Consider the following 57671-nt stretch of genomic DNA (forward strand, 5'->3'; position numbering starts at 1 on the left):
AAGTCCCAGTTTTGTTTTTCTAGTGTTTTTCGAGCTCCTTCAAAGAAATTGGCGTCTAAGTCTGCTTGACTTTGTAACCAGGCCACCACGGGATGTTGCTTAGCCCAGTCTTTTTTTGCTTTTTGCTCAGCTTGTTCTTTAGCTAGTTTTTCTTGTTCTGTGAGTTGTTTGTCGACAGATTTGATGCCTTTAGCGAAATTGACATCACTGATAAAGCTAAGGTACTGGCTGTCGGTGTATGGTAAATCAGTAGTCTGGCTAACTTGATTAACTTCTGTATCAATGGCAGCAAGCAAGTCAGCAGAAGTAGGTGCAGTTCCACTACTATCAAAACTTGTGACTTTATCAATCGTCGTGCTTAGGAGCTGGCTTGCGGTGTCGCTATCTGCATCGTAGTTACTCTGAGGACCTGATAGTGAGATTAAATCACTAATACTAGCATAGATGCTAGAAATATTCTCCTCTTGCGCTCCATGTTGGTTTTTGAAATTGTTTAGATTATCTTTTAGTTGATTGAGATAATCTTCGTCTAGTACTGCGCTATTTGAAGTTTCTCCGATGCTTGAGTGAAAGCTTGATAGCAGACTTGAAAACTCACTAGCCATGACTTTTGATGTATCTGCTAAACCAACAAGGACAGCAGCATCAACGTTGTTCAGTTGTTGGTAGATAGCTTGTCCGGTCTTTCCTTGGAGAGCTTCAGATGTGATGATTTTGTTGACGCTATTTTTTGCGTCTGTTAATTGTGTCTCTATTCGGCTGGCTTCTTGATTGAGTTTGTTAGCAGCCTTGTGGAGTTCTTCGAGGTCAACGTGAAATCCCATCTAGTCACCTCCCCCAGCTTTTTTGAGGAAAGCATAAGCTTCGTTTTTTGTCATAAATGACGTTGATAAACGTTTTTCTTGAAGCTGTGTTTGTTTTAATTTTTGACTAAATGATTTTTCGTAGTCGTCTTCATAACCACGCGCAACGACCTTTCCAATCATCATGTTTGTGATTGTCATTGGAGTGATTGGTGGGAAGCCGCCAAGCGGCCATAGCTGCGCTTGATAATCAACGACGTAATTTCCGATGCTATCAGCAACAGGTAGTTTGCGACCTGTGATAATCACCTTTGCTCCAGGAGTATGTGAGAACATTTCTCTGAGTTGATCTGGAAAGAGTCGCGTATCAAGTTCGATGACACTTCCTAGTGGCAGAATCTTGCTGTAAACTAAGTCAATCAATCCCATAAAAATGAGGAAGTTTTCCAAAGACAGGGTGATTTTATATTGTTTATCACGTGTGATAATAACATTATCTTCTTTATAATGAAAGTTTATTTCGATAGGGGCACCTAAAAATGCTTGATAGACGTAGCTTTCTTGATTTTGACAAAAAGCTATGTAGCATTCTCTAAGAATATCTAATTGTCCCCCAACGTATGTCCCAAATTGTATTAAGTCATCTGTTACCAAGTCAGAAAGCGCATCGTTTTCTGACAAAAGCTTAGTAAAAATTGTATTCAAATCTTCATTCATCATTTAAACCTAACCGTATTCTTCTTAATTTGATTAGCAGCTTTTTTATCTTCTGCGACAATCTTATCAGCTACTTTGGTCATTTTTTTAGCATTTGCTGCAGAATATGTTTTGAAGTGTTCTAAAGTCGTGTTGAAGTTATTTTCAATATCAACAAAGGTTTTAAAACGTGTTAAGGTTGTCTTACCAATAGAAGAAACCTTAATGTCTTCAATATCTGAAATGCCATTAGCCGCCGTAGAAACGAGGCTTTTCCAATTCTTTTCATCAAGACTAACTTTTACCATAAAGCACCTCAACGAATTAAAGCTAGGCAATCGCTAGCTGATTTATTAAAGGCGCTAATCAGACCGCTGAGAGAATTTTGCGATGCTTGACGTTTTTGAATTTCGTTAGTCAATGTGTCCACATTAGCTTTATGAGTGCTGATGTCTGACGTAATATCAGATACAATCGTTGTTGCATGACCATCAAATGTTGTTCGAATACTTCCCTTGAAGTTGGCATTATCCATATTATCAACAAGGGTTGAGTTGATAGATTTTTTGACTTCTTTGTAAGAAGTGATGGCAGTTTTTAATGAAGATTTTGCGGCTTTTAAACGCTCAATTTCTTCTTGTTTAGCATTATAGGTCGATTGAAGTTCATTGGCTCTTTGCTGAAAAGTAGTAGCGAGAGCACGGTTGACAGCATTATTTTTCTGCCTTTGAACTTCATCGTTAAATGACTTCTCCATAAAATATCTCCTAATTCCCATTTTTACCCTAGATTATACCATATTTTCTTTTTTAATTTTAATTTTTAGATAACTTTTAGTTTAAAAAATAAAAAAAGCGCCCTCAGCAGAGAGCGTTTAGATAGTGTATTATTTCGTACTTTCGCGAAGGGTTAATGTGGTTGCGAGTCGTGTCATGGTTGGGACGGTATGACGTTTGATCAGTTGATGATTTAAGATATCTACGGCTGTGCGTCCCATTTCTTCGGTATAAACAGTGATACTTGATAAAGCAGGAAAGACTTGCTTAGTTAGGGCTGTATCATTAAAAGAAATGAGGCTGACGCGGTCAGGTACGGAAATGTTAGCTTCTTGAAGGGCACGAAGGGCACCAATGGCTAGGGTGTCGTTTGCTACAAAGAAAGCTTGTGGAAGGTCGTCACCTAGTTCGGTGATGGCTTTTTTCATCAAAGCATATCCTGAAGGCGCTGAAAAATCACCGACAAAGACATAGTCAGGGTTATAAAGATTATTTTCGTAAGCGTAGTTTTTAAAAGTACGGAAACGTTGGTCGACAATGAGTTCTTTCTGGTCAGTCGTACGTTCTTCACCAGCAATCATACCGATTTTTGTAAAGCCTTGTTGCATGAAGTAGTCAAGGACTTTAACAACGGCATTATCAAAATCAGTTGTCACACAAGGGTGACCAGCATTTAAGGTGTCGCTATCAACGAAGACAAGATTTTTTGAAAGATTTTCGAGGCGGTTAATTTGTTCACTAGAAAATTTACCAATGGCAATAATACCACTGACATTTTCTGAAATGGTTAAAATGTCGTTATTAAAGTAACGAACCACATCGTAGCCCAATTCTTGGGCGCGTTTTTCAAGACCGATACGAATGCTGTAGTAGTAAAGGTCGTTTAACTCTTCTTGCTCGCTATACCACTGCACGATAGCGATTTTTTGACGTTCTTGGTTGCTGTTTGTGCTGCGTTTGTGTTTTTCATAACCCAACTCTTCAGCAACGGTTAAAATACGGTGTCTTGTTTCTTCACCAACGGAGAGGGTTTTGTCTTTGTTAAGGACTCGTGAGACAGTCGCTGATGAGACATTTGCTAACTTTGCGATATCTTTTAATGTAGCCATAGGTATCCCTTCTTTCTTAGTAGTATTATATCACATTATCAGAAAAAACAAAAATTTTAAGTAAAACTTTAGTAAACATTATTGACTTAGTTTAACTAGGAGGTTAAAATGAAACCGTAATCATAAAAGAAACAAGAAAAAAGGAGACCCTCATGAATACTAAAGAACTTAACCAAGCTTTTACTAATGTTTTTGGAAGCGACGCAGACGCAACTTTCTTCTCACCAGGTCGTATCAACTTAATCGGTGAACACACTGACTACAATGGTGGTCATGTTTTCCCAGCAGCGATTACGCTTGGAACATACGGCGCAGCTCGTAAACGTGATGATAAGCTGCTTCGTTTTTACTCAGCTAACTTTGATGACTTAGGCATTATTGATGTTGATCTTGACAATCTTGTCTACGATAAAAAAGATAGCTGGACAAACTATCCAAAAGGCGTTATCAAATTCTTGAAAGAAGCTGGACACAAGATTGAATCTGGTTTTGAACTTTATGTTAATGGGAATATTCCAAATGGCTCTGGTTTGTCATCATCAGCTTCACTAGAACTTTTGGTAGGGATTGTTGCTGAAGAATTATTCGACCTAAAATTAGACCGTTTGGATTTGGTAAAAATTGGTAAACAAACTGAAAATGAGTTTATTGGGGTAAACTCAGGAATCATGGACCAATTTGCCATCGGTATGGGAGCTGAAAAGCAAGCCATCTACCTTGATACCAATACTCTAGAATATGACCTTGTTCCTTTGGATCTTGGTGACAATGTCATTGTGATTATGAATACCAATAAACGCCGTGAATTAGCCGATTCAAAATACAATGAACGTCGTGCGGAATGTGAAAAAGCTGTAGAAGAACTTAATCAAGTGCTTGATATCAAGACTCTCGGTGAACTTGATTTGCAAACATTTGACGAATATAGTTACCTTATTAAAGATGACAATCGTCTAAAACGTGCTCGCCACGCTGTCTGGGAAAATCAACGTACCCTTCAAGCCAAAGAAGCTTTGACTGCTGGTCAGCTTGAAAAATTTGGTCGCTTGGTTAATGCCTCACACGTTTCACTTGAACATGACTACGAAGTAACTGGTATCGAACTTGATACCCTTGCTCACACAGCTTGGCAACAAGAAGGTGTCCTCGGAGCTCGTATGACAGGAGCGGGATTCGGTGGCTGTGGTATTGCTATTGTCGCTAAAGATAAGGTTGATGATTTTACAAAAGCTGTTGGACAAGTTTATACAGAAACAATTGGTTACGCGCCAGCCTTCTATATCGCTGAAATTGCTGGTGGTTCACGTGTCCTTTCACGAAAATAAAGAATAAAAAGAAGACGATAAAATGATGAAACTTTTAGATACCTTTGTCGCTAAAGTGATTGAAGCTAGCGACTATACTGAAGATGATATGTTTTACTTGCGCAATCGCATCCTTGCCCTTGTGGGCGAGGATGGTGCAGAGCAAGAGACAAATCAAACAGATTTGATTGCTCTCAAAGAAGAACTGGTTAACCTAGCTGTGAAAAATGGTAAGGTTGGTGACTTAATGGCTGAAAGAGATTGTTTGGGTGCTGAATTGATGAACTTCATCACACCTGTCCCAAGTCAGGTGAATCGCAATTTCTGGGATATGTATGCTCAATCTCCTCAACAAGCTGTCGCAGATTTTTACGAACTCAGCAAACGAAATGACTACATTAAAGTAGCCGCAATCGCCAAAAATATTGCTTTTACGGTGCCATCACAGTATGGCGATATTCAAATTACCATTAATTTATCAAAACCTGAAAAAGATCCCAAGGCCATTGCTGCAGCTAAGTTAGCCAAGGCATCTTCTTATCCAAAATGTCAGTTATGTATGGAAAATGAAGGCTATCAAGGTCGCCTTAATCACCCAGCGCGTGCTAATCACCGTATCATTCGCTTAAATCTAGGTGATGAAAAATGGGGTTTCCAATATTCGCCTTATGCTTACTTCAACGAACATTGTATTATTTTAAATACTGAGCATGTTCCGATGGTTATCAGCAAAGATACCTTTGAACAGCTCTTAGATATTGTCGATATTTTCCCAGGTTATTTTGCTGGGTCAAATGCCGACTTGCCAATTGTTGGTGGGTCAATCTTGACACACAACCACTATCAAGGTGGACGTCATGTCTTTCCTATGGAAATAGCAGAACTAGATAATGAGTTTCATTTCAAAGGCTTTTCAGATGTAACAGCTGGTATTGTCAAATGGCCAATGTCAGTCATTCGCCTTCGCAGCAAGAATAAAGAGCGCTTGGTCGAACTAGCTGAAAAAATTCGTTTGGCTTGGCGAGATTATTCTGATGCGAGTGTTGATGTGGTGGCTTATACAGACGATACGCTACACCACACAGTGACTCCGATTGCGCGCAAACGTGATGGGCAATTTGAACTAGATATCGTCCTTCGCGACAATCACACCACTGCTGAATTTCCTGATGGTGTTTATCATCCACATGCTGATGTGCAACATATTAAAAAGGAAAATATTGGATTAATTGAGGTAATGGGCTTAGCTATTTTGCCACCTCGTCTCAAAAATGAACTGCTAGAAGTTGAAAAATATCTTTTGAACCAGTATAATGAAATCGCTGCCTATCATAAGGATTGGGCAGATGAGATTAAAAAACGTTCGGATATTACGGCTGATAACGTACATGATATCGTACAAGAAGAAGTCGGTCACGTTTTTGTTCGCGTTTTAGAAGATGCAGGTGTTTACAAACGTGATGAAAAAGGAAAAAAAGCCTTTATGCGCTTTGTGAACAGTGTGGGGTTAGAATAGGAGAAAAATAAATGTCAATTTTAGTGCTTGGTGGGGCTGGTTACATCGGTTCTCACATGGTTGATCGTTTAATTGAAAAAGGTGAAGAAAAAGTTGTTGTTGTCGATAGTTTGGTAACAGGGCACCGTGCAGCGGTTCATCCTGATGCGACATTCTATCAAGGCGATCTTGCTGACCAAGATTTCATGCGCAAAGTCTTTACAGAAAATCCTGACATTGATGCTGTGATTCACTTTGCTGCTTATTCATTGGTTGCTGAATCAATGGAAAAACCACTTAAATACTTCGATAACAACACTGCTGGTATGATTAAATTGCTTGAAGTGATGAATGAATTTGGTGTTAAATACATTGTCTTCTCATCAACTGCAGCAACTTATGGTATCCCAGATGAACTTCCAATTAAGGAAACAACACCTCAACGTCCAATCAATCCATACGGTGAAAGCAAACTCATGATGGAAACAATCATGAAATGGTCTGACCAAGCTTACGGCATTAAATTTGTTCCACTTCGTTACTTTAACGTGGCTGGTGCTAAACCAGATGGTTCTATCGGTGAAGACCACGGACCAGAAACACACTTGTTGCCAATTATCCTGCAAGTGGCACAAGGTGTTCGTGAAAAAATCATGATTTTTGGTAATGATTACAACACACCAGACGGCACAAATGTGCGTGACTACGTTCACCCATTTGACTTGGCAGATGCTCATTTGCTTGCTGTTAAATATCTTCGCGAAGGTAATCCATCAACAGCCTTTAACCTAGGTTCTTCAACTGGTTTTTCAAACCTTCAAATTCTCGAAGCGGCTCGTAAAGTAACAGGTAAAGAAATTCCTGCTGAACTTGCTGACCGTCGTCCTGGTGACCCAGATACACTTATTGCGTCATCAGACAAAGCACGTGAGATTCTTGGTTGGAAACCTCAATTTGACGATATCGAAAAAATCATTGCATCTGCTTGGGCATGGCATTCAAGTCATCCAAATGGGTACAATGACCGCTAATAAATGATTATAGTCTGAGGCAAGTGCCTCAGGCTTTTTGTGCATCATGATGATGTGCTAGAAAAAAGGAAAAAAGATGATGTCCGTTATTAAGACACCTTGTTTAGATAAAGAGCAAAAATTACAGGCAGAAGCATTAATCAAAGAAGTTCAGATTTTTGATGGGACTCACCGCATCCCGTATTTATCGAATAATCTCAATTTTAATCAGGAGATGCCTTCTTTCTTTTTAGCTTATGAGAAGAATCAACTCGTGGGGTTGTTGACAGTCTATGCAGACGAGCCCGACGAGACAGAGCTTGCTATTATGGTTCACCCTAATTATCGACGCTTAGGGTATGCTAAAGAATTGTTTCATGTTTTCCGTGAAACCATGCAAGAGTATCAGCTGAGTTTTACAGTAATGTCGGAGCGAGCTTTCTTAGCAAAACACCCAGATGTGTTAGCCAATCTTGGCATGACATTAGAAGATGATTTTGAGTATTGGCTCAGTCGACAGCGAAAGGCTTATTTGCTTGAAAAGCGTGACGATTTGTTGGTCACTAAAGCTAGTAGAGAACACCTTGAAGCGATTGCAGACTTTCAAGCAAAAGCTTTTGGCGAACCTTATGAGGTTACACTGCGCTATGCCAAAGAAGCTCTAGTTGATGAGACTGGAAAACTTTATATTGTGATGAAAGATGACAAAGTTGTTGCTTCTTGCACGGTGGATTTTAGCACGACTTACAATTACCTTTATGGTTTAGTGGTTGCCGAAGATTACCGTGGTCAGGGGATTGGAACTTATTTTATGAAAGTGCTTATCAATAGCCTGTTAGCTGAAAATGAGAAGGCCTTTCAAATTGCGGTTGAATCAGATAATTTAGCAGCTAAACGTCTTTATGAAAGTTTAGGTTTTGAAGAACAAACGCAGGTTGTCTACGCTAAGGTGACTGACGCTAGTAAACTTTGGGAGATTTAACGGTCATTTCTTGCGTTGTCAAGGGGAATTTGGTATAGTTGTCATTAAGCTTATATTTATGGAGGATTCTTATGCCAACAGTTATTATGTTGCTCGTTATGGTTGGTTTGATTTGGTTCATGCAACGTTCTCAAAAGAAACAAGCACAAGCCCGTCAAGATCAACTTAAAGCATTGCAAAAAGGTGATGAAATTGTAACAATCGGTGGTCTTTATGGTGTCGTTGATGAAGTTGACGCTGCTAACCAAAAAATGGTTTTGGACATCGATGGTGTTTATCTAACATTTGAACTTGGTGCTTTAAAACGTGTTGTAAACAGAGCTGAACAAGAAGTTGTTGAAGCTGCACCTGTTGAAGAAGCAGTCGAAGAACAAGCAGAATCAACTCAAGATACTGCCGTTGAAAGCGAAGACTAATATATTGAAAGTCGGATGAAAATTCATCTGGCTTTTTTCATGCAAATATTCCCAAAAAGCCACCAATTAAGTAGAGAAAAAATGGCTATTTTATGGTAAAATATTATGATGAGTATGCTTTTAAGGAAATTGTATGTTTAAATTTAATTTTAGAAAAAAGAAAGAGGCTGTAAGCCTTGACAAGATTCCAAATCATATTGGAATTATCATGGATGGAAATGGCCGTTGGGCCAAAAAACGCATGCAGCCACGTGTTATGGGACACAAAGCTGGTATGGATGCTTTGCAGGAAGTGACGATTGCTAGTTCAGAACTTGGTGTAAAAGTTTTGACAGTTTATGCTTTCTCAACAGAAAACTGGTCACGACCCGAGGACGAAGTCAAATTCATTATGAACTTACCCGTTGAGTTCTTCGATAAATATGTCCCTGAATTGGACGCTAATAATGTCAAAGTTCAAGTTATCGGTGAGACAAATCGTTTGCCAAAAGCAACTTTTGATGCGATGAAACGTGCTTGTGAACAAACGAAGCACAATTCTGGTCTTATCTTGAATTTTGCGCTTAACTATGGTGGCCGTTCAGAAATTACAGAAGCGGTTAAAAATATTGCTCAAGAAGTGCTTGAAGCCAAAATTAGTCCAGATGATATTACAGAAGATGTGATTTCAAATCACTTGATGACGAATCACTTGCCGTACTTGTATCGTGATCCGGATTTGATTATTCGAACAAGTGGTGAACTTCGTCTTAGTAATTTTCTACCATGGCAATCAGCATATAGTGAATTTTATTTCACACCTGTTTTATGGCCTGATTTCAAAAAAGACGAGTTGATTAAGGCGATTGCTGAATACAATCAACGTCATCGCCGTTTTGGTGGAATCTAGAAAGGAAATATCATGAAACAACGTGTGATTTGGGGGGCAATTGCCCTATTGATTATGCTGCCGTTTCTATTGCATGGAGGCCTACCATTTCAAGTCTTTGTAGGCTTTTTAGCAATGATTGGTGTGGCAGAAATGTTACGCATGAAACATCTTGAATTTTTCTCAATTGAAGGTGTTTTGTCAATGCTTGGTGCTTTTGTTTTGACAGTGCCTTTGGATAACTACTTTACATCACTACCGATAGATTCTAATTTTGCCGTCTATGGGTTGTTGGTTTTCTTGCTTTTGGCAGGAACAGTTATCAATTGTGATGATTATTCATTCGATGATGTCTCTTATCCGATTGCGGCTAGCCTTTATGTGGGAATTGGTTTCCAAAACTTGGTCAATGCTCGTATGGGTGGCTTAGATAAAGTGCTCTTTGCTTTATTTATCGTATGGGCGACTGATATCGGTGCTTATATGATTGGTCGTCGTTTTGGTCAACGTAAATTGATGCCGAAAGTTTCTCCGAATAAAACTATCGAAGGAAGTCTTGGCGGGATTGCTTGCGCTGTTGTCGTTTCATTTATCTTTATGTTGATTGACAAAGCGGTTTACGCTCCGCACAATCTATTTGCCATGCTCGTTTACGTTATCTTATTTAGTATTTTTGGCCAATTCGGTGATTTGGTTGAAAGTGCGATTAAGCGTCATTTCGGCGTTAAAGATTCTGGAAAACTTATTCCTGGTCACGGTGGTATTTTAGACCGCTTTGATTCAATGATTTTTGTTTTCCCAATTATGCATCTATTTGGTCTTTTCTAATTGACTTGTTTGGCAGCTGCCACAAACTTTTGGAGTTTGCTTACTAGTGAATGGTTATTAGGATAATAATGTTACTGGTATAGAGAGGAGCAAAATGCTCGGAATTATAACGTTTATTATTGTTTTTGGAATCTTAGTTATTGTCCACGAATTTGGTCACTTATACTTTGCCAAAAAATCAGGCATTCTGGTGAGAGAATTTTCTATCGGGATGGGCCCGAAAATCTTCTCTCATTTTGATAAGGAAGGGACAGCTTATACGTTTCGTATTCTTCCTTTAGGTGGTTATGTCCGCATGGCTGGTTGGGGTGATGATACCACTGAAATTAAGACTGGTACGCCAGCTAGCTTGAGTTTGAACAAAGACGGCTTGGTGACACGTATTAATTTGTCACACAAACAGTTGGATAATACGGCTCTTCCTATGAACGTGACTTCTTATGATTTGGAAGATAAATTAGAAATCACTGGATTGGTTCTAGATGAGCAAAAGACATACAAAGTTCATCACGATGCCACAATCGTTGAAGAAGATGGCACAGAAATTCGCATTGCGCCGCTTGATGTGCAGTACCAAAATGCTACTGTCTGGGGACGTTTGATGACAAATTTTGCTGGTCCGATGAATAATTTTATTCTGGGAACGCTAGCTTTTATCTTACTTGTCTTCATGCAAGGTGGAGTCCCGAATCCTTCGACAAATGCTGTGCGAGTGACTGACGGTGGTGCTATGCAAGCTGCAGGAGTCAAAGATGGTGATAAAGTTTTAGCTGTTGGAAAATACAAAGTCTCAAATTGGTCTGACTTGACTGAAGCTGTTGCCAAATCGACAAAGGGCATTTCAAAAGGTGACACCATTCCTGTTACCGTAAAAGATGCTTCTGGAAAAACTAAGACTCTTGATATTAAGCCAGTCAAAAATCAGGGTAGCTATCTTATCGGAGTTTCTTCGGCTTTGAAGACAGGTTTCTGGGACAAGATTACGGGTGGTTTCCAAATGTCTTGGCAAAGTGCCATGTTAATTTTAAATGCTTTGAAAGGCATTGTCTCAAACTTCAGCTTGGATAAACTTGGTGGTCCCGTCGCCATGTACCAAGCCTCTAGCCAAGCTGCCTCTTATGGATTGCCATCAGTGATTAATCTATTAGCTCTCTTGTCAATCAACCTTGGAATTGTTAACCTTATCCCGATTCCAGCTTTGGATGGTGGAAAAATCTTGATAAACCTCATTGAGATTGTTCGTCGTAAACCACTCAAACAAGAAACAGAAACTTATGTCACTCTGGTTGGCGTGGTCATCATGATTATTCTGATGATTGCCGTTACTTGGAATGATATCATGCGAGTTTTCTTCTAACTTACATCAAGACTAATCAATAATTTAGTACATCATATTTTTAAATACACATTTTTTAGAAAGGAATTGATACGGTCTTCTCTAAAAATGCGAATAAGTGAGCTACTTGCCTAAACAACAAGCAGCTTACTTATTTTCGTGATTTGACCGCAATATTTTATTATGAAACAATCACAAATGCTTATCCCAACGCTTCGCGAAATGCCAAGCGACGCTCAAGTTATCAGTCACGCTCTTATGGTTCGTGCTGGTTATGTTCGCCAAGTCTCAGCAGGTATCTACGCTTACCTACCACTTGCTAACCGCACAATTGAAAAATTCAAAAAAATCATGCGTGAAGAGTTTGAAAAAATCGGTGCCGTTGAAATGCTTGCACCAGCACTTTTGAACGCTGACCTTTGGCGTGAATCAGGTCGTTACGAAACTTACGGTGAAGACCTTTATAAACTTAAAAACCGCGATAAATCAGACTTTATCCTTGGTCCAACTCACGAAGAAACATTTACAAGCCTTGTTCGTGATGCGGTTAAATCATACAAACAATTGCCACTTAACCTTTATCAAATCCAATCTAAATACCGTGATGAAAAACGTCCACGTAACGGACTTCTTCGTACACGTGAATTTATCATGAAAGATGGTTACAGTTTCCACGCAGACTACGAAGGTTTGGATGAAACTTACGAAGAATACCGCAAAGCTTATGAAGCAGTCTTCACACGTGCAGGACTTGACTTCAAAGGTATCATCGGTGATGGTGGAGCTATGGGTGGTAAAGACTCTCAAGAGTTTATGGCAATCACTCCAGACCGTACAGACCTTGACCGCTGGGTTGTTCTTGACAAATCAATCGCTTCAATCGATGAAATTCCAGAAGATGTATTAGAAGACATCAAAAAAGAATTGTCATCATGGTTGGTTTCAGGGGAAGATACTGTTGCTTACTCAACAGAATCAAGCTACGCTGCTAACCTTGAAATGGCAAGCAACGAATACAAATCATCAACAAAAGTTGTTGCTCAAGAAGATGTTAAACGTGTGGAAACACCTAACTGTAAATCAATCGATGAAGTGGCTGCTTTCTTGAACGTTGATGAAGAACAAACAATCAAAACACTTCTATTCATCGCTGATAAAGAACCAGTTGTTGCCCTTCTTGTCGGAAACGACCAAGTCAACGATGTTAAATTGAAAAACTACCTTGGTGCTGACTTCCTTGACCCAGCTACTGAAGAAGATGCTGTTAAAGTCTTTGGTGCAAACTTTGGTTCACTTGGCCCAGTTAACCTTCCTGAAAATGTTCGTATCGTTGCTGACCGCAAAGTACAAGACGTTGCAAATGCAGTTGTTGGTGCTAACGAAGATGGTTACCACTTAACTGGTGTTAACCCAGGACGTGACTTCGAAGCAGAATACGTTGATATTCGTGAAGTTAAAGAAGGTGAAATCTCACCAGACGGTAAAGGTGTTCTTAAATTCGCTCGTGGTATCGAAATCGGACACATCTTCAAACTTGGTACTCGCTACTCAGAAAGTATGGGAGCAACAATCCTTGACCAAAACGGTCGTGCTGTGCCAATCATCATGGGATGCTATGGTATCGGTGTTAGCCGTATCTTGTCAGCTGTTATCGAACAACACGCTCGTCTCTTCGTTTCTAAAACACCAAAAGGTGCTTACCGCTTTGCATGGGGTATCAACTTCCCTAAAGAATTGGCACCATTTGACGTTCACGTCATCACTGTTAACGTGAAAGACGAAGAAGCACAAGCTTTGACAGCTAAAGTAGAAGCTGAATTGGTTGAAAAAGGTTACGAAGTCTTGGTTGATGACCGTAACGAACGTGTCGGATCTAAATTCTCAGATAGCGACCTTATCGGACTTCCAATTCGTGTGACAGTTGGTAAAAAAGCTGCTGATGGTATCGTAGAAGTTAAAATTAAAGCAACTGGCGATACAATCGAAGTGAACGCTGAAAACCTTATTGAAACACTTGAAATTTTGACAAAAGAAAACTAATAATAGTAAGGTCGGGCATCTAGCTCCGGCCTTTTTGTTTTGTCTCGAAAAAAGCTCACTTTTATGATAAAATTGAAAGACGATATTGATAGATAAAAGAAGTGAAAAAGTAGCATTTGTCTCTTTTTTACCTAGTATAAAAGATTAGATTTTGGAATTGAGGTAATTGACGTTTTATGTCAGAGTTATTTAAAAAATTGATGGAGCAAATCGATATGCCGCTTGAAATGCGACAATCTTCTGCTTTTTCATCTGCAGATATTCGTGAAGTTAAAGTACACTCAGTATCCCGCCTTTGGGAATTCCATTTTTCATTTGCAGAGATTTTGCCGATTGAGATTTATCGCGAGCTAGCTTATCGTTTGGTTAATACTTTTAAGCAAGCAGATATTACAGCGACTTTTGATATTCAGGCAGAAAAGATTGATTTCTCACAACCGCTTTTGCAAGCTTACTATGAAGAAGCTTTTGAACACGCTCCGTGTGACAGCGCCAGCTTTAAAGCCTCTTTTAGCAAGTTGAAAGTCTCTTATGATGGTGAAAAATTATTGATTGAAGCGCCAGCTTTTGTCAATAATGACCATTTCCGAAAAAATCATTTGCCAAATTTGGCTCGTCAATTTGAGGCTTTTGGTTTCGGAAAAATAATGGTTGATATGGTTTCTGATGAAGCCATGACTCAAGCGCTTCGTGAAGATTTTACAAATAATCGTGAAGCCATGGTGGAAAAAGCGGTGCAAGAAAACCGTGAAGCCGTTAAGTCTCTAGAAGCGTCAATGCCACCAGCTGAAGAAGCTCCAAAACCAAAATTTGATTTCAAAGAACGCGCTAAACAACGCCGTGCAGGTTTTGAAAATGCTGAAATCACACCGATGGTTGAAATCACAACAGAAGAAAACCGTATTGTTTTTGAAGGAATGGTTTTTGATGTTGAAAAGAAAACCACTCGTACAGGTCGTCATATCATCAATTTCAAGATGACAGACTATACATCAAGCTTTGCCATGCAAAAATGGGCTAAAGATGATGAAGAATTGAAAAAATATGACATGATTGCCAAGGGTTCATGGCTTCGTGTTCGCGGAAATATTGAGAACAATAATTTCACGCATGCCCTTACCATGAATGTGCAAGATGTCAAAGAAATTGTTCACCATGACCGCAAGGATTTGATGCCAGAAGACCAAAAACGTGTTGAGTTCCATGCGCACACGAACATGTCAACCATGGATGCTTTGCCAACAGTTGAGGAGTTGATTGATACAGCTGCTAAATGGGGTCACAAGGCTGTTGCTATCACTGACCATGGAAATGTTCAAAGTTTCCCTCACGGCTATCACAGAGCTCGTAAGGATGGTATTAAGGCTATTTTCGGATTGGAAGCTAATATCGTTGAAGATAAGGTGCCGATTGCTTACAATCCTGTTGACTTAGAGTTAAATGAAGCGACTTACGTCGTATTTGATGTGGAAACAACAGGACTTTCTGCGGTGCACAATGATTTGATTCAGATTGCCGCTTCAAAAATGTACAAAGGTAACATTGTTGAGCAGTTTGATGAATTCATCAACCCAGGTCACCATTTGTCAGCCTTTACGACAGAATTGACTGGTATCACGGATAATCATGTCCGTAATGCCAAACCAATCGAACAAGTGCTTCAAATGTTCCAAGATTTCTGTAAAGACACAGTGCTTGTTGCCCACAATGCAACCTTTGACGTTGGCTTTATGAATGCTAACTACAAACGTCATGGTATGCCAACCATCACGCAGCCAGTTATTGATACGCTTGAATTGGCACGAAACCTTTACCCAGAATACAAACGTCATGGTTTGGGACCGTTGACCAAACGTTTCCAAGTGTCTCTTGAACACCACCATATGGCCAACTACGATGCCGAAGCAACTGGTCGCCTGCTCTTTATTTTCTTGAAAGAAGCGCGTGAAAATCATGGCCTTACCAACATGATGGACTTGAATACCAAGTTGGTGGCTGAAGATTCTTATAAAAAAGCTCGTGTAAAACACGCGACGATTTATGTTCAAAACCAAACTGGATTGAAAAACATCTTCAAACTTGTCAGTCTTTCAAACGTTAAATATTTTGAAGGGGTGGCGCGTATTCCAAGAACAGTTCTTGATGCGCACCGTGAAGGACTTTTGTTAGGAACAGCCTGCTCAGAAGGTGAAGTTTTTGATGCAGTTTTGACATCAGGTGTGGACAAAGCTGTTGAAGTGGCTAAATACTATGATTTCATCGAAGTCATGCCACCAGCTATTTATGCACCGCTATTGGCACAAGGAACAATTAAAGATGAAGAAGGTATTCGTCAAGTCATTCGAGATTTGATTGAGGTTGGACGTCGTTTGAATAAGCCTGTACTTGCGACTGGTAATGTTCACTACATTGAACCTGAAGATGAGATTTACCGTGAAATCATTGTCCGTAGTTTGGGACAAGGGGCACCGATTAACCGTCCGATTGGTCGTGGTGAAGATGCTCAACCAGCTCCACTACCAAAAGCACATTTCCGCACAACCAATGAAATGTTAGACGAGTTTTCTTTCCTTGGCGAAGATTTAGCTTATGAAATCGTCGTTAAGAACACGAGTGATTTTGCTGAACGCTTTGAAGAAATCGAAGTGGTTAAGAAAGATTTGTACACGCCTTTCCTTGAAAAATCAGAAGAACGTGTCGCAGAGATGACTTACCAAAAAGCTTTTGAAATCTATGGAAATCCACTACCAGATATTGTTGACCGACGTATTGAAAAAGAATTGACTTCGATTTTGGGTAACGGATTTGCCGTGATTTACCTCGCCTCTCAGATGCTGGTTATTCGTTCTAATAAACGTGGTTACTTGGTTGGTTCGCGTGGATCTGTTGGATCAAGTTTCGTGGCAACCATGATTGGGATTACCGAAGTTAACCCAATGCCACCACACTATGTCTGCCCAAATTGTCAGCATTCAGAATTTATCACCGATGGTTCTGTTGGTTCAGGTTATGACCTTCCTGACAAGGATTGTCCAAAATGTGGCACACGTTATAAGAAAGATGGGCACGATATTCCGTTTGAAACCTTCCTTGGATTTGATGGGGATAAGGTTCCCGATATCGATTTGAACTTCTCTGGTGATGACCAACCGTCAGCTCACTTGGATGTTCGTGATATTTTCGGTGAACAATATGCTTTCCGTGCCGGAACGGTAGGTACTGTCGCTGACCGTACGGCTTACGGATTTGTTAAAGGTTACGAACGTGATTATGGTAAGATGTATCCAGAAGCTGAAGTCGAACGTTTGGCACAAGGTGCTGCAGGGGTGAAACGTACAACTGGACAACACCCGGGTGGTATCGTTGTTATTCCAAACTACATGGATGTTTATGACTTTACACCAGTTCAATACCCAGCTGATGATCTTTCAGCTGAATGGCAAACCACTCACTTTAACTTCCACGATATCGATGAAAACGTCTTGAAACTTGATATCCTCGGTCATGATGATCCGACAATGATTCGTAAGTTGCAAGACTTGTCTGGCATTGATCCAAAAGATATTCCTGCGGATGACCCAGACGTTATGGCGCTCTTCTCAGGAACTGAAGTGCTTGGTGTAACTCCTGAACAAATCGGAACACCGACAGGTATGCTTGGTATCCCAGAATTCGGGACAAACTTTGTTCGTGGCATGGTTGAAGAAACACACCCAACGACCTTTGCCGAATTACTTCAGCTATCTGGGCTATCACATGGTACCGATGTTTGGCTTGGAAATGCCCAAGATTTGATTAAAGAAGGTATTGCCACACTGAAAACTGTTATCGGTTGTCGTGACGATATCATGGTTTACCTCATGCACGCGGGACTAGATCCAAAAATGGCCTTTACCATCATGGAGCGTGTGCGTAAGGGACGTTGGTTGAAGATTTCTGATGAAGAACGTAATGGCTATATCCAAGCGATGCGTGACAATAATGTGCCTGATTGGTACATTGAATCTTGTGGTAAAATCAAGTACATGTTCCCGAAAGCCCACGCGGCAGCCTACGTATTGATGGCCCTTCGTGTGGCTTACTTCAAGGTTCACTACCCACTTTATTATTACTGCGCTTACTTCTCAATTCGTGCTAAAGCTTTTGATATCAAGACAATGAGTGCTGGTCTTGATGCCGTTAAAGAACGCATGGCTGAGATTTCAACCAAACGTAAAAATAATGAAGCTTCAAACGTTGAAATTGACCTTTATACAACACTTGAGTTGGTCAATGAAATGCTTGAACGTGGCTTTAAATTTGGTCAACTTGACCTTTACCGCAGTGATGCGACAGAGTTCATCATTGACGGTGATACCCTTATTCCACCATTTGTAGCTATGGATGGTCTGGGAGAAAACGTTGCAAAACAAATCGTTAAAGCGCGTGAAGAAGGTGAATTTCTTTCTAAAATGGAACTTCGCAAACGTGGCGGTGTTTCAGCAACACTGGTTGAAAAAATGGATGAAATGGGAATCCTAGGCAACATGCCAGAAGATAACCAACTCAGTTTGTTTGACGATTTCTTCTAAAATCATTACAATAATAAAAAAAGAGCGAACAGATTATTTTCAGACTGTCTGAGGTAATTTGTTCGTTTTCGTATCAGTTAAAATATCAGGAGGAAAGATGTCAGAGATCACGAATACCGCTGTGAAGGCTATGGTTGTTTTGCGAAAAGCGTATCGAACAATTGATGCCAAGACTTCAGAATCGTTCAAAGAAGATGACTTGACGCAGACCCAATTTGGTGTTTTGGATGTTCTTTATAGCAAAGGTCCTATGAAAATCGGCGAATTAATGGATAGTATTCTAGCGACTTCAGGCAATATGACGGTAGTGATTCGCAATATGGAGAAAAAAGGCTGGGTAGTACGCCACACTTGTCCAAATGATAAACGTGCTTACTTGGTGAGTCTGACAGATGCTGGTCGTCAAGTCATTGAACATGCTTTGCCGCTACACATCGAGAAAATTGAAGAGACTTTTTCAGTGCTCACTGAAGAGGAACAAGAAGAGCTTATCCGACTTCTGAAAAAATTTAAGCCGCGTGAGCATATTAATTTACAAAAGTAACAATAATTCGTACAATGACAATATAGAAAAAGTACTATTTAGTGATAAATAACTTTTAACAGACTAATTAACCTTAAAAGGGAGATATATCATGAAAAAAATTCTATTTGTTGTTGGTTCATTGCGTGAGGGATCTTTTGATCAACAATTTGCACAAAATGCTGAAAAAGCACTTGAAGGGAAAGCAGAAGTGTCATACCTAGACTGGTCACAAGTTCCTGTCTTTTCACAAGATTTGGAAGCTAACACACCAGCTGCTGTTCAAGCTGCGCGTGACGCTGTTTTGGCAGCCGATGCTATCTGGTTCTTCTCACCAGTTTATAACTTTGCGATTCCTGGTTCAGTGAAGAACTTGCTTGACTGGTTGAGCCGTGCGCTTGATCTTTCAGACCCAACAGGTCCATCAGCTCTTAATGAAAAAGTGACAACTGTTTCTATCCTTGCAAATGGTGGACACGAAGCTGTAGCTGATGCTTACCGTGCTTTGTTCCCATTCATCCGTACACAATTTGTTGATGAAATCACAACAACACGTGTGAACGACTCTGCTTGGGCAGATGGCAAATTTATCGCAACTGATGAGGTTCTTGCCAACCTTGACAAACAAGCAAAAGCTCTTCTTGCTGCGCTTGATTAATCTAAGTTTTACCATTTAACAAATCCATAGGTGAGTCAGCTTTTCCTATTTTCAGCTTAGCTCGCCTTTATCACAGTCATATTGGTTTAGCCTTTCAATATCAAAAACTGTGAGATATAAATAGCCTAGGATTTTGACATCCTAGGCTTTTTTAGTCACGAAAAAAGAGAGGAAATCCTCTCTTTATGGTTTATTCGACAATTAGCATACCATCTTTAACAGCAAATGGGTTCTTTTCGTTGATGCGGTCGTAGAACATGATACCATTTGTGTGGTCAATTTCGTGTTGGACAACGATTGAGTTGTAACCTTTAAGCTTGATGCGGTGTTTTTCACCGTTTTTATCAAAGTATTCAACAGTAACACGAGAGTGACGGACAACGTATCCTTCCACAACGCGGTCAACTGACAAGCATCCTTCACCATCAGCAAGCGCAGCGTCTTGAACAGAGTGTGAGACAACTTTTGGATTATACATCACTTCTTGCAAGCTGTAAGCTTCTTTTGGTGGGTTACCATCTTTGTCTTCCATGTTTGGAACAAGAACAGCAATAATACGTTTTGAAACGTTCAATTGTGGTGCTGCCAACCCAACGCCTCCGCGCAAGCCCATTTTTTCAGCTGTTACAGGATCTTGAGAGTTTTTCAAGAACTGCATCATTTTTTCGCCTAAGATGATTTCTTCATCAGATAATGGGAATGTGACATCGTCACAAACTTTACGCAAAGTTGGATGACCTTCGCGAATAATATCGTTCATATTGATTAAATGACTTGGTTTTGCTAATTTTTCAATAACTGACATATTTTCTCCTCAAATTATTCTATATAACACTATAGCATAAAAATGCTTAACGAGAAAGTTATTGGCTTAGTTAGTAATCTTCAAGTCAATGAGTTGTGCCATATCTTTGATATAATAGTTAGGGCGACGTTTTTCAATAATGCCTAAATCGATAAATTCATGAATCACACGAAGTAAATGACGGTAGCTAACGCTGAATGAATCAGCAAGGCTAGTCAATTCTAACTTGAAGACGCCTTTGTCTTCAATCGCCAAGATGTGAGTGGCTAGACGTTCTTTAAGTGTATAATTCAAATTCGTAGAAGCACGGATATTTTGCTCATAAAGTGATTGAGCGAGTCCTCTACTAAGATTTAGAAGCAAATCATTATCAGCTAATAATTCCTCGCGAATCCCAGTTAAAGGGAGTTGGATGACTAATGTATCCTCAAGAGCGACAACTGAAGACACGATTGGCTGATCAGTTAATAATTCAATATCTCCGATAAGCGTTGGTTTTTCTTTGATATCTAAAATATGCTCTTTTCCGTTAAATAAGCGACGAACAATTTTTAATTTTCCTTTTGCAAAATAAGAGAGTGCTGTCAAAGCTTCTCCTTGGTGACAAATGGCATCTCCAGCAACTAACTCGCGGACTTGCAATTTATCAAAATAATGTCTCGGAAAGATTTTTTCAAGCTGATAGTCTTGGATATATTTTTCTAAAGACACACAGACCTCCTTTGTTATGACAAAAGTCATATTTTTATGCGCTAACTTTGATTATACTGGAAATGGAGAAAAAAACAAGTAAGGAGTTTCTATGAAAACATTTTTGGAGAAATTTAGTCTCCTATCTCTATCTTTGATGCTGGTTTCGACGTTATCTCCGTCGACAGCATTACCTCAAATGATTACAACATTTCATCAGCAAGGATACGCTGCTAGTCAGGTGGAATTTCTATTTTCACTATCATCTTTTGCGATTCTTGCCATGTTGTTACTAAATCCAATTATCGAACGTCTAATTTCTGAACGTCTCAGTATCATCTTAGGTCTTCTTTTGATTGCCTTTGGTGGTAGTATGCCAGTCGTTTTTCAGACTTATTCATTAGTTTTTGTATCACGTATTTTGCTTGGTATCGGGATTGGTTTGATCAATTCTCGTGCCATCAGTATTATCAGTGAGACTTATGCTGGACGTGAGCAAGCACAGATGCTCGGTCTTCGTGGTTCTTTTGAAATTATTGGTAATGCCTTATTGACCATGATTGTTGGTTTCATCGTTGTTCTTGGCTGGTCATGGACATTTAGTGTTTACTTATTTGCTTTGCCAATTCTTGCTGTTTACCTTATTTTTGCACCAAAACCTAAGGTTGAAGTAGAAGAAGTCCAACAAGATGAGACTCGTGCTAAATTTAGAAAAGAAGATATCTTGTATATCGTTGGATTATCTTTATTGGCAGGTTTTGTTATTAACATCAATAGTGCGAACAGCCTTCGAATCCCAGTTATTATTGACCAATTGCATCTTGGAAGTCCTCGTCAAGCCAGCTTAATCTTGAGTGGCATGATGCTTATGGGAATTCTTTCAGGAATTTGTTTTGAAGGTTTGCTTGGACGCTTTAGCAAAAACTTGATTACCATTTCAATGATTCCATTTGCTCTTGGACTATTTATGGTAGGTTTTGCTAATAATCTTTGGGTAATGCTAATCGGTGCAATGCTATCAGGCTTCTGGTACAGTATTGTGGTTACCTGCGTCTTTAGTGATGTTTCAACTAACGTTTCACCGCAATTAATCGGAAATGCGACTACGCTTATCTTGATTTTCTGTAATCTTGGTGGGGCAAGCGCAGCTATTGTTTTGAACCTCTTCTCAAAATTTAGCCCACAACCAGGCTTTGCCTTTATCATTTACGCTGTTATCAGCTTGGTTATTTGCCTAGGTTTGATTATTAAAACACGTTTTTCAAAGAAAAATTAATTTGTGTTAAAGTCACGTTAAATTAAGGGAAAACCTTTGACAAAAGCAGAAGTAATCTGCTACAATAAGGACTGTCGTAAGACAAGTAACTTCTTCTTGGTTGTAGGATCCGCCAAAAACCTACCACTCGGATGAAGCAATATAAAGGAGAAAAATTATGGCAATCTCAAAAGAGAAAAAAAATGAAATCATCGCTCAATACGCACGTCACGAAGGTGACACAGGTTCAGTTGAAGTTCAAGTAGCTGTTCTTACTTGGGAAATCAACCACCTTAACGAACACATTAAACAACACAAAAAAGACCACGCTACTTACCGTGGATTGATGAAAAAAATCGGTCACCGTCGTAACTTGTTGGCATACCTTCGCCGCACAGACGTTAACCGTTACCGCGAATTGATCGCATCACTTGGTCTTCGTCGTTAATCTGACGTTCGGTCGAGCAAAAGCTTCTTGGATTTTCCAAGGAGCTTTTTTGTATATTCAGTTGCTTATTTTGAAAAATATTAATCGGCTGTTTTTTAATGAAAATGAGTTTTTACAGAAGATGAAAATGTCAAAAGTGGCAAAAGTATTAGTGTAAAAGGAAAAGATAGGTATATAAATGTATCCCCTTACATTGGCTTTACAATAAAAATGAAAAAGCTTACAAAAAATACTTGACCTTTTTTTGAAAAAGGGTTAATATGGTTGGTGAAGAATATCACAATGATATGATGATTAAAGAATTTAACTTTTGATTTTGTGTAGTTTATGTAGTGAAGAGAACCTCAAGTAATAACGTTGAGTTTTGAAATTCCAGACTATACGGTCTTGTTTTTATTTTAGTATCAATCATTAATATAGTTCTTCTCAAAAAATGAGGCACTTATTTTTAAGGGTACTTATAAGGAGGTTTTCTTAATGGCTAAAGCAACAAATGCAGATGTAAAGAATAACGAGTTGAGCGCAGAAGAATTGGCTCAACAGTACACTGGAGCTCTTGTCGAAAAAGCTCTTGAAGCTGAACGTGTTTATGCAACTTATTCACAAGAACAAGTTGATAACATTGTCGCAGCGATGGCTCTTGCAGGTTCAGAAGCTTCGCTTGAATTAGCAAAAGAAGCTCATGCAGAAACTGGTCGTGGTGTCGTTGAAGATAAAGATATTAAGAACCACTTCGCTACTGAGTACGTTTATGAACGTATTAAAAATGAAAAAACAGTAGGTATCATTGGGGAAGATAAGGTTTCAGGAAGTATCCAAATCGCAGCACCTCTTGGTGTTTTGGCTGGTATTGTTCCAACAACAAACCCAACTTCAACAACAATGTTCAAGATTTTGGTAGCTCTTAAAACACGTAATGCGATTGTCTTTGCCTTCCACCCACAAGCGCAAAACTGTTCAGCACATGCCGCACAAATTCTTTATGATGCCGCAGTGAAAGCTGGTGCTCCAGAAAACATTGTTCAATGGATTGAAACACCATCTCTTGCCAACACATCAGCGCTTATCCAAAATCCGAAGATTGCTTCTATTTTGGCAACTGGTGGACCTGGTATGGTAAATGCCGCTCTTAAATCAGGTAACCCATCAATGGGTGTTGGTGCTGGTAATGGTGCCATCTACGTTGATGCGACAGCACACGTTGACCGCGCTGTTGAAGACTTGTTGTTATCAAAACGTTTTGATAATGGTATGATTTGTGCCACTGAAAACTCTGCAGTTGTTGAAGCACCGATTTATGACGAATGGCTTCAAAAAATGCAAGATAAAGGTGCCTACCTTGTACCTAAGAAGGACTATAAAAAACTCGAAGACTTTGTCTTTAATGACAGACACGGCGTTAACGGTCCAGTTGCTGGTATGCCAGCTCGTTGGATTTGTGAACAAGCCGGTGTGAAATTGCCAGAAGGTAAAGATGTTCTCTTATTTGAACTTGATAAGAAAAATATCGGTGAAAAACTATCTTCTGAAAAACTTTCTCCACTCCTTTCAGTTTACAAAGCTAAAGATCGTGCTGAAGGTGTTGAAATTGTTGAAGCGCTTCTTGACTACCAAGGTGCAGGACACAATGCTGGTATTCAAATTGGTTCTCAAGCAGACCCATTTGTTGCTGAATATGGCGATGCTGTGAAAGCATCACGTGTCTTGGTTAACCAACCAGATTCAGTCGGAGGTATTGGTGATGTCTACACAGACGCACTTAAAGCTAGCTTAACACTTGGAACAGGATCATGGGGGAAAAATTCATTGTCACACAATCTTTCAACTGGCGATCTCTTAAATGTTAAGACAGTTGCCAAACGTCGCAACCGTCCTCAATGGATTCGCCTACCAGAAAAAACTTACTACGAAAAAAATGCCATTTCTTACTTGCAAGATGAATACGAACCAATGCAACGTGCTTTGATTGTTGCTGACCCAGGTATGGTTCAATTTGGTTTTGTTGATACTGTCCTTGCTCAATTGGCATTGCGTGATGAAAAAGTTGCGACATCAATTTACGGTACAATCAAACCAGACCCAACACTTGGTCAAACGATTGAAATTGCCAAACAAATGCGTGATTTCAAACCAGACACAGTTATCGCAGTCGGTGGTGGTTCTGCTCTTGATGCAGCTAAAATTGCACGTTACATCTACGAATACTCACTTGATCAAGAAGCTGATTTCCTTGACAGCTACGAAAATGTCAGCGAACTCTTCTTACGTTTGCAACAAAAATTCATCGATATCCGTAAACGTATCGTGAAATTCAAACACCAAACAGCAACACGTCTCTTCTGTATCCCAACAACATCTGGTACAGGTTCAGAAGTTACACCATACGCTGTTATCACTGATGACCACACTCACGTTAAATATCCTTTGACTGACTATGAATTGACTCCACAAGTTGCTATCGTGGACCCAGAATTTGTTATGACCGTGCCAAAACGTACAGTAGCTCTTTCTGGTCTTGATACTTTGTCACATGCCCTTGAAGCTTATGTTTCAGTTATGGCATCTGATTTGACTCGTCCATGGTCACTTGAAGCTATCAAGTTGGTTATTGAAAACTTGGAAGATTCATATAACTATGATCCTAAACACCCAACACTTCGTGGTGAACAAGCACGTGAAAACATGCACTACGCAGCAACTCTTGCTGGTATGGCCTTCTCAAATGCTTTCTTAGGTATTAACCACTCAATCGCACACAAAACTGGTGGTGAATTTGGTCTTCCTCACGGTTTAGCTATTTCAATTGCGATGCAACACGTTATCCGCTACAACGGTGTAGCTGGAAATGTAAAACGTTCAGTCTTCCCACGCTATGAAGAATACCGTGCACAACGTGATTACGCTGATATTGCTCGTAGTCTTGGTCTTAAAGGTAAAGATGATGCAGCATTGGTAGAAGCACTTTGCGAACGTATTGATGCTTTGATGAAAGCCGTTGATGTTGACCCTCGTCTTTCTGCTAACGGTGTTACAAAAGAAGCCTTTGATGCAGCTGTTGATAAATTGGCATCACTTGCTTACGATGACCAATGTACACCTGCTAACCCACGTCAACCTTACATTGCTGAGTTGAAACAATTATTGATTGACATGTTCTAATACCTCTTCTTAACAATTGTATTAGTTGACATTCTTGAGCCTCCCTTTGGGAGGCTTTTGTGGTAGAATGAAGGTGTTAATAAAACCAGTTAATCAGGGATTTCTGTAAGACCTGTCTAGAAACATTACATTAAAGGAGACTGTTATGATTGGATCATTAATTGTTGGGGCTTTGATTGGGATAATCGCAGGAGCTATCACTAAAAAAGGTGAGTCAATGGGCTGCATTTATAATATTTTTGCAGGTCTAGTGGGCTCATTTGTTGGTCAAAGCTTGTTTGGTTATTGGGGACCTAGTCTTGCTGGTATGGCAATTTTGCCATCTGTTCTTGGCGCTATTATTGTCATTGCAGTGGTGGATTTATTTTTTGGATAATCCATTGCTAAATAGCTATAAAGAGAAGCAGTTACTGTTTAGTAGCTGCTTTTTAATGATTCTTAAAAAACTGTGCTGCAAGCTCTGCTATTTCCTATAAAATGTGATAAAATAATGGAGATACGTGGTTTTATGCAAAGACGAGTTTATAAGTCTTTTACAGACTGGTTTTTGTAGAAAACAGACGTATCAAAATAAAATGTTAGAGGAATAAAAATGTCAAAACAAACTTTTGAAACGACTTTTGCAGGTCGTCCACTTGTTGTTGAAATTGGTCAAGTTGCTAAACAAGCTAACGGTGCTGCAGTGATTCGTTACGGTGAATCAACTGTTCTTAGTGCAGCTGTCATGTCTAAAAAAATGTCAACTGGTGACTTCTTCCCACTTCAAGTAAACTACGAAGAAAAAATGTATGCTGCTGGGAAATTCCCTGGTGGTTTCAACAAACGTGAAGGTCGTCCAACAACTGATGCGACATTGACAGCGCGTTTGATTGACCGTCCAATTCGTCCAATGTTTGCTGAAGGTTTCCGTAACGAAGTTCAAGTGATTAACACTGTTCTTTCTTATGATGAAGATGCTAGCGCACCAATGGCAGCCATGTTTGGTAGCTCACTTGCTTTGTCTATTTCAGACATTCCATTTAACGGACCTATCGCTGGTGTTCAAGTGGCTTACATCGATGGTGAATTTATCATCAATCCATCAGCTGAACAAAAAGAAGCATCACTTCTTGAATTGACTGTTGCTGGTACAAAAGAAGCTATCAACATGGTTGAATCTGGTGCTAAAGAATTGTCAGAAGACATCATGCTTGAAGCTCTTCTTAAAGGACATAAAGCTGTTCAAGAATTGATTGCCTTCCAAGAAGAAATCGTGGCAGCTGTTGGTAAAGAAAAAGCAGAAGTTGAATTGCTTCAAGTTGACCCAGAATTGCAAGCTGAAATCATTGCAGCCTACAATGCGGACCTTCAAAAAGCTGTTCAAGTCGAAGAGAAAAAAGCGCGTGAAGCAGCAACTGAAGCTGTCAAAGAAGAAGTAACTGCTGTTTACGAAGAACGCTACGCAGATGATGAAAACTATGAAACAATCATGCGTGACGTGGCTGAAATTCTTGAACAAATGGAACATGCCGAAGTTCGTCGCTTGATTACAGAAGATAAAATCCGTCCTGATGGTCGTCGTGTTGACGAAATCCGTCCATTGGATGCTGAGATTGATTACCTTCCAAAAGTTCACGGTTCAGGTCTCTTCACACGTGGACAAACTCAAGCCTTGTCAGTTTTGACACTTGCTCCAATGGGTGAAACTCAAATCGTTGATGGACTTGGTGCTGAGTACAAGAAACGTTTCTTGCACCACTACAATTTCCCACAATTCTCTGTTGGTGAAACTGGACGTTACGGTGCACCAGGTCGTCGTGAAATTGGTCACGGTGCTCTCGGTGAACGTGCTCTTGCGCAAGTTCTTCCAAGCCTTGAAGAATTCCCATATGCTATCCGTCTTGTAGCTGAAGTTTTGGAATCAAATGGTTCATCTTCACAAGCCTCAATCTGTGCAGGTACCCTTGCTCTTATGGCTGGTGGTGTGCCAATCAAAGCACCAGTTGCTGGTATTGCCATGGGATTGATTTCAGACGGTAGCAACTACACAATCTTGACAGATATCCAAGGTCTTGAAGACCACTTTGGTGATATGGACTTTAAAGTTGCAGGTACTCGTGAAGGTATTACAGCCCTTCAAATGGATATCAAGATTGAAGGTATCACACCACAAATCTTGAAAGAAGCACTTGCTCAAGCTAAGAAAGCTCGTTTTGAAATTCTTGATTTGATTGAAGCAACTATCCCAGCACCTCGTACTCACTTGGCACCAACAGCACCAAAAATTGATACAATCAAGATTGATGTTGATAAAATCAAAGTGGTTATCGGTAAAGGTGGTGAAACCATCGATAAAATTATCGAAGAAACTGGTGTTAAAATTGACATTGACGATGAAGGAAATGTTTCAATTTACTCATCAGACCAAGCAGCTATCGACCGTGCCAAAGAAATTATTGCTGGTTTAGTTCGTGAAGCTAAAGTTGGTGAAGTTTACCACGCTAAAGTTGTTCGTATTGAAAAATTCGGTGCTTTTGTTAATCTCTTTGATAAGACAGATGCCCTTGTTCACATTTCAGAAATTGCATGGACACGTACTGCTAACGTTTCTGATGTGCTTGAAGTTGGTGATGAAGTTGATGTTAAAGTTATCAAGGTTGATGATAAAGGACGTGTTGATGCGTCAATGAAAGCTCTTCTTCCACGTCCACCAAGAGCTGAAAAACATGAAAAAGAACACAAAGGTCACTCACCATTTGGCGGACACTTGCGTGATCACAAAGAAAAACACGATAAAATCGACTAATCACTTTTTGGCTTGCTCATCTTTTATAAATGTGGAGTTTAACGATGACAAATTTAAATGAACTTGATATTCGTTTGCGCGCGTTTGTTAACGCACCAGACAACTTTTTAGACAGCATTGCACTTGTCAATGCCTTGCACAACGTCCCAGTTTTGGCTAGTGATCAACCTTATGCTCTTGATATTGAAGGGCAAAAGGTGACTCCTGTCTTTTCTGATAAGGAAGATTTGGAAACTTTCAAATCTGAACAGGCTAGTGCCAATGATCAAAATTGGGTTGAACGTCCAACTTTGGATGTTTTAAAAGAAGTCATTGAAAAAGGATTAACTGGAATCGTCTTTAACCTTAAGAAAACAGGCGATTTTGGCAATTCAACTATTTTTAAAAGTAGTGAATTAATCCAATTTTTGAATGCTTACACAACTATTTTGAATAAACTTATGGGTGAAGAAAACCTTGCGGCTGATACTTTGGACAAATATTACCTTGTCCCAGCCTTTGTTCACCCACGTGACGATAAAAGCTTTGACCGTATGTTCCCAACAATGTCTACACCAGAAGGTAAAAGCTATGTCCCAGCCTTTTCAAATCTTCAAAGTTTTGCTAAATGGTATAATCACAAAGATTTTGGAACACCATTTCGCAATGCTCAAGGAAGTATCTTGACATGGCGTTTGGCTGATATTTATCAACCTGGACACGGTGAAAACGACATTGACGAAACGGTCGGAGTTGCCATTAATCCCTTTGATGACCAACAGATTCTTGTTGATTGGTCTGAAATCGACGAAGACGAATAAAAGAAAGGAGAAGATATGGGTTGGTGGAAAGAAACCATTGATATTGTAAAGAAAAACGATCCAGCGGCTCGTAGCTCTCTGGAGATTATACTAACTTATCCTGGTGTCAAAGCATTGGCTGCGCATCGTATCTCACATTTCTTGTGGAAACACGGCTTGAAATTATTAGCGCGCATGCATAGCCAATTCTGGCGCTTTTGGACACAAATTGAAATTCACCCAGGAGCTGAAATTGCTGAGGGTGTCTTTATCGACCATGGTTCTGGTCTTGTTATTGGTGAAACAGCAATTGTAGAAAAAGGAGTTATGCTTTATCATGGTGTGACTCTTGGTGGAACGGGTAAGGATGTCGGGAAACGTCACCCAACCGTTCGCGAAGGAGCACTTGTTTCAGCGCACGCACAGGTTATTGGACCAATTGAAATTGGTAAAAATTCTAAAGTCGGTGCAGCAGCTGTTGTTGTATCGGATGTTCCAGCAGATGTAACAGTAGTCGGAGTACCAGCGAAAGTTGTTCGTGTTCATGGTAAAAAAGATGAAAATGCCATTCATGACCTTGAAGAACACCGTGAGTACTATACTTCAAAACTTGAAGCAGCTTGCTACGAAAGTTTACATTCATCAAAACTTTAATAAAAACTAAGATGAGATTGGAGGAAGGAACATGACAATTAAAATTTACGATACAATGACCAGAAGTCTTCGTGACTTTGTCCCAATTACTGAAAATACAGTCAATATGTATGTTTGTGGACCAACAGTTTACAACTATATTCATATTGGGAATGCTCGAAGTGTCGTTGCTTTTGACACCATTCGCCGTTATTTTGAATACCGTGGCTACAAAGTAAATTATATTTCTAACTTTACTGACGTCGATGATAAAATCATCAAAGGTGCGGCAGCGGCTGGCATGGACACAAAGGCGTTTTCTGATAAATTCATTGCAGCCTTCATGGAAGATGTCAAAGAACTTGGTGTTGAACCAGCAACAAAAAATCCACGTGTCATTGATTACATGGATGAAATCATTGCTTTTGTCAAAGACCTAGTGGACAAAGGTTTTGCTTATGAAGCAAATGGCGATGTGTATTTCCGTGTGGCTAAAAGCAAAAACTATGCTAAATTAGCAAATAAAACCTTGGAAGACCTTGAAGTTGGTGCCAGCGGTCGTGTTGATGGCGAAGGCGACATCAAAGAAAATCCACTTGATTTTGCCCTTTGGAAAGCTGCTAAACCAGGTGAAGTTTCATGGAAAAGCCCTTGGGGACAAGGACGTCCTGGTTGGCATATTGAATGTTCTGTAATGGCGACAAGTATTTTAGGTGATACTATTGATATTCACGGTGGTGGAGCTGACTTAGAATTCCCACACCACACTAATGAAATTGCTCAATCAGAAGCCAAAACTGGGAAAACATTTGCTAATTACTGGATGCACAATGGTTTTGTCAATGTCGACAATGAAAAAATGTCAAAATCTCTTGGCAACTTTGTGACAGTCCACGACATGTTGAAAACTGTTGATGGTCAAGTACTTCGTTTCTTCCTTGCGACTCAACAATATCGCAAACCTGTCAACTTTACCGAAAAAGCAGTTCACGATGCATCTGTTAACCTTAAGTATTTGAAAAATACCTTTACGTTGCCACTTGGCGAAGCTGTTGATGCAGCTGAACTTGCAAAATTCAAAGCCGATTTTGAAGCAGCGATGGATGATGATTTCAACACAGCAAATGGTATTACAGTTGTCTTTGATATGGCGAAATGGATTAATTCAGGAAACTACGACCAAGTAACCAAAGATACTTTTGCTAAAATGCTTGCTGTATTTGGTATTGTCTTTGAAGAAGAAGTGCTTGATGCGGATATCGAAGCATTGATTGAAAAACGCCAAGCAGCTCGTGCGAATCGCGATTTTGCGACGGCAGATGCAATTCGTGATCAACTAGCAGCTCAAGGTATCAAATTGCTTGATACTAAAGATGGTGTGAGGTGGACACGTGACTAAGGTAGATGTCAATCTTATTAATGGTATTGCTCTTGCTTTTGAAGGAGATGCCATTTATTCGACTTATATTCGTAAACACTTGATTTTTCAAGGTATGACAAAACCTAATCAATTGCACCGCAAAGCAACGATGTATGTTTCAGCCAAAGCTCAAGCGATGCTGATCAATATGATGCTAGAAGCGCAGCTATTGACTGAAAAGGAAGAAGAAATCTATAAACGCGGTCGCAATACAAATAGTCATACCAAAGCCAAAAATGCTGACGTTGTGACTTACCGTATGTCGACAGGTTTTGAAGCTGTTATGGGCTATCTTCACATGACTGAGCAGATTGATCGTCTCGAAGAGCTTATCGATTGGTGTATCCAAGCGGTTGAAAAAATTGAAGATTAAGTAAAAAATAAAAATAGCCAGTTCTCGCATGAGAGCTGGTTTTCATGTTATAATAGCACTATGAAGAACAAAGAATTTAATGATCAAAATGACATCGTTTATGGTGTACATGCCGTAACAGAAGCCCTTCAAGCTAATACAGGAAATAAACTCTACATCCAAGATGACTTGCGTGGAAAAAATGTTGATAAAATCAAAAGCCTAGCCGCAGAGAAAAAAGTCTCTATTTCTTGGACACCTAAAAAAACACTTAGTGATATGACAAATGGTGCCGTTCACCAAGGTTTTGTTTTGCGCGTTTCAGAATTTGCTTATGCTGAATTAGATAGCATTTTGGAAAAAGCTGCGCAGGAAGAAAATCCACTAATTCTGATTTTGGATGGACTCAACGATCCGCATAATTTTGGCTCAATTTTGCGAACAGCTGATGCAACAAATGTCACTGGTGTAATTATTCCAAAACACCGTGCAGTTGGTGTGACACCTGTTGTTGCCAAAACATCAACTGGCGCTGTCGAACACGTTCCGATTGCTCGTGTGACAAACCTCAGCCAAACACTTGATAAATTGAAAGAACAAGGTTTCTGGGTATTTGGTACAGATATGAACGGAACACCATCACACAAATGGAATACAGCTGGAAAACTAGCCCTAATCATTGGTAATGAAGGAAAAGGCATTTCGCCAAACATCAAAAAACAAGTGGATGAAATGATTACGATTCCGATGAACGGTCACGTTCAAAGTTTGAATGCCAGTGTGGCAGCTGCAGTATTGATGTACGAAGTTTTCCGTCATAAAGTGGATTAATTTTTGTAAGACTTGATGAGCCATCTGTGAAAGGACTAAAAAATGAAGAAAAGAATCCTCTTAGTTGATGGTTATAACATGATTGCCTTTTGGCAGGAAACACGTCAACTCTTTAAGACAAATCGATTAGACGAAGCACGCAATATTTTGCTGCGTAAGCTCAATAACTATGCCTATTTTGAAAATCTGGATATTATTTGTGTCTTTGATGCCCAGTATGTTCCGGGTTTGCGTCAACGTTATGACCAATATAAAATCCAAGTTATCTTTACTGAAGAAGATGAAACAGCCGATTCCTATATTGAACGTACGGCAGCTGAACTAAATACACCACGCCATCTTGTGGAAGTTGCAACCAGTGATTTAAATGAACAATGGACGGTCTTCTCACAAGGTGCCCTTCGGGTGTCAGCTCGTGAATTGGAGCAACGCGTAAATACGGTTAAATCAGACTTGGACAAAATGTCAAAACACATTGACTTAACCACACCAAAACTCAGTCCATGGAATGATGGACAAATGTATAAATTAAAACAATTACTTGATGATATTTAAAACATCAAAGGACTTTTTTAAAGGAGCTCGCTAATTGCGGGCTTTTTTGTTATAATGAAAAAGAAATCATTTGACTATCAAAGTATTTTTATGACAATGATTGATAATACTGAACGTATGATTGTTTTTATAGTAAAGGGAGAATTATGACTTTTAAATTACTAACGGATTCAACAGCAGATTTAGATGAAAATTGGGCAACTGCTCATGATGTTGAAATCCTAGGACTAACCATTCAATTAGACGGGGAAATCTATGAAACGGTTGGTCCAAATCGTTTGACTAGTGAAAAATTACTAGAAAGCATGAAAAATGGTGGTAAACCAACGACTAGTCAAGTTAATGTGGGACAATTTGAAGAAAGTTTCCGTCGTCATGCACAAAATGGTGATGCGGTGCTTTACCTAGCTTTTTCTTCTGTCTTATCAGGAACTTACCAAAGTTCAATGATTGCGCGTGATCTTGTTTTAGAAGAATTTCCAGATGCGACTATCGAAATCGTTGATACTTTGGCAGCAGCAGGTGGGGAAGGGTATTTATCTGTCCTAGCAGCTGCAGCGCGTGATGAAGGCAAGACACTCGAAGAAACTAAAGCGATGATTATTGATATTTTGCCTCGCTTACGAACATATTTCCTAGTTGATGACCTTTATCATTTGATGCGTGGCGGTCGTTTATCAAAAACATCTGCTATCATGGGAAGTTTAGCTAATATCAAACCTCTTTTGTGGTTGGATGCCACAGGAAAACTTGTCCCACTAGCAAAAATTCGTGGACGTAAAAAAGCCCTAAAAGAAGTTGTAGCGCAAGCAACAGAATCCCTAGCTCACCGAACAGCTGTTGTCGCTTATGCTAATGATGTAGAAGGGGCTGAAAGCTTGAAAGAATCATTACTCGAACATGACATGATTGATGAGGTTCTTATTATGCCATTAGGTCCAGTTATCTCAGCTCACGTAGGGCCTGGAACACTAGCCGTCTTTACAATCGGAAAAGACGCACGATAAAATCAAAAAAAGTGGACTTAGTCTGCTTTTTTTCTAAAACATAATGACGGTGGTATTTAATATTTGAATTGGAGTGAGGGAAGATGATTGTAGCTATTGAGACGGTTGGTTTGTGTCTGTTCTTTTTTATCTTGTGCTTTTTAGGGACAGGAACTGATGATAAAAATTTAAAAAGTTTTTCATCGTATCCAGATGAAGTTCAGACTTTGATAAGAAATAATGAGGATTATCGAGCAAAAGTTAAAACAACTAATAAGTGTGTGGCATTCTTGCTAAATTTTTTAATCTTTTTGGTAATATTATTTATTTTGGGAATAGCTATTAGAAAGCCAAACTTTTTACATAATTTCATTTGTTTAAGCATTATAGGACAAGGATTGAATTTATTTGATTTACTTGTGATTGATTTAATTTGGTGGAGACGTACAAAACGTATCCGTTTTACAAAAATGCCTGAAAAGAACTTGTATCAGAATCCTAGAAAACATATAGAATCATTTTTAAGAGCTTTTGTGATGTATCTTCTGATTGCTGCAATAGATGGTTATTTGTTGCAATTTTTGTAACGTCAAATTGATGAATGGGCTATGTCAAAGGAGTTTTGCTATGATGTCAAAAGGTATTTGCTAGTATTCAAATGAAAAAAAGAGGATAATTTTGGTGAAAGGTGGAAAAAATGAATATCAGTGAATTACGAAAACAATATCAGATGAGTCAAGATGATTTTGCCAATATTTTTCATGTATCAAGGCAGACTGTATCAAATTGGGAAAATGGAAAAAGCTATCCAGATGTAGAAATGCTGGTTAAAATTAGTGATTATTTTGGCATCTCTGTTGACCAATTAATTAAAAAAGAAACTATACCAAATGTAGCAAAAAATTCTGAGAAGCAGAAGAAGCTGTGGCCAATGCTTGCTGTGATTGCCACAGTGATTTGCCTTATCGGAGCATTCTTTTTGTACAACTATAATGCAGAACACTCAGTCAAGTTTTCAATGAAAAAAGATAAGACTTATGGTCAAAGTGCAACTAGCCAAAAAACTTTAGAAGTTGCTAAAGGTTATTTCACATTGCCAGAAGATGAAAAGTTGAATCTTAAAGTAAATGGCATGACAGATGATGGAGATTTACATTTAAGTATTGTTGATGAAAATAACAAGTGTTGTTATCGACTCGATGGTGATGAATTAAAAGATAGCCAAAAACTTTACTTCAAAAAAGGTTCTTATAAAATTCAAATCACTGCCGATCATTATCATGAAAAGGTTGTTAGTTTAGACTATAATGTGAGTGTTAAGGGGTAGACTTCACAATAGTTATAACTAGCCATAAAAAAATTCAATACCCACAATCTACTTTCTTCTTTGAGAGAAGTGCTATAATTGTAAAAAATCAAAGGAGGTAGGTTGATGGCTTTAACATATGCTGTACTTGGAAGTGGTGCGATGGGACTACGCTTTGGTCTATTGCTGAAGGAACATTTGAAAGCTCAAGTCGATTTTATCGATACTTGGCAAGAACAAGTTGATACAATTCAAAAACAAGGTGGTGTCTACCAGTCACGTGATGGCAAGAATCGTCATTTGGTTCCAATTGATATTTATCTACCAGAAAACTATCGTGGAAAACCAGATGTCTTGATTATTTTTGACAAACAGATGCATCTGCAAGAGTTATTGGAACGAAGCAAACATTTTTTCAATAGTAGCCAGTATGTTTTTACCGGTATGAATGGCATGGGACATATTGAGAAAATCAATCATTATTTTGCACCTGAAAAAGTATTAGCTGGAACCTGTTTGATTGGGACAGTTTTAAAAGCAGCAGGAGACGTGGATTTTATCGGAAAAGCTGGAGTAGGTTCCATTAATGTTGCAGCACAGTCAGGAAAACTTGATGTGGTTCAAGAAGAAATTTTAGCAGATTTTAAAGCCGCAAACCTAAATCCAAATGTGACAGATAATTTCTTAGGAACTCTTTATACAAAGGTAGTTTTCAATTCTGTGATTAATACAATTTGTACTCTTTTTGAAATCCGAATGGGTCAATTTATTGATTATCAGGGAGCAGAGAAACTGGGGAGACAACTAATTGATGAAGCGTATGATGTAGCAAGTCTAGCAGGTATTGAACCACTTAATAACCGCGAAAAAGAGTGGGAAACTATCCGTTATGTCAGTGAGGAAACCAGTCCACTTCACTATCCATCAATGTATCAAGATATGAGCAAAGGGCGTCAGACAGAAGTAGATTATATTAATGGCTATATTTATGAGTTGGGCTTAGCAAACGGCTACCAAGCCAAGACACATGACTTCTTGCGTCACCTAGTTCATCTAGCTGAAAACACGCGAAAATACCGCTAAGCGTTTTCTTTTAAAAAGACGAAAAAACTTAGAAAAGATTAGTCATAACTGTTGACTTACTACCACTTTTTTTGGTATTATAATAAACGGTATTGTTTACCCCATTTGTAAGGCCCCGGAACCTTTCAAATAACTCGTGGACCGGAACATCCACACTTTGTAAACAAAAACGAATTCGTATAGGAGAACTCATGAACAAAACAACATTCATGGCTAAACCAGGCCAAGTTGAACGTAAATGGTACGTTGTTGACGCAACAGATGTACCTCTTGGACGTCTTTCTGCAGTAGTTGCTAGCGTACTTCGCGGAAAAAACAAACCAACATTCACACCACACACTGATACAGGTGACTTCGTTATCGTTATCAATGCTGAAAAAGTTAAATTAACTGGTAAAAAAGCAACTGATAAAATCTACTACACTCACTCAATGTATCCAGGTGGATTGAAACAAATCTCAGCAGGTGAACTTCGTTCTAAAAATGCTGTTCGCTTGATTGAAAAATCAGTTAAAGGCATGCTTCCACACAACACTCTTGGACGTGCACAAGGCATGAAATTGAAAGTCTTCGTAGGTAGCGAACACACACACGCTGCTCAACAACCAGAAGTACTTGATATTAAAGGACTTATCTAAGAGAGAAAGGAGCATCTATTAAATGGCACAAGCACAATACACAGGTACTGGTCGTCGTAAAAACGCTGTTGCACGCGTACGTTTGGTCCCAGGTACTGGTAAAATCACAGTTAACAAAAAAGATGTAGAAGAATACATCCCACATGCTGACCTTCGTCTTGTTATTAACCAACCATTCGCAGTTACTTCAACTGTAGGTTCATACGACGTTTTCGTTAACGTTGTAGGTGGTGGTTACGCAGGTCAATCAGGAGCTATCCGTCACGGTATCGCTCGCGCATTGCTTCAAGTAGACCCAGACTTCCGTGATTCATTGAAACGCGCTGGTCTTCTTACACGTGATGCACGTATGGTTGAACGTAAAAAACCAGGTCTTAAAAAAGCTCGTAAAGCTTCACAATTCTCAAAACGTTAATCAATACGATTATATCAACGTTTCAAGACATTCAAGATTTTTATCTTGGATGTCTTTTTTTGCTTAAAAATATAAAATTTCCACCAAAATTTCCACCAAATTTCCACTATTGCTTTTTGAGGTTTCTAAAAACTATTTCACCAACTGGTTGTTTTACAGTATTTTTTGTATTGATATATGTCTTAGTGGTTGATTGATCGCTGTGGGTTAATGCTTCAGAAATTTCTTCAATAGGAACTCCTGCTTTTTTAGCTAAAGTTGCTCCAGTGTGCCTTAATTTATGAGGAGAGGCAGGGGCTAACTCAGGGTGACGTCTCCTAATAGAATTCATACGATAGTTTAAATAATCAATGTGAAGAACGGTGTTTATATTATTTTTTCTATCATTATAGGTAAATATAAATTGATTATTCGTTTGTCTGAGCCCAAATTGTTTCAATTCCTCTTTTTGTAATTTTTTCCACTTTTTTAGTAGTATCATGAGCTCAAGAGGTGCATTGAAAATTGTCTTTTTCCCTCCTTTAGTTGCTTTTACATTTCCAAATCTGTCAAGAGCATTTTCAATTAATATTTGATTAGTTTCGAAATTAACGTGTTTCCATTGAAGTGCATAGGATTCTGATTTCCTATCTGAAAGAAAAAATGTTGTATAGAAGAGGACATAGTCTTTGAATTCTATTAATCCATTTTTTAAATCTTCATCAAATGCTTGTAACCACAAACGTAGCTCTTCTTCATCCAGTGTCAAATCTTCATCACGTTTATTTTCCTTTAAAATTTGTTTTTTTACTGCTTTAATTCGACTGATGGTTTTATGGAGTCGGTTGCTAGGGATGTACTCTAGTTCTTCAGCCCAATCGAAGACTGAGTTAATATAGCCTCTAATAGCTTTAAAATTCGCATAACTATTTGCCTTGGGAGTGAGTAGTGATAAGACTAATTGTTTATTTTCGTTAAGATAACTTAATGAGTAATTCCCTAGAATAGGTAAAATGTGGAGTCTAAACATACTTTTGGTTTGAAATACGGTAGCAGGTGTAGGAGGTCTATTTGTTGAAGTAGTTTGCCCAGCTATGTACGGTTCTAGCCAAACTTCTTTATAGAAATCTGAGAAGAGAATATCTTCTTTTTTTATAGTTTTTTGGTAAAGTTTGTTATGTCTTGCTTTTTCAATATCAACAGATATTTTTAACTCTGCTTCTTTTGCCTCACGTTTTGTTTTGAAGCGTTTTTCATACAATTTTTTTAAACCAAGTTTGGCTTGTACATCTTCAGGTATATATAATCGTAATTGGTAAGTTCCGTTTTTAGTTTTTTTAATAGCCATTTTTTCTCCTTACGCAGAAATTTCAAGTTGTGTCATCCATTGGTTAACACTTTCTTTACTAAATCTAATTGATTTTCCGATTTTAATATATGGAAGTCCCATACTAATCCATAAATCAAGTGTATTATTTGAAATTCCAAGATAACGACAAGTTTGTTTTTTGTTTAAAAAAGGGCTATCAGCTCCAGAAACTTCTCTAACATTCTTGATTTCCTCTTTTATCAATTCTCCAATCATGTGTTGAATTTCTTGTGTTTGTTCTTTTGCTAACATTACTTGCATATTTTTCCTCCTCAAAAATAAAAAAGGAAGCAAGTTGATACTTGCTCCCGTGGAGATTATGAAAAAGAAAAGTTTTAGGATAATTATATTATAGCATATAGCATCTTAAACTAGTCTTAATCATAAATAGTAGTTTAAATCATTTTACTGCAAAGCTATAGTAGCTTTGTGGTGATAAAACTTGATAGTGTGGTTTGTCTTGAGTGTGATTGTAATTACATTCTGATATTAGAAATGTACTGTCTTTATTGACAGCTTCAACAAAGGCAACGTGTCCGTATTGTGCTAATGTTTCTCCATATCCTCCTTTTACTGACATAACCGCACCGACTTGTGGTGAGTTACTGTGTTTCCAACCTTTTGAGACAAGTGCCGAAACCCAATCTTGCCCATTACCATTATTATTGTAAATAGCAGGATCAGTACAAATACCTGTCTCAATTAGTCTATTGCAAACATACCAAGTACATTGACCAGTAGGATAAGAGTTTCCTCCTTGTGTGGTGACGCTTTTGGAAGTTGGTTGTCCGTATTTTAGTTTACCATTATATTCACTTGGAAAATCAAAGGAGGATAGTAGTGTTCCTTTAGATAATCCAGTGTTACCCGAAAAAGCTATTGTTGTTTTGCTGTTTTTTAATGTTCCATTGAAGATGTTATACCATTTTCGGGCATTCACTTTGAGTTGGTCAGCTTTAGTTTGTCCATCAGATAAAGCCACTCCCTCATAATGTTCAGACCAATAGAGACTTGCTTCTCCCGCATCACTAGCTGACTGCATTTTACTTTTGACATTTGCATAAGCACCACTAAGTTCAGTAGACATTAATTTTAATTCAACTTGAGATTCTAGTGCTCTTTGTGGAGCAGAAGCCCAGCGATTACCATTGACTGAACTTGACCACCCAGACCATTGGAAATAACCTGCCACCCCTCCACTAGTATTAATAGCTTTAGGGTCAAAGCCACTTTCACGTTCAGCTACTGCAAGACTTCCGGCACTGCCAGCTAGAGAAAAGCCCTCGTGAGAGAGTTGATAATTAAGAATTTGAATGACGTCTTTAGCACGTTCTTCAGAAATATTGGCTTTATTGGCTACCTCTTTGGCTGTCAAGGAGGTTTCTTGTCCATTTTGAGAAGTTGTAGTATCATCAGACAGATTTCCTGCAATAAGTATCAGTAAAGTAGCTGGTAGAAGAAAAGGAAGTAATAACCCTAAAATGAGTATTTTTTTCTTCATTGGCTTACCTCAGATATTAGTGTTTTAGGTAGACTGTAAAAATCAGACTATCAAATCGCCACTTAGCATCTAATACTACGGGATAAGAGCGACAAATATCGATGATTGTTGAAGCTTCCTTATCAGTAATTGGAAATAAGACGAGAAAGTCCAATGACCTCTCATTATTTTGATAGGCTTCATAAACATTATTTTCAATAATAGGTTTTAAAGCTCTTTTAGAATTGATATGGATATTCATTAAAGTTCACCTCTTAATCGTTTGAGTTCTTCTGTTAAACGTTCCTTTCTTTTTAAATTTGCTCGTAGCTTGTTATCTCTAGTCAAAGTCTTTCGGAAGTTTTTGGTAAATGCATTAGAACCTTGTGCCTTATACATAGCTTCATTGTCCTTATAATCTTCTAAACGTTTTTCAAGATGGTTAATACGTCTTTTAGTAAGTGGTGATATTCGTTTTTCTTTTAACGATTTAAATTCTTCCTCTAGATTTGGTGAAGACGTTGACATATTATTTTCTTTTGTGAGCTCCTCTGTTAGTAATTGTGGTTCTTTAAAGGTTGCTGAAGTTTCAGGAATATCCTCTTGGTTAGGAGTTATTGAATTGCTATTTTTATCTTCTTGTTGTCGAGGTTGTAGATTTGTTTCATGCTCACTGTCTAAATTAGGATTGTGTGGCGTTTCTTCAGGTTTTGCTTTAGAAAAATAATCTTTTGCATTTTTTAAATGGGATAGAGAATTAATAACTGCACCAGATGCTAAACCACTGGAAGCCAAGGCGAAGTTTCCAAGATTTTGAGCTGTAGAAAATCCCTTATTAGGAACTTGTTGAATTATTTCTTTACCAGAAGTTAACTTATCTTGAACAGAATGACCAATATTATCCATTTTTAGTCTAGCCCTGGATCCAAGGATAATTCCTATAAGTTCACCTTTATATTTCCAAAGATAATAATAGATTAAGGCTTTGACAATGACGACTACCATAAGTTTAAAAAGTAATGCAAAGACTACAAGTGAAGCAAAGCCTTTGATGGTATTGTCAAAACCAGAGGTCATCATATTTTCAATGATTTTTTCTAAATAAAAAATTATTAAGGTAAGAAGACTTGTAATAGCAGGAAAGGCTAAGCCACCCATCATTACTTTTAGGACTCCAAAAATAATATCTTGCATGCGAGGAATAAAGGAAATTAATAAAGCTATTGGAAAGAGCAACATCATTATTAAAACTAGTAGCTGAGCAATGACATTTAGAATTTGCACAAGGATAATTGGAATAGCAATGACAATAGCTTCAACGATTTTAAAGATAACATAGAAACACTTGATAAAAAGATAATCATAGACAGCTGATACCCAGCGGTCTTTTTCACCATCTTCATCCGCATTATTACCTAGTTCCTCTAGATAATTCTTTCGGTCGCTATTTTTAACTTTTGTAAAAGTATTCCCATTTAATTGACCGAGTACTTTTGAGTCATCGAATTTTTCTTCTTTACCTGTTTGGCTGTTGACATATTTTCCGTTTTCTTGACCAGTGTTTACGAAGAGGTAAGCAGTGTAGGAAGTTTCTGCGATATAACTATCTGCCATTGAATCGCCGATTTTTAACTCTTTACCATCACCATAGGAAACCGAGATATTTGAAATTTTTTGAGTGACTGTTTTAGAGATATTATCAATAGTATCAAGAAGATAAAGCCCACCTGAAGTTGATGCTACTGTTCCAAAGTAAGAGAATCCAAGAATAAGTACAACACAAACATGAATGACTTTTCTCATGAAGTTTCCTTTTGAGAAAAAGAACTGATAAAAGAGATAAAAAGCAATGATACTAATTAAAAGGCCGATTAGTGATTGATTGGCTAATCCATCAGAAGTAGATCCCGTAAAACCTTGCCACATAGATTTACCAGCTTGATAAACATAAGTCTTGTAGTTATTGTATAGGTTAATCTTTTCGAGAATCCGCATAAGAAGTGAGAAGAATCCAACAACAAGATTGAGAATGAAGAATAATAAATTAACGAAGATTTCATTAAATGCAACAATGACAGAGGTTTCGACAGATGAGGTTTTTTCCAAATAGGCTTTTAAGGCAAAGATATCAACGCCTTTTAGCTTTTCAAAAGCTTCTTGCATGAATATCCCTCCTTATGATGCGTATTTATTTTCAAGACTTGAAGAAACAGTTGCTTTCATTGGTTTTAAAAGCATATCAATATCTTCAAATAGGTTATGGACAGAAATCATATTGAGATTGCCGTAAACATCATAGTAGAGGCACTGTCCTGAAATCATATTGTCAATCCATTCTAAATTTTGTTCAGTAGGTTCTAGTCCAACGTGTCTTAAAATATCTTCACGTTCAGATTTTTCATAAAAAGCAAAAATAGTACCGAAACCTGTTGTGTCGTCATCATTTTCAGCGTCATGAACAGATTGGGTAATAAGTGCTAAGGTATTATTTTTAGATCGTCCAATACGTCTCATATTTTTTATAACGGCTTGCCCTTCAGCTGATTTCATTAAAATCCATGCTTCATCAAAGAATTCAAGAGTATCTTCATTTTCGTGACGTTCACCAAAGTGAGTACAAAAAGCTCCTAAAGCAAACATTAGGGCGACTGAATTCCGTTCATGGTCAGATATTTTAGAAGCATCAGTTTTGGGAAGTTTTAAATTAGCAACTTCAAGAACGGTTACCTGAGATTCATAATTTAATCCCTTTGTTGTGCCATCTGAAAAAGCTAACTCAAGAATAGAATTATGAACTATAGAGGTTAAATAACGCCCGACAGAAGCGATTTGCTCGCTATCACTGTTTTTAAGAGCTTTAAGAACGTGTTTAAAACCGACTGTTTGCCCAGCTTGTCGTTTGTTAACAATATCATTAATCGTTTCAGTAATGGCTGTTTTTTGGTCCATAGAGACATTCTCAACTGCTTGAAGAAGAAACTCTAGCATATTTTTAGCAACTTCAACAGCCTGTTCTTTGTCTAGGACTACAATAGGGTCTAAAACTCCGTGATTTGATTCTAGTGAGCTATCTAAGGTAACAAAGTTAAAATCTTCAATTTGATGTTTTCGTTCTGGATAATGTTTCTCAAATTCAGGATTCGAAATAATTTCTTGATAGTGATGGCGTAGTTCCCGTTTAGGGTCAATATAAAGAGTTTTAACATTTTGAAGTGCAACACTTAAAAAAATGATTTGTGCTAAAAATGATTTCCCTTGTCCAGTGGCTCCAGTAATAATGATATGAGGGTTCTTGGTAATCTTACCTGCAATATCCTCTTTATTCCCAACAGTGGGATTAAAAAGGACGATGTTTTTGGAAGCCTGTATGGCTTTTTGTAGATTGTCCCACCGTCCTGTCCAGTTATCAACTCGTCCAATGTACCAGCCAATGCGATTACCAGAAGTTGTATTAGTGAATGGCATTAACTCGGCAAAACCTCGACTAGTGACTAAATGTGTCCAAGTACGAGTTTTCTTTTGAAGTTTTTGCCCATAAAGTAGAGCTTGAAATAGATAAGGAGCATCATGACTTGCTTCACTAATTTCAACCCCCATATCATCAAAATAATTTAAAACAACTTGACGTCGACTTCGTAATTGGGAGAGTGAAGAAGCAGATACAATAAGATAAGCGCCATATTCAATAATGTCTTCCTTATTTCCGACTTTTTTCATAAGGTCTTTTAAAGATAAAGCACCTGTAATAATTTCATCTTGTTGAACGGTGTTTGTGTTATCAGCTTCTTCCATAATGTTAAGAAATCGTGTGTTTGACCGTCCCATTTTACCTTTAATTTTATTACGATCAATGAATTCTGCTTTGATTCGTAATTCAACAGGAAAATTCAAGCGTTGAATGAATTCTCCGAGGTGGAAACCATTAAAAATAGTACTAAACTTCCCAACAGGTAAAATGGTGATAAACGATGCTCCATAAGGACTTTCTAGTTTTAAAAATCCACTTTTGAGAACTTTGATGAGTGTATCTGTGACATTGAATAAGGAACGATTAGCAATGACCTCTTGTTTGAGATGGGGGATATAACGTAAGTACTGCATTCGTTGATAATAGAAGAGTTCCTCGTCAGTAAGACGCTGGCATCTTAAAGTTGATAGGACTTGGTAGACAGCTGTTTCATCACTTAAATAATCGTCATACCAATTTTTTTCCAGTTGTAGTTCATAACCAATACCGTTAGCTACCATTTCGGATAATTCAGAAAAGCGTTCATAAGCTAAATCTGAAATAGAACCAGACTTATCTTGCTTTCGCAAGGTAACTCCAATAACCCAATCAAACTGATAAGGGATTTCCATTTCTTGTGTTAGTTTATCAACGGAATAGGCTAATAATGTTTCCCCAAGAATACGGTTATTTGGTGCTAAAGCTTTAGAGAAGTCATTCATTTTTTCTTCTAAAAGATAATCTTTAGGAATAAGCGAAATATCAAAAGTTTTATTTTTAGCTAGTTTATTAATCGTTTGGGCAACAGTTTGTTTGTGTTTTTCTTTTTTCTCGTCATCTGTAATGGTAATAGGAGTATTTGGAATACGATAATAAGCAATGACACTTTTATCGTGACAGATGACAATATTATTATGAGTCGTCATAATAGGGTATTGTAATTTGATTGCCATGTTTCCTCCTTTCAAAGTTTTGTTTTTTCAAAAACAATTTCATCATATGTTGGTACGCGATCATTATGATAAATGGCTTTCTTATTTAAGCGAAATTCAAATAGGTAACAAAGATAATCTGCAATAAAAAGATGCATCTTTTTACCATGTGGTTCGTATTCTGTATAAGCTTTAGCTAGTTTATAGGGAACATACCAGTAGAGTAGAAATGAAATAGAATGTGTTAGTTTTGCTAGAGGAACTAAAATAAACGATAACCCAAGTATCATGATGACAAAAATAATAGCAAAGACAATAAAAAAGGACAGTTGCATTGGTGTAGCAAAATACCAAATACGTGTCCCTTTTTGTGTTTTTATTTCTTGAATCCAATAAGGAGCGTTTAGACCTCTAGAGTAATCATAAAGTTTTTCATTAGTCATAAGTTTAAAGTCCTGTTTCAATGCCGATTAAGCGAAGGAGCCATCCAAAGAAGCTAAGAATCTGTTGCCCCTTTGTGAGAGAGACAATAACTGAATAAAAGCCAACAACCGAAAATAGTTGAAGCCAAGAGCTATTTTTCCAAGCTTTAATGGCAAGAATAACAGCAATTGCTGTTAGTACCCAAGTACCATCACCGTGCATAAAGTTTTGTAATGAGCTAGTATTCATACGATTTATTCTCCTTTTTCAGTAGCATAATTTTGAGGAATAGTGTGAGTAAGGGACGATACATAGTAAGATTTACCTTTCGGAATTAAAGTAAGTGTAAAGTTTTCAGAATGTGTATTCCCAGCTATTGCAAATGTAACTTGTACATAAGCGATGATTGACTTACCATTTTGTTTGAAATAAGTGTAATCAATACTTTTGAATTCAGTATCGTCAAGAACAACAAGGTTTTTAGAAATTAAGTCTAAATTATCTTGATCACTTGTATAGTTAGTGAAGAAAACATTTAGAAATTTAGTTAGTTTTTTATGAGTTGTAGTGGAAAAATTATCGGAAGCTGTTAGTTTTAAATCATTCTTTTTATCAAAAGAAGTAGCCTGATTAGAGGTTAACGTTGAAAACCAAGGAAGACCAGAAATGTAATATTTATCGCCTTTTTGACCATATGGAATATTGAAACCAGTAGTAATTTCTTTGGTATTATCTCCATTCTTTTGCTTATAAGTCACTTGATATAAAGCACTTTTATTGTTGAGAGTAATTAGTTTTGAGGATTCTAAGTTAGAAGCTGTTTTTAATTGTCCTTGTGACTTAATATCAGGTTCAAAGTTATAAAAGTTATTTAATTTTTTAGTTTGTTCTGTTTGTGTATTACCATCATCAGAAAAATTGAAGTAAGCTGAGATAAAATCGTTTAGATAGTATGATAAGCGATTATCTGTATCGCTTGAGTCAATTGTTACCGAAGTAGGTTTTGTTTGAAGTGATTTCTGGAGTTTGGTCATTTTATTAGATAGTGTTATTGCTTTTAGGCATCCGATTAAACCAATTAATAAAAAGAAGCTAATGCCTGAAAGAACGAGTACATTAGCCGTCTTTTGATTAGCTTTTATCAGTTTAGGAGAACCACGTTTTTTATCTGTTTTTTTAAATTTTGTTAGGAAGTGTTTGTAGTGTTTTAGTAATTCAGCTATTTGTTTCATAAGTCTCCTTTAAATATTTGCGATTTCTAGGAGTTTGTTCCCTTTAGCGTAGAGTTGTTTTTGAAGTTTGTTAAGCTCACTATTGACGTAATAATAGCCTCTTAGTTCATGACGAATGGCTTCTAAAAATTCAACAGGCAGTGTTTGAGCCTCTTCAGTTTTTAGCACACTGTTCAATTCGCCAGCTTTTGTCCATGCTTCTTTGGTGTTATGTTCTTTCATAAACTGCCCAAGTTCAGAAGTGATTGTTCTTACTTTCTTTTCAAGTGTACTTTTAGTTGCCATGATAAGTTCCTCCATAAAATCTTTTTGTTTTGAGTTGATAATTTGTTTAAAGATAAGTACAAGTTGTGATGACATTTCTCTATCAATTTCAAGAATGTTTCCTGATAAAGAGAAATAGGCGTGTTGATAGTTAAATGAGTTTACGTCACTATCAGTTGCTAATTTTCGAGCGAATGTATCATAATAAAACTGTTTATCTTTCATTAATACGATACCAAGCTTCCAGTTTTCATTTGTACGTGGAAGATTAGCAATACCTTCGTAAATCTTTTTAATAATCATTCATCTAGTAACTCCGTATAGCCAAGAGAGCGAAAAATATAATCATCATCAAACCAGAGCCAGTCATTGATTTCTTCTTCTGTTGGAACTGTTCCTGAGAAGACTTCCTCACAAAGTGTCGTTAGTTGATCAGTGCCACCACGTTTACGAACAGATTCGAGTGTAGAAGCACCACCTGACCATGCTTTAAAGTGGTCAATAGAGTTCAATTCAACTTTGTATTCCATATTTCCTCCTTATTATTTGTTTAATAAGTGATGGGAAGCTTTAAGATTTTTTAGGATAGCTTCTCCACGTTCATTGATTTCTCCGCAGTTTTGGATGGTCTTGAGATATTCAGTTTGCATGATTTTATCAGCCTCACTGACAAGTCGTAATGAATTTGATACTTGATACATGAGCCATTTTATTGTTCGTTCGATAGTATAAGGTTCAGGTTTCATGCTTAGTTTTAAAGGAGCTGTTCCACCAAAAAGACGTTGCCATTTAAGGTCTGGTTGATAAGCACCATAATGGTTAATTCCATCATAGACCTCTAACTCATGATTAATAACTCCACGAGCGATTTCAGCTAAGTCAACACCATTGATATATTCTTCAATAGCTAATTGAGCTTTTTCATTAGCAAACCGTAACTCGTAGCGATTCCAAATACCAAAAATCTCCAAGGATTCTTCCAAGGAGATTTGTTCAGCTTTAGCTAATTCATAACGTTTTTCATAGAAGTTGAAGTAGAGGTTACTTTGACGGCTTCCAAAATAGATGGAAATTCCTTGGTTTCCTTCTCTATCTTCAATCTCTTGTAAACTACCACCTCCAATGTGGTTCCAATTTCTTAAGGTATGACAAATAACTTCGTGATTATAAACCTTGGTAATCATATCTGATAAGAGGAATTGTTCTTCTTCACGGTCATTTCCTAAATACCGTTCATCTATTGCAATATCAAGTCGTTTGACTCGCATATCAGGTATGTCATAGGACATTTTTTGAAGAAGTTCTTGCCATGTAAGATGGTATGTTTCAAGAATAAGTTCCATTTCTCGACAACCTTGACCAGATAGTTGTAAGGTTATTTGGTCATTTCCTGTTTCGACTTTATCAAAAAAGTCAAATATCCAAATATTTCCTCGTTTCCACAGATGAGTGTAATTAAGAAGTCTAGTTTCAGATTCGGTAAATTCCTTTAACTCACAATGAAGATAAGTATGACAAAAATGTTTTAAATCACGAATTGTCATAAACGTAATTCTTAAGTAGTCAATGTGTACTTCTAGTCGTTCTTTATCAGCTTCTTTCAGATATCCTAATCGGTGTTTAAATTCCCGAAATTTATCAAGACTTAAACCACGTGAGCCATCTTCATAACTTCTATAGGTGCGATGACTAATTCCAATACTCTTAGCAAATTCTTTTTGGGTCATTCCTGTTTTTTTGCGAAACTTTTTCAGCATAACAGGATTTAATCTATCCATTCATTGAATTCCCTCCAATCTATCAGTAGGTGACACACTTTTTTGGCAAAAGTGACACAGTTCTCAAAACTTGTAAAACCTTGATATCATTGGCATTAGGGCGGTTGGCTTTCGCTATTTTGAAATCTGCTACCCCCCTATTAGAATAGCGGGGGTTAAAACGCGTCATGGACTAGAACTTCGAGACTTCGGGACTTCGCCTGAACGCTGTTCAGGCTTGCCCTTGCTCTTGTTCTAGCCCATGACGACTTAAGCACGTTTCAACCGCTTGTGCATAGGAGCTGCATCCGCCATGATAAGTTTCTAAAGCTTCAAGAAGGAGCCCCTCTTGTTTTGGTGTTACTACTAAAGAATTGCCGACTTTGGTAAAGCTTATTCCTCTTTCATCAAAAAGATAAGCTAATTTTCGTAATGTCTTTAAAGAAAGTTCTTTTTCTTTAGCAAAGTCAGAAAGTGATTTTGATGAAGCCTGTACATTCTTTGTTTCTTCTTGTTTATCGGGTGTTTGTTTAACACCGAAGACCTCAAATTCTTCTCCTTTCATTTCTAAAACAGGAAGTTTCATAAAGGCTTCATAGAAAGAAAAGCCTTTTTCAAAAGGCACGTAAGGAGAGAAAAATTCTCCAGCCAGTTCACCATTAGAAGCGATATAGCCCCGTCCTTTAACTGTTTTTCCATTAATCTTATCTAGCTTTTTAAACTCTTTATTTCGATTAGCATCTCCAAACATCATGGTGTAGCCTGTATCTTCTAAATGCCCAACTGACAAGCGTTTCATAAAGTTATCCCTTAAAGCAGTTTTGATATATTCACCATCGGGACGTTGCATAGCGAAAATGATAAACACACCTGATTGCCGTCCTTCTAGGACTAATTGGGTAAGATATTCTGTTACTTGAGCTTGGAGACGATAATCACTATCAATTTTTGCCATAAGGGCTGCCCATTCATCAATCACGATAAATTTTGGCTTCATGCCATAGTCACTAAAACTTTTACCGATTTTGTAGTTTGGGTGATTTTGAATGGCTTGATAACGATTTTCCATGAACGTCACATTATCTTTTAGACATTGGATAATTTCTTCTTTGGTGCTAAAAACTCTTCCATGAAAAACAGGAACATCTTTCAAACCAGCTAAGTCAGCATTCTTCGGGTCACAAAGGTCAATGAAACCAACTTTAGCTAATGCCCAGACAATTGACATTAGAACAACAGTTTTCCCGCCACCAGTTCCTCCACCAATCAATAAGTGTGGCTCAGCAATATAATCCCAAAAGACATCTGCCATTAATTTCAAGGAGTGGTTGTCGATGGCTACGTCTGAAATATCAATACGACTATTAATCCGATTAATACTGATATCGTACTGAATAAAACGCTCATCAAAAGTTTTGTTTTTAAAGTCACCGTTAAACATCACTTCTAGTGTTGAACCAAGGTTGATAAAACGGTCTTGAAATTTATTCCCTTCAAGGATAAAACTGATTAAAAGGTGATAGTTAGTTTGTTTAACAAAGACTTTAGGAAGGGTAATTTTTTCAATTGCTTTTCCATCACGTTTAACAGTTTTAGAAAGATAATAGCGATTTTCTATTAAGAAATTTGCTAGAATTCTTAAGGTATTGAGACGTTTAAAGAAGAGAAGCTTTTGATAACAGAGATGGTGAAATCCTAAGAGAAGGAGTGCGGGGAGTAAAAGTGTTAATGAGAATTTAAGTGAATAGGTGAGCGGTGTTTTTAATATCTCTTGATAGGAGATGTAGGTATAGTAAGCATTACCAAGTAAAAAAGGTAATAACATGATACTATATGTTATTACCTTAATTTTTTGATAGTATTTTCGAACCCGCCAACCACGATAGGTAAATAATTGCATATTTACCTCCTAACCTTATTTTTTAGTGTCACTTTTAACATCACCTTTAGTAGGTGTTGTATCTGATTTTGCTTTTAGTTTAGAAGCATAGAGTTTGTAATTGTCATTGCGTCCGATAGATGAATAGGTTACGACAATATCTTCAAGTTCAACTTCTTCACGATATTTTAAGTTAAGGTCTTTAATTTCTTGTTCACTCATGTCAGCAATGGTAAAGAAAAGTGTTTCGTGTTGGACCGAAGAGTGGATACCAACCACAATTCCGCGTGCTTCACCTGTGGCGATTTGAGCATACGAACCGTCATCATTACGTTGCGTACGGTCTTCTTCATAGATAAGATCAGCGCCTTCAATCCCACGAAAAGTTAATTTTCCAAAGACTTCAGGGATATCTAATCCTTCAGTGATTACACGGTATGATTTGTCAGCAATTTGTAGTTTGTCACCATAGTTTAATCCAATTTTAGCCATAAGTTAAATCCTCTTTTCTATTATTTAGATACTTTCAAGTTTTCAGCAAAGACGTTAAGAGCAGGAGCAACGTTGTTTCCATTAAGACTACGATCAGGAAGGAAGATAGGGTTCACCACTTCAACGATTGCATCTTCATCAAATACTTGAGATAAGGCTGGGGTAATCACGTGGAAAGAGCCGTGCTTTTCACTGTTTAAAATGTGACGTTGATATTTTCCTGCTTTTCCAAAGACAGTACGAGGTGCTGTTCCAAGTTTTTCATAATAAGCTTTTCCAATAAAGTTAGGGTTCATTTTTAAAGTTTCAGGAATCATAGATATTCTCCATTTCTAGTAATAAAATAAAAGAGTCAGTGACTTAGACTGACTCTAGAAAAGTAAAAATGTTTGATTTTACGACTGTATAAGCGACTATAAAAATGTAATTCAGAGTAGGTATAGCCCGCTTTTTGAAATTGTTTAACTAAGTGTTTGATTTCTTCTAGAGCATCATGATAAAGACACTCTACTAATTTTGAACTATAAGCATACATCTTATAGGTAAATATAAAATTTTGATAGTGCCGCTCAAGGACACTTTCAAAATAAGAAGTCATGTCAGACCTCCTTTCCTTTATTGTAAGAAAAAAGCCACTAGTGGAAACCAGTGGCTCATAGGTGTGTTGCTTGGTAGCAACGGTTTGAGAAAAAAGTTATTTGGTTAAAAGACTAATTTTTAAAACTAGTCTTTTACGGTGGCAACGTTTAACAAGGTGCTTTGTATCAATTACCATCGCTGTCCCAGCCAATCTGTCAGGTAGTCATTATCATGCCCGAAGGATTCTCTTACGCTTAATTAGCGAAGCCAGTTCACTTTGCTATTCGGAAAAGTGCTAAAGTCCGAAATGCGTGTAAGCCCACCAAAAAAGTTTTAAATCTTAACTTCAACCATCAATGGACTTGACTTTAAAACTCAAACACGTTACAATAAAGGTACGAAGTTTATTGTGTGGTTTGATAGTCAGGTATCTGGTTGTCAGACGCACTTTTTTATTAAATTATCAATGGACAATGCCAATTGATTAGTTGGTATTAAATTTTGCCACTTCATATAACCATTGGCTATATTTATATTATATAACTGGCAGTTATATTTGTCAACGGTTTTTTGAAAAAATTTAAAAATTTTTTAAAGGACAAAACTATGGAATTTTCAGAACGCTTGAAAACATTGAGAAAACAGGCCCATTTAACACAAAAAGAAATTGCAGAAAAATTAGGTATATCTCAACCAGCATATGGTGATTGGGAACGTGGAGTAAAAATGCCTACTCACGAAAATTCTAAAAAATTAGCAAGATTATTTAATGTAACTCTAGATACCTTGATGGGAAATCAGGAAGTTGATGAAGAAATTGATTTGTCAGATGTTGAAATGTTGTTTAGAACGACATCTGATGGAATGACGGAAGAAGAAAAAGCAGTCTTTCGAAAAGAGTTAATTGAATTCATGAAAGAACGTAAAAAAGCTTTTGAAAAGGATAAAAATTCTCGATAATTCTTTAGACTTTCTCTGGTTTTATTATTTCTTTTACGAATAGTAGAGTAAAAGGAATAATAGTGTGAGGAAACGTATGAAACTTAAAGAATTAAGACAAGCCAAGGGAATGACTCAAGAAGAATTAGCAAAAGTGATTGATGTCAATGTCAGATCTGTTAATCGTTGGGAAAAGGGACAAAGTGATATTTATCTACAAAAAGCAATAAAAATTGCTAGATTTTTTGAAGTAAGTTTGGATGAATTTGTTAAATAAACATAAATTTTTTAGTGGGCGAGAGTCCACTTTTTTATTTAATTAGGTCTGATGGATGATGATTCTATATGACAAAACCTTTTCTTAATTTTTGTTATACTACATATTATTTACAAAGCTATTAATACTCGATTCTAAAATAGACAACGTTTTCTAATTTTTATACAATTTAAACAATTGGAAGCTAATCAGTAATAGAATTGGAGATGTTAATTTTGAATGGAAATTATTTTAAAATTGCTAGAATAGCTAAACAAGATATTTATCAATTTATAAAGAATACGGGTGAATCATTGATAGATTATCATTTTAGTTCATACTTAAATTACTATTTGAAGCGTTACAATATCAAAATACTTGAACATCATTTTTCTTGTAGAAAAATTGAAGGCCTTACTTTGATTAATGAAGATGGGGTATCTTTTTCATATGAAAAGTATAATTCTACTGAAAAACAAAATTTTACAATGTGTCATGAATTAGGACATTTTGTTTTAGGGCATTCAGGGAAATGTTTCACAGAATTACGTGGTAAGAGTGATTCTGTAAAAGAAAGGGAAGCAAATATTTTCTCTGCTACTGTATTAATGCCAGATATTGTACTATTATCTAAGATTTTTTATCGTCAGGATAGCTTTCAGAGAGTGAAAGCAGATTTAGTAGTATCATGTGAAGCACTTATTTATAGGTTGGTAAATCTATTTGTGAACTTATTACTTGATAGTAGAGATAAAGTTTATCAAGTGGTTTATCACTATTATCATGGTAATAATCAATATATTTTAGATTATTTTAGAATGGTTAAAGAAAAAATTATTAAAGAATATCAAGAAGTAAGCGGTGATGTTTTTATTAAGATTAAACAAAAGCTACTAGTATGTGGTTTTATAGCTAGTGATCAAATACCTGGATTATTAGATGATAAGTTTCGAAAGGAGCTAGAAATGAATCTACCAAATGTGAAAACATGGATAGAATACAATTTTGGAAAGACAATTGGCTATGCTTGGTTAACCAATCAAATGACAAAACAAGAAGCAAGAAATAGAGCAAAAAGAATAATATTATTATCCGATTGATAGTACATAATTATATAAAAATACGGTTTGAAAATGGAATGTTTTTTATAAGTTATTTTATATAAAGAGTATACAATCTTCAGTGACGATGGGTGCAACTTTAATATCTGGATTTCGTTTATATATTCAAAATATGTATATTAGAACTCAAGTTAATAGTGTTCAAGAAAACAAGTTCTCTTTTTAAGCTTATCCGGAGAATTTATCACATAAAATAATAAAAACTGATAAGAGTTCTTATCAGTTTTTATTATTCAGGTGTTATTTTGGGGATGTAGTGTTAGAATTTCTAGGAAATACATATTTTTTCTGAAATTTTACCTCATAAATCAAATACCAAAATTATTATATAATTGCTTCCGAAAGGAATCAAAGTTATCAAATATTCAAATATGGTCAGAGTATAATTGGGTAGGATAATTAGTTATGTTTAGATACTTTAATAATACTTAAGATTTTATATTATTTATAAAATTATCAAAATGTTGTTTATAAATAGTATGTAGATTATGATCGACTATTTTCATGGATAATAGAGTATTCTCAATATTTTTTTTATCAGATAAATTATTTTCAGAAATATCTAAAAGAGCTACTGCATAATTAAAAACAAGTTTTTCATAAAAGAAATTATCATGTGCAAGTAAAATAGAGATAGCGTGTTTTAAGTAGTGGCTGTCGTTGTACCTTTGCTTTTCTGTGCAAATTATTAGTGTATTGATTGATAATTGAATGATATTTTTTTTGTTTTCAGGAATATTTACATAAATATTTTTTTTAGATAATATTTCTTTTGTTAATAAAAAGGATAATTCAACAGGGAGGTTACGTAACGTATTACCGAGAAGAGCAATTTCAAAAAAGCCCCAATTATCAATTTGAAAAAGATAATTGGAAATTTCATCGCATTCAGTTTGATTTAATTTGTATACTTGAGATTTAGTGATATTGTAGAGAATGGATTTTATTGAATATGCTCTTAATCTATTTAAGATTGAGTTTTTATCAAGTGATTCAAAGTGAAATAGTCTTTTTAAAGAATCTATATCGTTATCCATATAATATTTCCGAATAGTAATTAATTGCTCTCTAAAATTGTCTAATTTATAATTTCTTACGATATACATAAATTCTTCTACAGTTACACAAATTTTATCTAACATATGAGTCAATTTAAAAAGAGTAATTGTTGACTCTCCTCTCTCAAATCGGGAGATTTGAGATTTAGAAATTTGTTCATCAGCAATGTCGATAATTTTGATTCCTTTACTTTTTCTAATAACTTTAAAAACTTCTCCAAAATCTTTCATTCCCTGATATGCCTTCTTTCTTATATAGGGATAATTTTACAATATAATATCTATTAAATCAATAAAGGAGAAGCTAAATGTCAGATTTAAAATTTTGTAAATTGCTGTTTTTGTTGACTTTATTCGAGATTCTTATAATTGTTGGGGGTGGATAAAGTAGTTTAAATTTTAGTTTTGTTATTATGTTTTATTATGGAGAAAATTATGAAAACAATATATTTTATACGTCATGCAGAACCGGACAGAACAGTTGAAGATGAAGTTAAACGCCCTTTGTCATTAAAAGGCCAAAAACAGTCAGAAGAATTATCTGAATATTTTGTGAATAAAAGACTGAAATATATCTATTGTAGTCCATATGTTAGAACTAGACAAACTGCAAATTATATTTCTAATAAGAATAATATTCCAATTTTTGAGGTCAACGCTTTACATGAAAGAGTTATATCAAAAGAATGGATACCAACACTAAATTTTACCGAATATTCTTATAAACAATGGAAAGATAGAAGCTATAAAATTTCTACAGGAGAATCATTGAACGAAGCATTTAACAGATTTAAAGATGCTGTAGAAAAAATTATTAGTAGTACAGACGAAAATGAAACTGTTGTAATAGTAACTCATGCTACAGTGATATCACTATTTTTAAATTACATTGATTCAAATTTTGATTGGGATAGCTTTTGTCGAATATCAACTCCAGATGTTTTTAAAATTATTTTTAATAGTGAAAATATTATCAAATGGGAACATATAGATTTTAGTAAAGAGGTGTAAGATGAATATCGTTTTATTTGGTGTAGGACCACATGCAAAAAGAATTTATTTAAAGTATATTCAAAAAGTGGATTTTATTGATAAAGTACTTATTGTGGACTTAAAACACAGAAGAAAGGCTATAGAAGAAGTAGTAAATAAGTTTGATTTTGATTATGAATTATTACTTTTTGATTCAGTTATACGTGATGACGAAGTGTTATCAGATGTTAATAGGATGCTATTATTACAAAAAATTTCTGATTATGACATAAATCATGCGATAATTTCTACAGAACCTAAAAGTCATATGATGTATATTGATTTTTGTTTAGAAGTTGGTTTAAGTATAATGTGTGATAAACCTATTACAGCTTCAATTGGTTCCAATACTGAATTTGGTTCCCAAAAATTACTTGATGATTATTATAAAATCGTGAAAAAATACCGTCAGTCAAATTCTAAGCGATTTGATGTTATGGCTCAAAGGAGGGGGCATGAAGGATTTCATAAAGCATTTGATATTGTTAATGAAGTAGTATGTAAGTATAAAGTCCCTATTACTAAATTGAGAATCATGCATGGTGATGGAAATTGGCCGATGCCTAACGAGGTTATTTTAAGAGATAACCATCCCTATAAATATGGTTACGGGAAATTACTTCATAGTGGGTATCATTTTGTTGATTTAATTTCCATTTTTTTAAGAGCAAATAAAAACGCAGGCTTAAATTTTGATTCCCGAGAATTGAAAGTATCGGATTATTTAACTAGCGATTTCATGGCATATTTTAATGGTGATTTTTATAATAGATTAGGAAAAGAATTTAAAAATAAAGAACGTAAAGAAATATTCGAATCATTGGATGTATTAGATAAATTTGGGGAGTTAGATGTTTCTGCTATTGTTGATTATAAAGATAAAAATGGAAGAATTCTAACTCAAGCAGTGTTAGATATGTCCCAGTCAAGTTATTCACGTCGTGCATGGTTTGAAGAACCAAAAGATACTTATAAAGGGAATGGTCGTATTCGTCATGAATATGTTGAAATTGATGTTGGTCCATTATTGAATGTTAAAATTATGAGCTTTCAGTCAAAAGAAATTTCAGAGGAAAAAGAAATGATCAATTCTATTGGAAGTCTTGACCATTTTGAAATTGATGTTTTTCGAAATGATAAACTTATTGGTGGAAAACCTTTTGAGAGAATTTTAACAGAGACAAGAAATAAAGATGATCATTATATTGGTCAAAATGAACAAGCACGTTTCGATATTTTAGATAGGTTTTTTAACAATGAACCAAGTGATGCTACTCTTGAAGACCAAGAAGAGACAATAATTTTATTGTCAGAGTTTTATAAGTCGATGTCAAAACGTTTTTCAACTAAAAATTCACTGTACGATGTTGAAATTCATGTTAAAAATGGTAACAAATTATTAAAAGTTGGAAAAAAACATGAAGCACAGTATCCAAATGGAGAAATTTTAAATTATGAAAGTATTGAAACAGCAATTAAGCGGATTCTTAAAACAGATTTGAATATTGAAATAAGTAATCCTCAAAAAATTGATTTTAAAATTGAAAATGGAAGATTAACGTACATTTACGATGCTGAGGTAAGCTGTCCCAAAACT

At 36.9% G+C, this 57671-nt stretch carries 57 protein-coding genes (1 of these 57 running past the window's edge); 34 read left to right on the forward strand and 23 right to left on the reverse strand.

Going from position 1 to position 57671, the window contains the following annotated elements; genetic code table 11:
* The 5 genes from BLR83_RS08280 to BLR83_RS08300 form a co-directional block, all read right to left on the reverse strand.
* A partial coding sequence (locus BLR83_RS08280; RefSeq protein WP_234793136.1) for a T7SS effector LXG polymorphic toxin occupies nt 1-824 on the reverse strand: 824 nt, incomplete at its 3' end.
* Nucleotides 825-1523, reverse strand: coding sequence for a DUF4176 domain-containing protein (locus tag BLR83_RS08285; RefSeq protein ID WP_081341008.1), 699 nt, complete (start codon nt 1521-1523; stop codon nt 825-827).
* Nucleotides 1520-1807: a hypothetical protein gene (locus BLR83_RS08290; protein ID WP_074482974.1), complete on the reverse strand. Its 288-nt coding sequence runs from the start codon at nt 1805-1807 to the stop codon at nt 1520-1522. Before BLR83_RS08290 ends, BLR83_RS08285 begins: the two co-directional genes overlap by 4 nt.
* Nucleotides 1808-1815: 8 nt before the next feature.
* On the reverse strand, nt 1816-2256 hold the full coding sequence (locus BLR83_RS08295; protein WP_074482973.1) for a YwqH-like family protein: 441 nt from the start codon (nt 2254-2256) through the stop codon (nt 1816-1818).
* Between the two features lie 129 nt (nt 2257-2385).
* On the reverse strand, nt 2386-3384 hold the full coding sequence (locus BLR83_RS08300; RefSeq protein ID WP_039697522.1) for a LacI family DNA-binding transcriptional regulator: 999 nt from the start codon (nt 3382-3384) through the stop codon (nt 2386-2388).
* Between the two features lie 152 nt (nt 3385-3536).
* On the opposite strand from BLR83_RS08300, the gene BLR83_RS08305 reads away from it, so the two are divergent.
* From BLR83_RS08305 to BLR83_RS08360, 12 genes are all read left to right on the forward strand, one after another.
* Nucleotides 3537-4709 (forward strand): galactokinase, encoded by a 1173-nt coding sequence (locus BLR83_RS08305; RefSeq protein ID WP_074561231.1) that lies wholly within the window; start codon nt 3537-3539, stop codon nt 4707-4709.
* Nucleotides 4710-4731: 22 nt separating this feature from the next.
* The gene (gene galT, locus BLR83_RS08310; RefSeq protein WP_142349930.1) at nt 4732-6204 is read left to right on the forward strand and encodes a UDP-glucose--hexose-1-phosphate uridylyltransferase; all 1473 of its coding nucleotides are present in this window, start codon (nt 4732-4734) and stop codon (nt 6202-6204) included.
* Between the two features lie 11 nt (nt 6205-6215).
* Nucleotides 6216-7214, forward strand: a complete 999-nt coding sequence (galE, locus tag BLR83_RS08315; protein ID WP_074482969.1) for a UDP-glucose 4-epimerase GalE — start codon at nt 6216-6218, stop codon at nt 7212-7214.
* Nucleotides 7215-7293: 79 nt separating this feature from the next.
* Nucleotides 7294-8175 carry a GNAT family N-acetyltransferase gene (locus BLR83_RS08320; protein WP_074561232.1) on the forward strand — a complete coding sequence of 294 codons (882 nt, stop codon included), beginning with the start codon at nt 7294-7296 and terminating at the stop codon, nt 8173-8175.
* Between the two features lie 71 nt (nt 8176-8246).
* A complete protein-coding gene (gene yajC, locus BLR83_RS08325) occupies nt 8247-8591 on the forward strand; it encodes a preprotein translocase subunit YajC (RefSeq protein ID WP_074561233.1) in 345 nt (114 codons plus the stop codon).
* Between the two features lie 133 nt (nt 8592-8724).
* Nucleotides 8725-9480, forward strand: a complete 756-nt coding sequence (locus BLR83_RS08330) for an isoprenyl transferase (protein ID WP_039697527.1) — start codon at nt 8725-8727, stop codon at nt 9478-9480.
* A 12-nt stretch (nt 9481-9492) separates the two neighbouring features.
* Entirely contained in the window at nt 9493-10287 is a 795-nt protein-coding gene (locus tag BLR83_RS08335; protein WP_074561234.1) for a phosphatidate cytidylyltransferase, read from the forward strand.
* Between the two features lie 94 nt (nt 10288-10381).
* A complete protein-coding gene (gene rseP, locus BLR83_RS08340; protein WP_074561235.1) occupies nt 10382-11644 on the forward strand; it encodes an RIP metalloprotease RseP in 1263 nt (420 codons plus the stop codon).
* A 162-nt stretch (nt 11645-11806) separates the two neighbouring features.
* Complete coding sequence (locus BLR83_RS08345; RefSeq protein ID WP_142349931.1) at nt 11807-13663, forward strand: proline--tRNA ligase; 1857 nt, start codon at nt 11807-11809, stop codon at nt 13661-13663.
* A 176-nt stretch (nt 13664-13839) separates the two neighbouring features.
* Nucleotides 13840-18234: a PolC-type DNA polymerase III gene (locus BLR83_RS08350; RefSeq protein WP_074561237.1), complete on the forward strand. Its 4395-nt coding sequence runs from the start codon at nt 13840-13842 to the stop codon at nt 18232-18234.
* A gap of 97 nt (nt 18235-18331) precedes the next feature.
* Complete coding sequence (locus BLR83_RS08355; protein WP_074561238.1) at nt 18332-18778, forward strand: MarR family winged helix-turn-helix transcriptional regulator; 447 nt, start codon at nt 18332-18334, stop codon at nt 18776-18778.
* A 91-nt stretch (nt 18779-18869) separates the two neighbouring features.
* The gene (locus tag BLR83_RS08360; RefSeq protein ID WP_074561239.1) at nt 18870-19415 is read left to right on the forward strand and encodes an NADPH-dependent FMN reductase; all 546 of its coding nucleotides are present in this window, start codon (nt 18870-18872) and stop codon (nt 19413-19415) included.
* A gap of 190 nt (nt 19416-19605) precedes the next feature.
* Here BLR83_RS08360 and def read toward each other — a convergent pair whose 3' ends face one another.
* Both def and BLR83_RS08370 read right to left on the reverse strand, forming a co-directional pair.
* Complete coding sequence (gene def / locus BLR83_RS08365) at nt 19606-20220, reverse strand: peptide deformylase (protein ID WP_039697537.1); 615 nt, start codon at nt 20218-20220, stop codon at nt 19606-19608.
* A gap of 66 nt (nt 20221-20286) precedes the next feature.
* On the reverse strand, nt 20287-20961 hold the full coding sequence (locus BLR83_RS08370; RefSeq protein ID WP_052071136.1) for a cyclic nucleotide-binding domain-containing protein: 675 nt from the start codon (nt 20959-20961) through the stop codon (nt 20287-20289).
* 61 nt (nt 20962-21022) lie between these two features.
* Here BLR83_RS08370 and BLR83_RS08375 point away from each other — a divergent pair, with 61 nt between their 5' ends.
* The 17 genes from BLR83_RS08375 (at nt 21023) to rpsI (ending at nt 37555) form a co-directional block, all read left to right on the forward strand.
* Entirely contained in the window at nt 21023-22186 is a 1164-nt protein-coding gene (locus tag BLR83_RS08375) for an MFS transporter (protein WP_074561240.1), read from the forward strand.
* 157 nt (nt 22187-22343) lie between these two features.
* On the forward strand, nt 22344-22613 hold the full coding sequence (gene rpsO, locus BLR83_RS08380; RefSeq protein WP_003063161.1) for a 30S ribosomal protein S15: 270 nt from the start codon (nt 22344-22346) through the stop codon (nt 22611-22613).
* Between the two features lie 477 nt (nt 22614-23090).
* Nucleotides 23091-25772 (forward strand): bifunctional acetaldehyde-CoA/alcohol dehydrogenase, encoded by a 2682-nt coding sequence (adhE, locus tag BLR83_RS08385; protein WP_074561241.1) that lies wholly within the window; start codon nt 23091-23093, stop codon nt 25770-25772.
* 145 nt (nt 25773-25917) lie between these two features.
* A complete protein-coding gene (locus BLR83_RS08390; RefSeq protein WP_006531339.1) occupies nt 25918-26148 on the forward strand; it encodes a GlsB/YeaQ/YmgE family stress response membrane protein in 231 nt (76 codons plus the stop codon).
* 216 nt (nt 26149-26364) lie between these two features.
* A complete protein-coding gene (pnp, locus tag BLR83_RS08395) occupies nt 26365-28557 on the forward strand; it encodes a polyribonucleotide nucleotidyltransferase (RefSeq protein WP_074561242.1) in 2193 nt (730 codons plus the stop codon).
* Between the two features lie 44 nt (nt 28558-28601).
* Nucleotides 28602-29357: an SseB family protein gene (locus BLR83_RS08400; protein WP_074561243.1), complete on the forward strand. Its 756-nt coding sequence runs from the start codon at nt 28602-28604 to the stop codon at nt 29355-29357.
* Nucleotides 29358-29372: 15 nt separating this feature from the next.
* Nucleotides 29373-29990: a serine O-acetyltransferase gene (cysE, locus tag BLR83_RS08405; RefSeq protein WP_020916093.1), complete on the forward strand. Its 618-nt coding sequence runs from the start codon at nt 29373-29375 to the stop codon at nt 29988-29990.
* A gap of 31 nt (nt 29991-30021) precedes the next feature.
* Nucleotides 30022-31368: a cysteine--tRNA ligase gene (gene cysS, locus BLR83_RS08410; protein ID WP_074561244.1), complete on the forward strand. Its 1347-nt coding sequence runs from the start codon at nt 30022-30024 to the stop codon at nt 31366-31368.
* Nucleotides 31361-31762 carry a Mini-ribonuclease 3 gene (locus BLR83_RS08415; RefSeq protein WP_003067681.1) on the forward strand — a complete coding sequence of 134 codons (402 nt, stop codon included), beginning with the start codon at nt 31361-31363 and terminating at the stop codon, nt 31760-31762. Before cysS ends, BLR83_RS08415 begins: the two co-directional genes overlap by 8 nt.
* 60 nt (nt 31763-31822) lie before the next feature.
* Nucleotides 31823-32572, forward strand: coding sequence for a 23S rRNA (guanosine(2251)-2'-O)-methyltransferase RlmB (rlmB, locus tag BLR83_RS08420; protein ID WP_039697543.1), 750 nt, complete (start codon nt 31823-31825; stop codon nt 32570-32572).
* Nucleotides 32573-32614: 42 nt separating this feature from the next.
* Nucleotides 32615-33127, forward strand: a complete 513-nt coding sequence (locus BLR83_RS08425; RefSeq protein ID WP_074561245.1) for an NYN domain-containing protein — start codon at nt 32615-32617, stop codon at nt 33125-33127.
* Nucleotides 33128-33273: 146 nt separating this feature from the next.
* Nucleotides 33274-34134, forward strand: a complete 861-nt coding sequence (locus BLR83_RS08430) for a DegV family protein (protein ID WP_074561246.1) — start codon at nt 33274-33276, stop codon at nt 34132-34134.
* A gap of 83 nt (nt 34135-34217) precedes the next feature.
* Complete coding sequence (locus BLR83_RS08435) at nt 34218-34700, forward strand: ABC transporter permease (protein WP_081341010.1); 483 nt, start codon at nt 34218-34220, stop codon at nt 34698-34700.
* A 110-nt stretch (nt 34701-34810) separates the two neighbouring features.
* Complete coding sequence (locus tag BLR83_RS08440; protein WP_074561247.1) at nt 34811-35440, forward strand: helix-turn-helix transcriptional regulator; 630 nt, start codon at nt 34811-34813, stop codon at nt 35438-35440.
* Nucleotides 35441-35545: 105 nt separating this feature from the next.
* Nucleotides 35546-36502, forward strand: a complete 957-nt coding sequence (locus BLR83_RS08445) for a ketopantoate reductase family protein (protein ID WP_074561248.1) — start codon at nt 35546-35548, stop codon at nt 36500-36502.
* 191 nt (nt 36503-36693) lie between these two features.
* Nucleotides 36694-37140, forward strand: coding sequence for a 50S ribosomal protein L13 (rplM, locus tag BLR83_RS08450; RefSeq protein ID WP_003063191.1), 447 nt, complete (start codon nt 36694-36696; stop codon nt 37138-37140).
* Nucleotides 37141-37162: 22 nt separating this feature from the next.
* Entirely contained in the window at nt 37163-37555 is a 393-nt protein-coding gene (rpsI, locus tag BLR83_RS08455; protein WP_003067667.1) for a 30S ribosomal protein S9, read from the forward strand.
* A gap of 106 nt (nt 37556-37661) precedes the next feature.
* On the opposite strand, the gene BLR83_RS08460 is transcribed toward rpsI, so the two are convergent.
* The 15 genes from BLR83_RS08460 to BLR83_RS08530 form a co-directional block, all read right to left on the reverse strand.
* On the reverse strand, nt 37662-38882 hold the full coding sequence (locus tag BLR83_RS08460; RefSeq protein ID WP_074561249.1) for a tyrosine-type recombinase/integrase: 1221 nt from the start codon (nt 38880-38882) through the stop codon (nt 37662-37664).
* A gap of 9 nt (nt 38883-38891) precedes the next feature.
* Entirely contained in the window at nt 38892-39164 is a 273-nt protein-coding gene (locus tag BLR83_RS08465; protein WP_074561250.1) for a helix-turn-helix domain-containing protein, read from the reverse strand.
* A 139-nt stretch (nt 39165-39303) separates the two neighbouring features.
* On the reverse strand, nt 39304-40404 hold the full coding sequence (locus BLR83_RS08470; RefSeq protein WP_074561251.1) for a phage tail tip lysozyme: 1101 nt from the start codon (nt 40402-40404) through the stop codon (nt 39304-39306).
* Nucleotides 40405-40420: 16 nt separating this feature from the next.
* Nucleotides 40421-40645, reverse strand: a complete 225-nt coding sequence (locus BLR83_RS08475; RefSeq protein ID WP_014335071.1) for a hypothetical protein — start codon at nt 40643-40645, stop codon at nt 40421-40423.
* Complete coding sequence (locus tag BLR83_RS08480; protein ID WP_074561252.1) at nt 40645-42546, reverse strand: conjugal transfer protein; 1902 nt, start codon at nt 42544-42546, stop codon at nt 40645-40647. The genes BLR83_RS08475 and BLR83_RS08480 overlap by 1 nt, the downstream gene beginning before the upstream one ends.
* A 12-nt stretch (nt 42547-42558) precedes the next feature.
* A complete protein-coding gene (locus BLR83_RS08485) occupies nt 42559-45063 on the reverse strand; it encodes an ATP-binding protein (protein ID WP_074561253.1) in 2505 nt (834 codons plus the stop codon).
* A gap of 11 nt (nt 45064-45074) precedes the next feature.
* The gene (locus BLR83_RS08490) at nt 45075-45485 is read right to left on the reverse strand and encodes a conjugal transfer protein (protein ID WP_074561254.1); all 411 of its coding nucleotides are present in this window, start codon (nt 45483-45485) and stop codon (nt 45075-45077) included.
* Between the two features lie 4 nt (nt 45486-45489).
* Nucleotides 45490-45714: a hypothetical protein gene (locus BLR83_RS08495; protein ID WP_017643957.1), complete on the reverse strand. Its 225-nt coding sequence runs from the start codon at nt 45712-45714 to the stop codon at nt 45490-45492.
* 5 nt (nt 45715-45719) lie between these two features.
* On the reverse strand, nt 45720-46697 hold the full coding sequence (locus BLR83_RS08500; protein ID WP_074561255.1) for a conjugal transfer protein: 978 nt from the start codon (nt 46695-46697) through the stop codon (nt 45720-45722).
* Between the two features lie 9 nt (nt 46698-46706).
* Nucleotides 46707-47264: a hypothetical protein gene (locus tag BLR83_RS08505; RefSeq protein ID WP_000584430.1), complete on the reverse strand. Its 558-nt coding sequence runs from the start codon at nt 47262-47264 to the stop codon at nt 46707-46709.
* Nucleotides 47261-47491 carry a hypothetical protein gene (locus BLR83_RS08510; protein WP_000456038.1) on the reverse strand — a complete coding sequence of 77 codons (231 nt, stop codon included), beginning with the start codon at nt 47489-47491 and terminating at the stop codon, nt 47261-47263. The genes BLR83_RS08505 and BLR83_RS08510 overlap by 4 nt, the downstream gene beginning before the upstream one ends.
* 12 nt (nt 47492-47503) lie before the next feature.
* A complete protein-coding gene (locus tag BLR83_RS08515; protein WP_074561256.1) occupies nt 47504-48739 on the reverse strand; it encodes a replication initiation factor domain-containing protein in 1236 nt (411 codons plus the stop codon).
* 211 nt (nt 48740-48950) lie between these two features.
* Nucleotides 48951-50618, reverse strand: a complete 1668-nt coding sequence (locus BLR83_RS08520) for an FtsK/SpoIIIE domain-containing protein (protein WP_074561257.1) — start codon at nt 50616-50618, stop codon at nt 48951-48953.
* Between the two features lie 15 nt (nt 50619-50633).
* Complete coding sequence (locus tag BLR83_RS08525; protein WP_014335063.1) at nt 50634-51089, reverse strand: hypothetical protein; 456 nt, start codon at nt 51087-51089, stop codon at nt 50634-50636.
* A gap of 20 nt (nt 51090-51109) precedes the next feature.
* The gene (locus BLR83_RS08530; RefSeq protein WP_074561258.1) at nt 51110-51406 is read right to left on the reverse strand and encodes a cytoplasmic protein; all 297 of its coding nucleotides are present in this window, start codon (nt 51404-51406) and stop codon (nt 51110-51112) included.
* A gap of 868 nt (nt 51407-52274) precedes the next feature.
* Here BLR83_RS08530 and BLR83_RS08540 point away from each other — a divergent pair.
* From BLR83_RS08540 to BLR83_RS08550, 3 genes are all read left to right on the forward strand, one after another.
* A complete protein-coding gene (locus BLR83_RS08540) occupies nt 52275-52628 on the forward strand; it encodes a helix-turn-helix domain-containing protein (protein WP_016480454.1) in 354 nt (117 codons plus the stop codon).
* 76 nt (nt 52629-52704) lie between these two features.
* Nucleotides 52705-52884: a helix-turn-helix transcriptional regulator gene (locus BLR83_RS08545; protein ID WP_000768128.1), complete on the forward strand. Its 180-nt coding sequence runs from the start codon at nt 52705-52707 to the stop codon at nt 52882-52884.
* Nucleotides 52885-53090: 206 nt separating this feature from the next.
* Nucleotides 53091-53963, forward strand: a complete 873-nt coding sequence (locus BLR83_RS08550; RefSeq protein WP_234793137.1) for an ImmA/IrrE family metallo-endopeptidase — start codon at nt 53091-53093, stop codon at nt 53961-53963.
* Between the two features lie 449 nt (nt 53964-54412).
* Here the strand turns inward: BLR83_RS08550 and BLR83_RS08555 are convergent, their stop codons facing one another.
* Nucleotides 54413-55273: a helix-turn-helix domain-containing protein gene (locus BLR83_RS08555; RefSeq protein ID WP_074561261.1), complete on the reverse strand. Its 861-nt coding sequence runs from the start codon at nt 55271-55273 to the stop codon at nt 54413-54415.
* A gap of 204 nt (nt 55274-55477) precedes the next feature.
* Here BLR83_RS08555 and BLR83_RS08560 point away from each other — a divergent pair, with 204 nt between their 5' ends.
* Complete coding sequence (locus BLR83_RS08560; protein ID WP_074561262.1) at nt 55478-56053, forward strand: histidine phosphatase family protein; 576 nt, start codon at nt 55478-55480, stop codon at nt 56051-56053.
* 1 nt (nt 56054) lies between these two features.
* Nucleotides 56055-57671, forward strand: the 5' portion of a protein-coding gene (locus BLR83_RS08565; RefSeq protein ID WP_074561263.1) for a Gfo/Idh/MocA family oxidoreductase. Its footprint extends 51 nt past the window's final position; the window shows 1617 of its 1668 coding nt (coding positions 1-1617); its start codon is at nt 56055-56057; the stop codon falls past the right edge of the window.

The organism is Streptococcus equinus, from assembly GCF_900101445.1.
In the GTDB taxonomy this organism is placed as follows: domain Bacteria; phylum Bacillota; class Bacilli; order Lactobacillales; family Streptococcaceae; genus Streptococcus; species Streptococcus equinus_B.

Excerpts from the sequence above, each read along its gene's own strand:
- BLR83_RS08285 (WP_081341008.1), bottom strand. The coding sequence starts at position 1,523 with ATGATGAATGAAGATTTGAATACAATTTTTACTAAGCTTTTGTCAGAA.
- BLR83_RS08290 (WP_074482974.1), bottom strand. The coding sequence starts at position 1,807 with ATGGTAAAAGTTAGTCTTGATGAAAAGAATTGGAAAAGCCTCGTTTCT.
- BLR83_RS08295 (WP_074482973.1), bottom strand. The coding sequence starts at position 2,256 with ATGGAGAAGTCATTTAACGATGAAGTTCAAAGGCAGAAAAATAATGCT.
- BLR83_RS08300 (WP_039697522.1), bottom strand. The coding sequence starts at position 3,384 with ATGGCTACATTAAAAGATATCGCAAAGTTAGCAAATGTCTCATCAGCG.
- BLR83_RS08305 (WP_074561231.1), top strand. The coding sequence starts at position 3,537 with ATGAATACTAAAGAACTTAACCAAGCTTTTACTAATGTTTTTGGAAGC.
- galT (WP_142349930.1), top strand. The coding sequence starts at position 4,732 with ATGATGAAACTTTTAGATACCTTTGTCGCTAAAGTGATTGAAGCTAGC.
- galE (WP_074482969.1), top strand. The coding sequence starts at position 6,216 with ATGTCAATTTTAGTGCTTGGTGGGGCTGGTTACATCGGTTCTCACATG.
- BLR83_RS08320 (WP_074561232.1), top strand. The coding sequence starts at position 7,294 with ATGTCCGTTATTAAGACACCTTGTTTAGATAAAGAGCAAAAATTACAG.
- yajC (WP_074561233.1), top strand. The coding sequence starts at position 8,247 with ATGCCAACAGTTATTATGTTGCTCGTTATGGTTGGTTTGATTTGGTTC.
- BLR83_RS08330 (WP_039697527.1), top strand. The coding sequence starts at position 8,725 with ATGTTTAAATTTAATTTTAGAAAAAAGAAAGAGGCTGTAAGCCTTGAC.
- BLR83_RS08335 (WP_074561234.1), top strand. The coding sequence starts at position 9,493 with ATGAAACAACGTGTGATTTGGGGGGCAATTGCCCTATTGATTATGCTG.
- rseP (WP_074561235.1), top strand. The coding sequence starts at position 10,382 with ATGCTCGGAATTATAACGTTTATTATTGTTTTTGGAATCTTAGTTATT.
- BLR83_RS08345 (WP_142349931.1), top strand. The coding sequence starts at position 11,807 with ATGAAACAATCACAAATGCTTATCCCAACGCTTCGCGAAATGCCAAGC.
- BLR83_RS08350 (WP_074561237.1), top strand. The coding sequence starts at position 13,840 with ATGTCAGAGTTATTTAAAAAATTGATGGAGCAAATCGATATGCCGCTT.
- BLR83_RS08355 (WP_074561238.1), top strand. The coding sequence starts at position 18,332 with ATGTCAGAGATCACGAATACCGCTGTGAAGGCTATGGTTGTTTTGCGA.
- BLR83_RS08360 (WP_074561239.1), top strand. The coding sequence starts at position 18,870 with ATGAAAAAAATTCTATTTGTTGTTGGTTCATTGCGTGAGGGATCTTTT.
- def (WP_039697537.1), bottom strand. The coding sequence starts at position 20,220 with ATGTCAGTTATTGAAAAATTAGCAAAACCAAGTCATTTAATCAATATG.
- BLR83_RS08370 (WP_052071136.1), bottom strand. The coding sequence starts at position 20,961 with ATGACTTTTGTCATAACAAAGGAGGTCTGTGTGTCTTTAGAAAAATAT.
- BLR83_RS08375 (WP_074561240.1), top strand. The coding sequence starts at position 21,023 with ATGAAAACATTTTTGGAGAAATTTAGTCTCCTATCTCTATCTTTGATG.
- rpsO (WP_003063161.1), top strand. The coding sequence starts at position 22,344 with ATGGCAATCTCAAAAGAGAAAAAAAATGAAATCATCGCTCAATACGCA.
- adhE (WP_074561241.1), top strand. The coding sequence starts at position 23,091 with ATGGCTAAAGCAACAAATGCAGATGTAAAGAATAACGAGTTGAGCGCA.
- BLR83_RS08390 (WP_006531339.1), top strand. The coding sequence starts at position 25,918 with ATGATTGGATCATTAATTGTTGGGGCTTTGATTGGGATAATCGCAGGA.
- pnp (WP_074561242.1), top strand. The coding sequence starts at position 26,365 with ATGTCAAAACAAACTTTTGAAACGACTTTTGCAGGTCGTCCACTTGTT.
- BLR83_RS08400 (WP_074561243.1), top strand. The coding sequence starts at position 28,602 with ATGACAAATTTAAATGAACTTGATATTCGTTTGCGCGCGTTTGTTAAC.
- cysE (WP_020916093.1), top strand. The coding sequence starts at position 29,373 with ATGGGTTGGTGGAAAGAAACCATTGATATTGTAAAGAAAAACGATCCA.
- cysS (WP_074561244.1), top strand. The coding sequence starts at position 30,022 with ATGACAATTAAAATTTACGATACAATGACCAGAAGTCTTCGTGACTTT.
- rlmB (WP_039697543.1), top strand. The coding sequence starts at position 31,823 with ATGAAGAACAAAGAATTTAATGATCAAAATGACATCGTTTATGGTGTA.
- BLR83_RS08425 (WP_074561245.1), top strand. The coding sequence starts at position 32,615 with ATGAAGAAAAGAATCCTCTTAGTTGATGGTTATAACATGATTGCCTTT.
- BLR83_RS08430 (WP_074561246.1), top strand. The coding sequence starts at position 33,274 with ATGACTTTTAAATTACTAACGGATTCAACAGCAGATTTAGATGAAAAT.
- BLR83_RS08435 (WP_081341010.1), top strand. The coding sequence starts at position 34,218 with ATGATTGTAGCTATTGAGACGGTTGGTTTGTGTCTGTTCTTTTTTATC.
- BLR83_RS08440 (WP_074561247.1), top strand. The coding sequence starts at position 34,811 with ATGAATATCAGTGAATTACGAAAACAATATCAGATGAGTCAAGATGAT.
- BLR83_RS08445 (WP_074561248.1), top strand. The coding sequence starts at position 35,546 with ATGGCTTTAACATATGCTGTACTTGGAAGTGGTGCGATGGGACTACGC.
- rplM (WP_003063191.1), top strand. The coding sequence starts at position 36,694 with ATGAACAAAACAACATTCATGGCTAAACCAGGCCAAGTTGAACGTAAA.
- rpsI (WP_003067667.1), top strand. The coding sequence starts at position 37,163 with ATGGCACAAGCACAATACACAGGTACTGGTCGTCGTAAAAACGCTGTT.
- BLR83_RS08460 (WP_074561249.1), bottom strand. The coding sequence starts at position 38,882 with ATGGCTATTAAAAAAACTAAAAACGGAACTTACCAATTACGATTATAT.
- BLR83_RS08465 (WP_074561250.1), bottom strand. The coding sequence starts at position 39,164 with ATGCAAGTAATGTTAGCAAAAGAACAAACACAAGAAATTCAACACATG.
- BLR83_RS08470 (WP_074561251.1), bottom strand. The coding sequence starts at position 40,404 with ATGAAGAAAAAAATACTCATTTTAGGGTTATTACTTCCTTTTCTTCTA.
- BLR83_RS08475 (WP_014335071.1), bottom strand. The coding sequence starts at position 40,645 with ATGAATATCCATATCAATTCTAAAAGAGCTTTAAAACCTATTATTGAA.
- BLR83_RS08480 (WP_074561252.1), bottom strand. The coding sequence starts at position 42,546 with ATGCAAGAAGCTTTTGAAAAGCTAAAAGGCGTTGATATCTTTGCCTTA.
- BLR83_RS08485 (WP_074561253.1), bottom strand. The coding sequence starts at position 45,063 with ATGGCAATCAAATTACAATACCCTATTATGACGACTCATAATAATATT.
- BLR83_RS08490 (WP_074561254.1), bottom strand. The coding sequence starts at position 45,485 with ATGACTAATGAAAAACTTTATGATTACTCTAGAGGTCTAAACGCTCCT.
- BLR83_RS08495 (WP_017643957.1), bottom strand. The coding sequence starts at position 45,714 with ATGAATACTAGCTCATTACAAAACTTTATGCACGGTGATGGTACTTGG.
- BLR83_RS08500 (WP_074561255.1), bottom strand. The coding sequence starts at position 46,697 with ATGAAACAAATAGCTGAATTACTAAAACACTACAAACACTTCCTAACA.
- BLR83_RS08505 (WP_000584430.1), bottom strand. The coding sequence starts at position 47,264 with ATGATTATTAAAAAGATTTACGAAGGTATTGCTAATCTTCCACGTACA.
- BLR83_RS08510 (WP_000456038.1), bottom strand. The coding sequence starts at position 47,491 with ATGGAATACAAAGTTGAATTGAACTCTATTGACCACTTTAAAGCATGG.
- BLR83_RS08515 (WP_074561256.1), bottom strand. The coding sequence starts at position 48,739 with ATGGATAGATTAAATCCTGTTATGCTGAAAAAGTTTCGCAAAAAAACA.
- BLR83_RS08520 (WP_074561257.1), bottom strand. The coding sequence starts at position 50,618 with ATGCAATTATTTACCTATCGTGGTTGGCGGGTTCGAAAATACTATCAA.
- BLR83_RS08525 (WP_014335063.1), bottom strand. The coding sequence starts at position 51,089 with ATGGCTAAAATTGGATTAAACTATGGTGACAAACTACAAATTGCTGAC.
- BLR83_RS08530 (WP_074561258.1), bottom strand. The coding sequence starts at position 51,406 with ATGATTCCTGAAACTTTAAAAATGAACCCTAACTTTATTGGAAAAGCT.
- BLR83_RS08540 (WP_016480454.1), top strand. The coding sequence starts at position 52,275 with ATGGAATTTTCAGAACGCTTGAAAACATTGAGAAAACAGGCCCATTTA.
- BLR83_RS08545 (WP_000768128.1), top strand. The coding sequence starts at position 52,705 with ATGAAACTTAAAGAATTAAGACAAGCCAAGGGAATGACTCAAGAAGAA.
- BLR83_RS08550 (WP_234793137.1), top strand. The coding sequence starts at position 53,091 with ATGTTAATTTTGAATGGAAATTATTTTAAAATTGCTAGAATAGCTAAA.
- BLR83_RS08555 (WP_074561261.1), bottom strand. The coding sequence starts at position 55,273 with ATGAAAGATTTTGGAGAAGTTTTTAAAGTTATTAGAAAAAGTAAAGGA.
- BLR83_RS08560 (WP_074561262.1), top strand. The coding sequence starts at position 55,478 with ATGAAAACAATATATTTTATACGTCATGCAGAACCGGACAGAACAGTT.